Genomic DNA, 52,099 nt, shown 5'->3' on the forward strand with positions numbered 1-52,099 from the left:
CTGGTTGTTTTCACACGAGCCGGGACGCACTCCGAACTTTTCAAGTAGAGGTCACTCACGGCCGCAGATGAATTCGCGCCTGTCACACGACTGTCATGGCCCGCGCCTATGTCCGGCCATCCCTTTCATGACGTGTCGAAAATGCCCTCCCAACAATCCTCACCCCTCCTCCGCTTCGGCCTGGTCGCCGATCCGCAATATGCGCCGATCGAGCCCAATACCCGCCTCAACCGTCACTATGCGCAAAGCCTCGGCAAGCTCGAAGCAGCCATCGCGCGGTTCAACGGCGAGGATCTCGACTTCGTCGTGACGCTCGGCGACGTGATCGACCGGGACTGGGAGAACTTCGACCGTATACTGCCGCTCTACGACACGCTGCGCCACGCGCATCACATCCTGCCCGGCAATCACGACTTCGCCGTCGCCTCCGACAGGCTGGCGGACGTCCATGCCAGGCTCGGCATGCCGGCGCCCTATCACGATTTCGCCGTCAACGGGGTCAGGCTGATCCTGACCGACGGCAACGAGATCTCGCTGTTTGCCCCGCCACTCGACGATCCGCGCCGGGTCGAGGCGGCCGAACGGCTGGCCTTGCTCACGGCGGCGGGTGCTGCCAATGCGCAGATGTGGAATGCCGGCATGAGTGTGGCGCAGGTCGCGTGGCTGGCCGAACGGCTGAAGCTGGCGGAAGAGGCCGGCGAGCGGGCGATCGTGTTCGGGCACTATCCGCTCCACCCGTCGAGCGACCACAACCTGTGGGGCGCCGAAGAGGTGTCCGCGCTGATCGCCGCCTCGCCTTCCGCGATCGGCTATTTCTGCGGCCACAACCATGCCGGAAATTACGGGCCGCTGAACGGCACGCATTTCGTCAACATCAAGGGCATGGTTGATACCTTCGACGAAAACGCCTTCGCGATCGTCGCCCTCCATGCCGACCGCATCGAGATCACCGGCTTCGGCCGCGAGGAAAGCCGCGTCCTCGCCCTCTAGAGCGTTTCCTGGCTCGATTGAAGCATTCTGTTGGCTCAAACGGAGTCGGATGGTCGCCCGGACGGCGCGCGTCGTAGCCACGCCCTACGGCCAAGCCGGCCGGGCGATCAGGCGGCCCGCTTCAGCCAACCCGAAGGGCCGAGCATCTTTCCGCCAGGGCAAAGGCGATCGGCTCTGCCGTACCATGGGGTATGCCCTTCGCCAATCGCCTTTGCCCTGACGAAAACCTGCTTCGGCAGAATGCTTCAATCGAGCCAGGAAACGCTTGTCTTATGACTATTTGTGCTTCTTCGTGAGATAAGGAAGCGCCGGAGAGGACGGCCATCCTCTTCCGGCGATGGGGGACGGATCGTGGAAATGCAGGCCGCCATTCATCGAGTGCCGGGCCGAGCTAGAGTGTGATCGCCCCCATCTTTTCCAATCGTCCTGAACGGATACCCGAGTTTCGGGCTCGGATGACAAGCATAGGAGGCGGAAAAGATGACGGATATTACCATCGGCGCGGACATCTCGAAAGACCATATCGACCTGCACAGCCTGCCAGACGGTCAAAACTTGAGGGTGGGCAATGACCGCAAGGGTTTTGCGGCCATTCTCAAATGGATCGGCGCAAAGAGCGTGGAGCGCATCGTCTATGAACCCACCGGCCCCTACCACAAGGCCTTCGAGCGCTTCATGGCCGCAAATGGCTTGCCGCTCTCCAAGGTCAATCCCCGCCTTGCCCGGCGCTTTTGCGAAGCCACCGGCAGGCTTGCCAAGACGGACCGGATCGATGCCGAACTGCTGGCCCGCTACGGGACGCTTCTTGAACCGCGCATCCTGCAGGCCAATACACAAGACCATAATGATCTGAAAGAGTTGCATATGGCGCGGCTGGCGCTCGTCAAAGACAGGACCGCCGCGAAGAACAGGGCCAAGAACCTTTCCAGCCCGCTGCTGAAGAAACACAACGTCGAAAGGCTCAGGCAGATCGAGCGCCAGATCAAGGCCGTGGACGAAGCCATCATGGCCTTGATTGCCGAGGACGCATCCCGCAAGGCTAGGTTCGACATCCTCGTCTCAATTCCGGGCGTGTCACAGGTCACGGCTTTTACACTTCTCATCGAGATGCCTGAACTGGGCGAACTGGATGAGAAAGCCGCAGCCGCACTCTCCGGTCTTGCGCCGGTGAGCCGCCAGTCCGGACGATGGACCGGACGCGCTTTCATTGCTGGCGGCAGGGCCATCGTCCGCCACGCGCTCTACATGCCCGCCCTCGTCGCTTGCCGCTTCAACCCAGATCTCAAGGCAAAATACGACGACCTCGTCAAAACAGGAAAGCCACCCAAGGTCGCCATTACAGCCATCATGCGAAAGCTCATCCTCCTGGCAAACGCACTTCTGCGAAACAACAGGAAATGGATCCCAAAACCCGCTTGATCAAAACGGATACTCTAGGCAGGCGCGGCAACGCCGCTGCTCGTCCAGCCGCTGGTCCAGAGTTCACGCAAGCCATTGCCCTCGCCCAAAAAGAAATCCCCGAGCGGCTGGCAGTCCTCGACCCGGTCGGCGCGGAAGTTGCGGATCGCCTGGCGCAGTTCGCACCAGGCGACGATGACGGCGGTGGCCGAATAATAGATGAGCGCCAGCGGCCGCACCGTGCGTTCCGTCGCATTGCCCCATTCGTCGCGATAGTCGATGAGCAGCTTGCGCTCGTCGCGGATGGCGGCGCGGACCAGGGCGAGGTCGATCCCTTCCGGCACTGGGGCAGCCGAACCCCAGGCATGCAAGGCCTTGCTCTCAAGCACTTGGCGCAGCGGTTCCGGCACGGCGGCGGCGATCTTGGCGTTGACCCGGCGGGCCGCCTGTTTCAGCGCGGTATCAGCCGTGCGCTCCAGCAGCGCCAGGCCGAGCACGATCGCCTCGGTCTCTTCCACCGAAAACATCAGCGGCGGCAGGTCGAAACCGGGGCGCAGGATATAGCCCAGGCCGCGCTCGCCCTCGATCGGCACGCGCATGGCCTGCAGGGCCGCAATGTCGCGATAGATCGAGCGCGGCGTCACCTCCAGCTGCTCGGCGATCTCGGCCGCGGTGACGACGCGGCGCGACAGCCTGAGGATCTGGATGATCTCGAAGAGCCGCGACGCCTTTCGCATTTTCCTCTCCCCGACTAAATCGCTACTGACACAAGGATGTCAGTTAGCCGGGCTTATGGAAAGGCGAAACCGGCTGGTTTTTTAGTCGGAAGACGCAACTCCGCGTTTCGAAACTTCCAAGGATACTGACATGAGTTACGCTGACACCCTCTGGCTTTTCCTCGTGCTGATCGCCGGCATCATCATCGTTCCGGGCATGGACATGCTCTATGTGCTGGCGAGCGCGCTGTCGGGCGGGCGGCGCGCCGGGCTGGTCGCCACCTCGGGTATGATGACGGGTGGCGTGGTGCACACGCTCTACGGCACGCTCGGCACCGGGCTGTTGCTGGCGCTCGCGCCCAGGCTGTTCACGCCGATCCTGATCGTCGGGTCGCTCTATATGATATGGATCGGACACACGCTGGTCAGGAGCGCGATCACTGTTGATACGGTCGAGCGGATGGATAGAGGCGCGCTGTGGCAGACCTTTCGCCGCGCCGTCGCCACCTGCCTCTTGAACCCCAAGGCCTATCTGTTCGTCATCGCCGTCTATCCGCAGTTCCTGAAACCGGTCTACGGGCCGATATGGCTGCAGGGGCTGGTTCTCGGGGTGATGACGATCGTCACGCAGGCGCTCGTCTATGGCAGCGTGGCGCTGGCCGCCGACCGGGCGCGGGCCACGCTGACGAGTAATCCGGCGGCGACGATCTGGGTCGGCCGGACTGCGGGCGGGATGCTGATCGCGGCGGCCGCGCTCACGCTGTGGCACGGGCTCGGCACAGGCTGAGGCGTCGGGGAAACGCAGCAATTCATGATATTTATCATATAATTGGAGGAAGGCCCCCACTTCACCTGAATGTGACTTCATTCCTGTCGTACAATTTTGCAAACATCATCCGGCGCATTTCTGCAATCCAGCCGCCGGTCCGCCCGGCCCGCCATCATGGAGAAACCCGATGAAGCTGAAACTTGTTATGGCCGCCGCCATCGTCACCGCGCTCGGAATGACCGCCGCGACCGCCGCCGACGAGCCGCAGGTCGTGCGCCAGGAAATGATGAAGAAGGTCGGCAGCGCGGTCGGCGCCCTCGGCGCGATCGTCAAGGGAGAAAAGCCGTTCGACGCGGAGGTCGTAAAGGCTTCGCTGACCACCATGGCGGACGTGGCCAAGGATTTCCCGAACCATTTCCCGGCCGGAACGGAAGTGGGTCTGGACACCGAGGCCACGACGAAGATCTGGGAAACCCCGGAGGACTTCAAGGCAAAGTCTGACGAGCTCGTCAAGGTGGCCGAAGCCCAGCTCGCCGCCATGCCGACGGACCAAGCCAGCACCGGAGCGGCCATGAAGGCCGTCGGTGCGACCTGCTCGAGCTGTCACGAGACCTACCGCCTGAAGAAGTAAGCCCTAAGAGACGATCCACCGGCGCCGGCCCCTCGCATCAGCAGCGAGGTGTGCCGGCACCGCGTTTTCCGCAAGCAGAGAAAATCGAGGTTGGAGGTCGCCATGGCATCGAAATGGCCGAAACGGCTAGGCGCATTGGTGGCGCTCGGCGTGGTCGGCGGAGCGGGCTTCCTCATCGTCACGGCACCTCAGCGCCAGCACGCCTCCGTCTGGGCCAATCTCGGCGAGGCGGACCTCGAAAACGGCCGACGCATCTTCTTTGCCGGCGGTTGCGCCAGCTGTCATGCCGCAGCGAAATCCGAGGGCGACGCAAGGCTCGTACTCTCGGGCGGCGCGCCGCTCGCCAGTCCGTTTGGCACCTTTTATGCGCCCAACATATCGCCATCCCCGACCGCCGGCATCGGCGCATGGACGCTTGCCGAATTCGGCGATGCGATGACGCGCGGGGTCGGGCGCGACGGCGAGCATCTCTATCCTTCCTTCCCCTATGGCTCCTATGCCCGCATGGCGCCGAAGGACATCAACGACCTCTACGGGTTCATGAAGACGCTGCCAGCAAGCGACGTAGTAGCGCCCGAGCACGAACTGCCCTTCCCGTTCAACATCCGATATTCGCTCGGCGGCTGGAAGCTGCTGTTCTTCGACGAGCAACCGCGCGTGACGATCGCTGAAGCTGACGAAAAGGTGAAGCTCGGCCAATACCTGGTCGAGGGCCCGGGCCATTGCGGCGAATGCCACACGCCACGCAACGCGCTCGGCGGCTTCAAGGACGGTCAATGGCTGGCCGGCGGCCCGAACCCGGAAGGCCAAGGCACCATCCCCAACATCACCCCCGGCTCGAAGAGCATGGGGGCGTGGTCGGCCGGCGACATCGCCTCCTATCTCGAGACCGGATTTACCCCCGACTTCGACAGCGTCGGCGGCTCGATGGTCGAGGTGCAGAAGAACCTGGCCGAGCTTTCCGCCGCCGACCGCGAGGCGATCGCCGCCTATCTGAAGGCTGTGCCGGCGGTGAAGTGATTGCAAAATCATGGCGGGCCGCGTCTTGTCCGATCTCCGTCCCAAGAGCTAGTTTGACGGGCATTGAACCGTGTCACGGAGCCCGTATTGACCAAGACCTCTCCATCGCTGGAAGAACTGGAAGCAACCGTCACCCACATGACGGAGCGTTACGCAGCAAGCGACGATCAGCGCGTTGTCGAACTGATAAGGGTGATCCGCACCCTTGACCGCCGGTTCATGGCTGACCTTTCCGACCCGCGCGATCTGGCGCTTGCCCGCGCCTCTGCACTAATGGTGGTCCGCGCGGTTTTGGAGACATGGACGAACGACGACACGAGCGGCGAGGACTTCCTATGACGAGTTGGTCCCGGAATGGACGGCGACGGGAAGGCCTGCGCAAATATGCCAAGAACCAGTGAGCTGTTTCCTTCGAATTCCTGGGAGTAAAGCCATGAATGTGATGACCTACAAGGGGTATTCGGCTCGGATCGCGTTCGATGCCGAGGATGAGATTTTCTTCGGCAATCTCGCCGGCATCGCCGATGTCGTCGGGTTTCACGCGGAGAGCGTCGACGAACTCAAGCAAGCGTTCCATGAGGCCGTGGACGACTATGTCGAGACATGCCGCAAACTTGGGCGCGAGCCGCATAAGTCCTATTCGGGAAAGATGATGTTTCGCGTTGACCCCGATGTGCATGCGCGCGCCGCAAAGGCGGCCGAGCTTTCCGGCAAGAGCCTCAACCAGTGGGCCGAGGAAGTACTCGGCAAGGCCGCCGGGGACACGGCTTGATCGTCAATGGACTTCAAGACTTTGCCTCCAGCATCGCGCAAGCCTGCACCGCCAGAGTGCGTTTCGTCACAATGGCCAAGGACTGAAGCATGAGCCTCGAACGCCGGAAGATGGAAAACGCGCTCCGTTCGCTGCTCGACAGCTTTCCGGATCCGGCCCTGCACCGCTGGGTCGACGAGACCGTCCGGGCCTTCGAGAAGCGGCTTTCCAACATCGTCGATCCGCGCGAGCGCGACCATGCGCAGCAGGCCGCCCTGGTGCTGATCAAGACGACGCTGCAGCAATGGTCGCAGCATCCGCCGGTGCGGCATTAGAGCGTTTCCTGGCGCGATCGACGTGCCTAGCGGTGTTCGGCGGCAAAGGCCGAGAGTTCGGCTTCAGCCTCGGGCGTCCACAGATCGAGCGCTTTCAAGACTTCAATGGCAAAGGTGACCGGTGCCGAACCCGGCGCGGTGACGATGCGCTTGTCTGACACCGCCCGCGGCTGGTCGCGATAGAGATCGGCGCCATGGTAGCCGGGATACTTGCTGTGCGAGGCGCGCGAATTGCCGGTATGGGCGACGTCGTCGAGGATACCGGTTGCGGCGAGAGCGCTTGCCGCGGCGCATATGCCGGCGACGACCTTGTTCTCAGCCCGGAAGGCCTTTGCCAGCTCGGTGAAATCGAAGGCCCGCCCCTTTTCCCAGGCATAGCCGCCGGGGATCACCAGAGCGTCGAAGCGCTCAGGGTCGATCTCGGCAAAGCCGATGTCCGGCGTGACCTTGAGTCCGCCCATCGAGACGACGGGCTGGCCGTCCGGCGAGGCGGTCAGCACCTCACAGCCGAGATAATAGCGGGCGGCGGCCATCAGGAGCGCGGGCTCCCAGTCGGCGAAATCGGCTTGCAGGGCGACGGCAATGCGGGGCATGGGCAATTCTCCTTGGAAACGAAAAAGCCAAGCGTGGCCGCGCTTAAGACAGCGCCTGCATGTAGCGCATGCCGGTGACCGGACGCGGCACGAAATCCATGTGTTCGTAGAAGCGATGGGCGGCGAAGTTGCCGGTCGCGGCACTGACCGAAAGGTAGTCGCAACCCGACTGGCGAGCAAGCTCCCGGGCGCGGGCGACGAGGTGCTGGCCGATGCCGTTGCCGCGCTGGCCGTCGCGCACGTAGAGATGATGCAGGTCCATGCCGCGCTTGCCTTCCTGCGCCCTGTAGAGCGGCACGAGGATGGCGTAACCGATCAGGCCCTCGCCGCCGTCGGCGACCAGCGCGGTGATCCATGGCAGCGGGCCGAACAGGTCGCGCTCAAGCTTTTCCGGCGTCATCGCCGAGGCGTCGCCATGATGCAGGGCAAGCGCCGCGATCATGGCGTTCAGTTCCGGCAGGTCATGGGACTTGGCGGCGCGGATGACCACGACGGGCGGTCGCGGCAGGGTGATATCGGTGTCTTCGGTCATTTTCGCTTCCCTTTTTCGTTTGCGCCGTCAGGGAAAGCTTTTGTCTTACAAAACAACAAGGCCGCCTGACGGCGGCCTGTTGACATGATGATCTGTCGAGCCGCCGGTTACCGGTAGGCCCAAAAATACGTGCAGGAGATGGGTGCGCGTGCGATGATCATGGCGGCTTCAATGCGCCGATTTCAATCGATTGTCAATGGGGACGACCGGGCAGGCCGCGGGGTGGCTGGTATTGTTCAAGCGACCCGCATCGCCGCTTTCTCCTCAATGTTCGTTGTCGCACAACCCGTGGTCGGACAGCGCCCGGATGACATAGCAGTCGCCGACGGTATGGTTGCCGCAGTGGGCAACGATGCGGTCCAGTTCATGCTCCAGCTTTTGCAGCCGGGCGATCTTCTCGCGCACTTCGACCAGCTGCTCGCGGGCGATATGGTCGGCGCGCTCGCAGGGCTCGTCGGGATGGCCGCTCAGCGCCAGAAGTTCGCGGATCGCCTCGATCGGGAAGCCCAGATCGCGGGCATGGCGGATGAAGGTCAGGCGCTCCAGTTCGGCGCGCTCATAGCGCCGCTGGTTGCCCTCCGACCTGTCGGGCGCGGCGATCAGGCCCATCTGCTCGTAGTAGCGAATAGTCGGCACCTTGACGCCGGTGCGGCGGGAAAGTTCCCCGATCGAGTACATTTCTCGCAATACCCTCTTGAACCTCTAGTCGCTATAGAGACTAGGTAAGACGTCGAACGAGAGCAAGACGAAAAGGAAACGACCAGATGAGCGCCAGCCACGGCCACAGCCACGCCCCCTTCGACGGCATGTCCGACACCTACAAGCGCCGGCTCTGGCTGGTGATCTTCATCAACGCGGCCATGTTCCTCGTCGAGATGACGGCGGGCCAACTCGCCCGCTCGCAGGCCCTGCAGGCCGACGCGCTCGATTTCTTCGCCGACGCCGTGACCTACGGCATTTCCCTCGCGGTGATCGGCGCGTCGCTGAAGGTGCGCAGCACGGCGGCGGCGGCCAAGGGCATCAGCCTGTTCCTGATGGGGCTCTGGGTCTTCGGCTCGACCGTCTGGCGGGTGTTCTACGACGGCATGCCGGAGGCGCCGGTGATGGGCGTAATCGGCTTCATGGCCCTGGCCGCCAATGTCACAAGCGTGCTTCTCCTGATGAATTACAAGGACGGCGATGCCAATGTGCGCTCGGTCTGGCTGTGCTCGCGCAACGACGCGATCGGCAATGTCATCGTCATGATCGCCGCCGTCGGCGTCTGGGGCACGGCAACCGCCTGGCCCGACCTTGCCGTCGCCTTCATCATGGCCGGGCTGTTCCTCAATTCCTCGGCCCAGATCCTCTGGCAGTCCTGGAACGAGTGGAAGGCCGGCGGCGCCGAGGCGCTGGCGAGGAAGGCAGAGGAAGGCTGCACGTCCTGCAGCACCGACCGCCACCAGCGGATTGAACCGCACGCCCATGCAACAGCGGACGGACACGACCACGCGCATTGACCGCGGACGCCAAAAACCCAAGACCGGCAAAAGACGAAGGGCGCCACCGGCGCCCTTTCTGCATTTCCCACAGAGCGGCAGGCAGGCTCAGCCCTCCTCGCCGTCCAATTCGTATTCGCGATAGAGCGCTTCGACCTTTTCGGCGACGGAGGCTGCGGGCGTTTCATCGGCGGCGACGGAGAGATCGGCACCGGGGGTTGCGGCAGCCTTGCGTCCGCCTTCGACGATCCACAAGGCCGTCGCCAGATTGGACGACAGAAGCGTGCTGCTGAAGGCGCTGTTTCCGCTGCTGCGTGGCTTGGCGGTCGCAGCAGAATCCGCCGAAGCATCTTCGCTTTCCGTCGCGCTCGGTATGAACCGGCTATGATATGAATAGCTGCTAAGGCCGCTATCGATCCTCATGGCAGACACTTTCGTTCCAATAGTTAACCATTTGTTAACCATTGAAGCTTGCGCGAGGCTTGCGCCGCAGCGCAGCAATCACCCGATTACACCCCTCGCCTGCTTGACAATATCCGCCGCACGTGACGCTGCTTCGTGACGCATGTCACATTCCGGCTGATCACTTGGCACTCATTGCCGCCGAGACCCGTCAGCCGAGATGCCCGAACTTGCTTTCTTCGTCATGGACGGCCAACAGCCGGGCGCGATCATCCTCGAAGGCGAGTGTGGCAAGTCCGCGCTCCAGAGCGGTCTTGGCCATGGCCCGCGCAGCCTGGGTGAAATCATAGCCCTCGCCGGTCGCAAGGGCTGAGAGCGCGTGTTGCAGGACCAGTCCGACTTCGACCATGCCGGCGCCGTCGCGCGTTATGGCAAGAAAGGCGGCCTCCACATAGTCGTCGGCATTGATCTTCTTGACGTGGACGCGCGGGCAGTCCGGCTCCAGCGGCTCCACGCTCTGCTTTCCCGATTCGTGACCGAGAATTCGGGTGAGCTGGCTGATGACGTCGATCGCCGTTCCGGGATCGTTGATGCCGCGCGAAAGGGCATGCGAGGCAATTTCCGACAGTGCGGTCAGCCCAAACAGCGGATCCTGCTCGAAGTTGCGGGCATAGCCGATGGCAAAGGCACGGAAGAGGTCATGCTTCAGGTCGTCCAGAATGGTCGTGCCGGTTGTGTCCGGCAACAGATAGAGAATCGGCCGGTTCGGCGAACAGAAATCGCCGGGTCGCTGGACGACATAGAGCTGCATCTGGCAGGTTTCCGCCGCACTCGAAAGCAGTGCAATGTCGAGATGGCGCACATAGCCGGTCTGTGGGTGGAAGATCGGCATGGCGCTCGCAGGGATCTCGTCCAGAGGGCGGCCGCCGAGACAGGGTTTACTGCGCTCGTTGACATAGGCTGCCTCTGCAGCTTCCGCCACCCGGCGGATGGTTTCTCCGACCTGGCCGAGCCCCGCCAGATGGCCAATCCAGCGCAAGAGCATGGTGACGACCAAGATCACGACCGCGAGTGTCCCGGCAAAGAGCACCAACCTTGCGCCGCCAGTATAGAGACCGGTGTTCAGCGCGATCAACCCGACGAGGCTGAACAGGAAAGCGCCGAGAAAGGTGGAAAGCGCCGTTTGTGCCGTTTGGTCCTGCAGGAGCAGGCTGATCGCCCGTGGGGTGCCGCTGGTCGCCGCCGCGGTGGTTGCCGAGACGAGCGTCGACAGTGAAAAGGTCGTCACAGCCAGCATGCTGGCGGCAATGATCGTCAGAATGCTTTCGACGGCGCCCGCGCCGACCAGGTTGGAGAGATTATCCGGAAGAATACGGCCAATCGGGATGCTGAGGACCGCGGTCACCACCGCGATCAGCGCATAGAGCGTCGCCCGGAACCCCAGCCTTTTTGTCACTTGCGCTGCCAGCCACCAGCGTCCGCTCATCATGATCGAGGATTCCTTTCGGTTGCCGCCCTAGTCTTCAGTGCCTGCGCCAGGTCATGCAGCCTGTTGACCGTGTTGATGTTGCGAGAGGTGCCGCTCTTCAGCATGGGCAACCTGAGGCGCGAGCGGCCGGACCCGATGGGGTAATGGACGAAGATCTCACGACCGAGCGCCACCACCTCCTCGCCGTCGGGCGCGACGAGGCCGTGAAGCGCATCGTCGGGAACGGGTTCGGCGAAGAAGCTGACCAGCACCCGGTTGGGCTCCATGGCGGCGAAGGGATTGGCGTCGAGGGTTGCGGCCAGTTCGCCCGGCCGGCGCAGGAAAACACCCGGCGGCTTTCCGAGCCGTTCCGCCAACGCCGCATCGAGACGGGCGGCGATATCGGCCGCATCGCCACCGTCGCGGAAGATGACGTTGCCGCTGTGGATGAAGGTCGAGACATCGGAAAAGCCAAGCCCCTCGCAAAGCGCCTTCAGCTCCGCCATCGGGAGTTTTCCGGTGCCGCCGACGTTGATGGCGCGAAGGAGGGCGACGTAGACCGTCATCGAAATACTCCAGTCACAGACCAAATCTGCCAGTCTGATAGCGATACTGGTTGAAATCGGCAATCTGCGGTGGTCATATCTTGCAAAATAGAGCCGGGAACAATTATGGCGCGCGGACAGTCGCTTGAACTTTTTTTTATAGACGGCAAGCCGGATGGAATGCTCACCGCCGAGGTCTTTAATTGGACAGGGCATGTGCTTGTGGCACCTCGTACGCAAATCGCGGAAGCACTTGCGCGAAAGGAGACTGGTTACACAGGCGTCTATTTGTTGCTGGGTGAAGTCAATGATGAACCATACGGATACGTTGGCGAAGGCGAAGATATATCGGATCGCATTCGTATGCATGACACCAAAAAGGATTGGTGGACGCTTGCCGTCTTCGTCGTTGCCAGCGCCAATACTCTCAACAAGGCACATGTAAAATACTTGGAGGCCCGCCTGATCGAGGAAGCGCGATCTGTCGGAAGGTTGAAGCTTGAGAACGGGAATACCCCGTCCCGGCCTTCACTGTCCGAGGCTGCACAGGCGAATATGGAAGCCTTTCTTGATTATCTCCTTATGGTCTTGCCTGCGGTCAGAATCGACAGCTTCCTGCAAAAAAAGCGTCCAGTGATTGTGCCTTCAACTCTCGAAAAGGTGGCTTCGCCACACTTCGAGCTGTATCTGAAGAAAGAAAACATTCGCGCGAAGGCAAGACTGCTTGGGGGCGAATTCGTCGTCGAGGCGGGCTCAATGGCTCGCAAATCATGGGTTGGCGACAGAGCCCACAACACGCATTACTGGCGCCTATTCGATGACCTGGTCGCCAGCGGCGTGCTCGAAGATTGCGGCACTCACCGCGTCTTCAGAGAGAATTATGCATTCTCGAGCACCAGCGCCGCAGGCGCTATTGTAACGGGGCGTTCGACTGCCGGTCCTATCGCGTGGAAGGTCGCAAACTCCGATAAGACCTACAAAGACTGGGAGAACGAAGTCCTCGCGCAGCCAGGGCGCTATTAGGTTACTGTGTCGCGGCCCGAGTGCCCCTCACATCTTGCCCGCCACCTTCACCGCAAACGCATATTCAAAGGCGATCTCCTCCAGGCGCTGGAAGCGGCCGGACTTGCCGCCGTGGCCGGCGGCCATGTTGGTTTTCAGGAGATAGGGGCCGGCCTCCGGCGCCTTCTCGCGCAGCTTGGCGATCCACTTCGTCGGCTCCCAGTAGGTGACGCGCGGGTCGGTCAGGCCGGAGAGCGCGAGGATCGGCGGATAGGGTTTTTGCCCGACATTGTCGTAAGGGCTGTAGGCGGCGATCCAGTTGTATTCCTCGAGCGTTTCGATCGGATTGCCCCATTCACCCCATTCCGGCGGCGTGAGCGGCAGGGTGTCGTCGAGCATGGTGTTCAGCACGTCGACGAAGGGCACGGCGGCGATGATGCCGGCGAATTTTTCCGGCGCCATGTTGGCGATCGCGCCCATCAGCATACCGCCGGCCGATCCGCCCTCGGCGATGATCCGGTCGCAGGACGTGAAGCCCTCCTCCACCAGATGGTCGGCGGCGGCGATGAAGTCCTTGAAGGTATTTTCCTTCTTCTCCATCTTGCCGTCTTCGTACCAGGAAAAACCCTTGTCCTTGCCGCCGCGGATATGGGCGATGGCATAGACGAAGCCGCGGTCGGCAAGCGACAGGCAATTGGTGTTGAAGCCGGCGGCGATCGATATGCCATAGGCGCCATAGCCGTAGAGCAGGCAGGGCGCGGAGCCGTCGAGGGGGGTATCCTTGCGGTAGAGCAGCGTGACCGGCACGTCGATGCCGTCATGGGACGGCGCAAAGACGCGGCGGGTGACGTAGTCGTCGGGATTGTGGCCCGAGGGCACTTCCTGGGTCTTCAGGAAAACGCGCTCGCGGGTCGCCATGTTGTAATCGAAGAGCTGGGTCGGCGTCGTCATCGACGAATAGGAGAAGCGGATGACGTCGGTGTCGTATTCGGCGGCACCCTGAAGGCCGAGCGCATAGGCCTCCTCGGCAAAGGCGATCGAATGCTCCTCGCCGGTCGCCCGATCGCGGATCATGATTTCCGGCAGGCCGTTGCGGCGCTGCAGCCAGATCAGATGGCGGGCGAATGCCATGTGATTGAGGATCAGGCGGCCGGGAAGGTGGGCGACCACTTGCTTCCAGTTTTCCTTGCCCGGCGCGGTCACCGGGGCTTCGACGATCTTGAAGTCCTTGGCGTCGCCGTCGTTGGTGAGGATGTAGAAGACGTCGCCGCCCTCGGTCAGCGAATATTCGACGCCCTCGACCCGCTCGGCGACCAGCATGGGCTCGGCGGTGAGATCCTTGGTCGAGAGGATGCGGTATTCCGAGGTCTCGTGGTCGTGGATGTCGAGATAGATGTAATCATCCAGCAGCGAGCCGCCGACGCCCATGAAGAAACCCGGATCCTTTTCCTCGTAGACCAGTCGATCTTGCGCTTGCGGCTGACCGACCACGTGGTGGAAGACCTTGGAGGGGCGATGGTTCTCGTCCTGCAGGGTATAGAACAAGCTCTTGCCGTCCGGCGCCCAGGCGCCGCCGCCGCCGGTGTTCTCGATCACGTCGGCGAGGTCCTCGCCGGTTAAGAGATCGCGGATGCGCAGAGTGAAATATTCCGAGCCCTTGTCGTCATAGCCCCAGAGACCGAAGGCGTGGTCGGTCGTGTGGTCGATGCCGGCGAGGCGGAAATAGTCCTTGCCCATCGCCTCCTTGTCGCCGTCGAGCAGCAGATGGCGCTGGCTCTCGTCCTTGTGGTTGGCGTCGCGCGGAATGCGGAAATAACGCGGCTGTTCGCCGCCGGTGACGAAGGCGGTGCCATAGGCGAAGGGGCCGTCCTTCATCGGGATCGAGCTATCGTCTTCCTTGATGCGCCCCTTCATCTCGGCGAAGAGCTGTTTCTGCAGCTCCTTGGTGTCGGCCATGGCCGCTTCCATATAGGCGTTCTCGGCCTCGAGATGGCGGCGAAGCTCGGCGTCCAGCAGGGTTGGATCCTTGAACATGGCCTGCCAGTTTTCGGCACGCATCCAGGCATAGTCGTCGGTGCGGGTGATCCCGTGGCGAGTGTCGGAGACGGGCTTTTTCGGCGCGACGGCGGGCTTGGGCAGATTGGCGAAAACGGACAAGGGGAGGCCTTCCTTCTTCGAGGAAATCAGAAACGATCCTTCGAGAGATAGAGAGGCCGAGCCAATGGATCAAGGCGCAATCTCGCCTCGGCCATCAGCGGTAGACGTGCAAATCACCCGCTCGAACTGGAACTCCGATCCGGTCCCAAGCTTGATCTTCGGCCCGGCCAATCGTGGCAGACTTGTCTGCTATTAAGAATATGTCCAAGATGGCACACTTGCCAACCAAAACGTGCATAATGCGGGCGCATCACGCGAGGTGATTATTTAAGGGATATATAATATTGTAGCATCGGGGCGAAGAAGTCGGATGACACGATGACCAAAGCCAAGACGGGCGAGACACACGCCAAAACCATGGTCGAACCCGTCGCCGGAACCATGGCCGGGCGGCTTGCGGCGCTGGAACTGGCACTCGACAATCTGCCGATAGCCGTCGGGCTGTTTCATATCGACGGCCGCGCCATCTATCTCAACGCCCCGTTCCGCCGGCTGCACAAGATCACTGAAGAGAAGCCGAGCACCTACGGCTTTGCCGAGTTGATGGATTCCGAGCTTGTGGCCGAGTGGGCGGACGATCCCCGCCATTTCTTCAAGCATCTCGTTTCCACCCTAAAGACTAAAGGCGCCCTCACCAGCCAGACCGAGATCGGTGGTCGCATTATCGCGATCCACGACATGCTTCTTAAAGGCAACCTCATCCTGTCCACCCAGATGGATGTCAGCGATCGGGTGCGCGCCGAGCAACAGGTCAATTATCTGGCCAGCCACGATACGCTGACGGGTCTTGCCAACCGCGTGACATTCAACACCCAGCTCGAAAACCTGATCGAGCAAAAGAAGGCGATGCGCGGCCGCTTCGCCGTCATGACGATCGACGTCGACCGGTTCAAGGACATCAACGACGTCTTTGGCCACCAGATCGGGGACGCGGTCCTGACCGAATTGGCTCGACGCCTGGAACGCTGCAAGGGTCCGGACGATTTCGTGGCGCGGCTCGGCGGCGACGAATTCGCCATGCTCTCGACCGGAAACGCCCAGCCCGAGGGCGTCAGCGCACTCGCCACTCGACTGCTCGCCATGGCCGAGGAGGAGTTCCCTTGCGGGGGCCAAATGCTGAAAATCGGATTGAGCCTCGGCTATGCCGTCTTCCCGCAGGACGGCCAGGACAGGGCCAGCCTCATGAGCGGCTCGGATGCGGCGCTCTATCGAGCCAAGGCGGACGGCCGCGGCACCGTGCGCTCCTTCGAGCCCGAGATGGACAAGCGCATTCACGAACAGCGGTTGCTGCAGCAGGAACTGCGCTCGGCAATCGATCGAAACGAACTGGAGCTTCGCTATCAACCACAGGCCACGATCGAATGCGAGATCTTTGGATTCGAAGCCCTGCTGCGCTGGCACCATCCGACCAAGGGGCTGATTTCGCCGGATCAGTTCATACCGCTGGCAGAGGAAAACGGGCTCATCATCGAGATCGGCGCATGGACGCTGCGCGAAGCCTGCCGCGAGGCGGCAAGCTGGCCTGAGCATCTGCGCCTGTCGGTCAACCTTTCACCCATACAGTTTCGTCATGGCAACTTGCCGGCCTTCGTTCAGGATACCCTTCGCGAAACCGGACTTGCGCCGCAACGCCTGGAACTCGAAGTCACCGAAGGCGTGCTGGTGCAGGACTTCGCGCGCGCCCTGCACATCCTGCGCGGCCTAAAGGCTCTGGGCGTGCGGATCGCCATGGACGATTTCGGCACCGGCTATTCGTCGCTCTCCTATCTCCAGGCTTTTCCCTTCGACACGCTGAAGATCGACAAGTCGTTCACCTCGAAGCTGTGGAGCGACCATCACGCCAACGAGATCGTGCGCGCGGTGATCGGGCTTGGGCGCGGACTGAACATGCCGATCGTTGCCGAAGGCGTCGAGACGAAGGAACAGCTGGAATTCCTGAGAAAGGAGCAATGCCAGAGCATTCAAGGCTATCTGATCGGCAAGCCCGAACCGATCGCGGTCTATGCAGACATTGTCGGGCGTCCGCAGCCGGCAAAGCGCCCCCCGCGTGGCGCCAGCGGCCGTGAGCGTCACCGCACGCGCGTGGTGCGTGCCCAGTCCATATAGAGTTCGAGCGCCTTGCGGGCGACCGGGCCTTCCTGCAGTTCGCGGCTGTCGAGCTTGTTGACCGGCGCGACCTTGGAATAGTTGCCCGAGGTGAAGATCTCGTCCGCGTCCATGAAATCCTCGATCGACAGCGTGACTTCGCGCACCTCGTAGCCCGCTTCGCGCAGCAGCGTCATGACGCGCGAGCGGGTGATGCCGGCGAGGAAGGTGCGGTTGGCGGCGGGCGTGAAGACCACGCCGTCCTTGACGAGGAAGACGTTGGACGACGCCGTCTCGACGATGTTGCCGTTCATGTCGCGTACCAGCGCATTGTCGAAGCCGCGCGCGCGTGCCTCGAGGATCATGCGGCCGGAATTGGGATAGAGGCTGCCGGTCTTGGCATCGGTCATGGCGCATTCCGGCGTCGGGCGGCGGAAGGGCGACAGCGTCAGCGAATGCGGCTGGGCCGTGTGCATCGGCGCCTCGAACAGGCACAGGGCGAAACGGGTCGAGTCCGGATCGGCAGCGACGACGGAGCCGGGCATGCCATGTTCGGCCCAGTACATCGGCTTGATGTAGATCGCCGTCTTGCCGTCGAACTTCTTCACGCCTTCCCAGGCGAGCCGCTCGATCTCCTCGGCCGAAACGGTCGCCTTCATGCCCATGTTGGCCGCCGAGCGGTTGACGCGGCGGCAGTGGGCGTCGAGATCCGGGGCAATGCCGTCGAACCAGCGGGCGCCGTCGAACACGGTCGAGCCCAGCCACATGGCATGCGAGACGGGGCCGATCAGCGGCGGATTGCCGGAGACCCATTCTCCATCGACATAGGTCCAGGTGGTGGTGCGGGCGGAAGTATCGACAGCCATTGGTTTGTCCTCGTTTCTTGTCTTTCGCTTCTCCCGCTTTATCCGGAAAAAGCAGCACTGGGGTGAATAAATCGATCAAAAATACTCATGCCCCAATCGCTGTACCCTGCGGTAGGTTGCGGCGAAATCCGCCAGGGGAGACGACCGATGAGAGCGATGTATTACGAGGCCTTCGAAGCCATGCCGGAGATCCGGGTGCTGCCCGACCCGACGCCGACGGAGAACGGCGTCGTCGTCAAGGTCGAGGCGAGCGGGCTCTGCCGCAGCGACTGGCACGGCTGGATGGGCCACGATCCCGACATCCGCCTGCCGCATGTGCCGGGCCACGAGCTGGCGGGCGTGATCGCCGCCACCGGCCGCGGGGTGATGCGCTACAAGGTCGGCGACCGGGTGACCGTGCCCTTCGTGTCCGGCTGCGGCCGCTGCGGCGAATGCCGCTCCGGCAACCAGCAGGTCTGCGAGGCGCAGTTCCAGCCGGGCTTCACCCATTGGGGCTCGTTCGCCGAATATGTGGCGATCGATTTCGCCGACCAGAACCTCGTTCATTTGCCGGAGAGCATGGATTTCGCCACCGCCGCCAGCCTCGGCTGCCGCTTTGCGACCTCCTTCCGCGCGGTCGCCGACCAGGCGCGCGTGCAGGGCGGCGAATGGGTGGCCGTGCACGGCTGCGGCGGCGTCGGCCTCTCGGCGATCATGATTGCCGCAGCGCTGGGCGCCAACCCGATCGCCATCGACATCTCGGAGGAGAAGCTCGCCTTCGCCCGCACACTCGGCGCCGTCGCCGCGATCAATGCCCGTGAGACCCAAGACGTCGCCGGCGCGGTGCGCGAGATCAGCCGAGGCGGCGCGCATGTCTCGATCGACGCGCTCGGCTCGCCCGTCACCTGCTTCAACTCGATCCAGAATCTCCGCCGCCGAGGTCGCCATGTGCAGGTCGGCCTGATGCTCGGCGCGCATGCGACGCCACAGATCCCGATGGGGCAGGTGATCGGCCACGAGCTGGAGATCTACGGCAGCCACGGCATGCAGGCCTGGCGCTACGACGCCATGCTGTCGATGATAACCACCGGCAAGCTCGACCCGAAACGGCTGATCGGCCGGGAGATCTCGCTGGATGAGGCCGTGCCGGCACTGGTCGCCATGGACCGATCGACGGACCTCGGCATCAGCGTGATTACGCGGTTCTGAGGGGGGCCCGTGACCTTCGCCTGCCGACGTAGCGCCGGTGGTCTCTGCCCCTCACCCCGCCCCTCTCCCCGTCTAGACGGGGAGAGGGGCATATGGCACCGTCGTGGCTGTCCCCTCTCCCCGCCTGCGGGGAGAGGGTCAGGGTGAGGGGCAAAGTTTCAAATGTTGCGCCTGCGCCAAAAGCTGACCGGCCCTCACGCCACCTGCATCGCCCCCGGGCCCGGGATCGCACCGGGCGGGCATTTGCCGAGGATGATCATGCCGAGGACCTCGTCCTTGGTGACGTCCTCAGTTCGTGCCTGGCCGACCACCTTGCCGTTCTTCATGACGAAGACGCGGTCGGCGAGGTCGAAGACGTCGTGGATGTCGTGGCTGATGAGGAAGATGCCGATGCCCTCGCGCTTCAGCTGCTGGATCAGCTCGCCGACCTGGGCGGTCTCCTGCGGCCCAAGGGCCGCCGTCGGCTCGTCCATGATGAGGATGCGGGCGTCGAACAGGATGGCTCTGGCGATCGCCACCGACTGGCGCTGGCCGCCGGACAAGGCCTTCACCGGCTCCTTGAAACGGCGGAAGTTGGGGTTGAGGCGCCCCATGACCTCGCGGGCCTTGGCCTCCATCGCCACGTCGTCGAGCGTGCCCCAGGGGGTCCTGAGCTCCCGACCGAGATAGAGGTTGGCGGCGGCGTCGACATTATCGGCAACGGCGAGCGTCTGGTAGATCGTCTCGATGCCGTATTGCTTGGCGTCGCGCGGGTTGGCGATGTCGGCCGGTTGCCCGTCGATCAGGATCTCGCCAGCATCGCGGCGATAGGCGCCCGACAGGATCTTGATCAGCGTCGACTTGCCGGCGCCGTTGTGGCCGAGAAGCGCCACGACTTCCCCGGCATAGAGATCGACCGAGGCGTTCTCGACCGCGTGGATGCCGCCGAACGAGATGGAAACATTGTGCATTTCCACGAGCGGAGTGCGTTTGTCAGTCATGATGAAATCCTCTTATCTCGCCCGCGCGCGGTAGATCGTGTCGAGCCAGACGGCGACGACCAGCACGACGCCGACGACGATGCGCTGGAACGGCGTGTCGATGCCGACCAGCACCATGCCCGACTGCAGCGACTGCATGACCAGCGCGCCGAGCATGGCGCCGGCGACCGTGCCCATGCCGCCCGAGAGCGAGGTGCCGCCGATGACGGCTGCGGCGATCGTGTAGAGTTCGTCGAGTTCGCCCTGCGCATTGGTCGCGGCGTTGAGGCGGGCGGTGGAGATCGCGGCGGCGATGGCGCAGAGCATGCCCATCAGCGCGAAGATCTTGACGGTGACCCAGCGGGTCTTGATGCCGGCGAGTTCGGCGGCTTCCGGATTGCCGCCGATGGCGAAGACATAGCGGCCGAAGCGCAGCCGGGTCGAGATGAAGGTCATGACGATGCCGACGCCGATGGCGATCAGCACCGGAATGGCGATGCCGTGCGAGATGAACAGGCCGCCGTCGGGCCAGGCGATGCCGTTTGCATCGGCGAACCGGCGGGCAATCGCCACCGGCCAGGGATAATTGTTGAAGACATAGACCGTCGCCAGAACCAGGAAACAGCTGACGCCGGCAAGGAAATACTCGGCCCAGAGCGGACGCAGCGGAAAGCCGAAGCGGCGGCGCTGCTTGCGCGAATTGACGAGCGTCGCGAGGATGGCCAGGCAGGCGATGACGCCGACGATCCAGCTGGCGGTCGCGCCGATCGAGCCGTCGGTGCCGCCGCCCATCAGCCGGAAGGTCGCGTCCATGGGGGCAACCGTGCGACCCGAGGTGACGAACCAGGTGGCGCCGCGCCAGACCAGAAGCCCCCCAAGCGTCACGATGAAGGACGGCACATTGAGGAAGGCGATGATGGCGCCGTGAAGCGCACCGATCGCCGCGCCAAGCAGAAGCCCGCATCCAAGCGCGATGACCCAGGTCAGCGGGTGATTGAAGCCGAGGATTTGCGGCAGGAGTTCGGCCTGCAGCACGCCCATGAACATGCCGACGAAACCGAGCACCGAACCGACCGAGAGGTCGATGTTGCGGGTGACGATGACCAGCACCATGCCGGTCGCCATGACGGCGACGGAGGCGGTCTGGACCGACAGGTTCCACAGGTTGCGCGGGGTCAGGAACAGACCGCCGGAAAGGATGTTGAAGCCGATCCAGATGATCAGCATGGCGCCGATCATACCGAGCAGACGGGTGTCGATCTCGGTGGCGCGGAAAAAGCGCTTTACCGGGTTTTCGCCCGCGCCGGCCTGCGCGGCCTGCGTGGTATTCGTGATTTCGGCCATGCCGTGCCGTTCTCCCACTTTTGATAATCCCTTGCGATGGCGCCTGCCGCAGCGTGCGGCAATGGCGGCCCGACCTCCTCCGATCCAAAGAGGCGTCGCGACCTGTCCGGGTCGCGACGCTTCAAGGATCATGAGGCCGTCAGGGCAGGCCCGTGTCAATCGCAGGCCGCAACGGAACCCGCGGTGACGCCCTGGCAGGCGGCTTCCTTGGCGATCCAGCCGGCGTCGATGACTACGTTCAGGTTGTCTTTGGTGATCGGCAGCGGAGCGAGGAAGACCGACTGCATCTCGACGCCCTTCGGGCCGCCGGCAAAGGCGGTCACGCCTTCGATTTCGGTCATCTTCTTGCCACCGGCAAGCTCGACGGCGATTTCGGCGGCGCGCTTGCCGAGCTTCCCGGCTGTCCTTCCACACCGACACGGTCTGGGTGCCGAGCGCGACGCGGTTGAGCGCCGCGAAGTCGGCGTCCTGGCCGGAGACAGGAACCGAGCCGGCAAGGCCCTGGGCGGAAAGGGCGGCGATCGCGCCGCCGGCGGTGCCGTCGTTGGAGGCGACGACCGCGTCGACCTTGTTGTCGTTGGCGGTCAGGAACTGCTCCATGTTCTTCTGGGCATTTTCCGGCTTCCAGCCATCGGTATAGGCTTCGCCGACATTCTTGATCTTGCCGGCGTCGATCGCTTCTTTCAGCACTTCCATCTGGCCGGCGAACAGGAAGTCGGCGTTCGGGTCGGCGGAATTGCCCTTGATGAAGACGTAATTGCCTTCCGGCTTCACCTTGAACACTTCGCGGGCCTGCATGCGGCCCACTTCCTTGTTGTCGAAGGTGATGTAGAAGGCGGCCGGGTTTTCGATCAGGCGGTCATAGCCGACGACCGGAATGCCTTCGGCGGCGGCCTTTTCGATGGCCGGGCCGATGGCGTCCGAGTCCTGGGCAAGGACGATGAGCGCATTGGCGCCCTGGGCGATCAGGCTCTCGACGTCGGTCAGCTGCTTGGCGGCAGACGACTGGGCGTCAGCGGAAATATACTTGTCGCCGGAGGCCTCGAGCGCTGCCTTGATGGCGGCTTCGTCGGTCTTCCAGCGCTCTTCCTGGAAGTTCGACCACGACACGCCGACCACGAGGTCCTTGGCGTTGGCGACGGTATGCAGGCTGGTGATGACGGCGGCGCACGCCATCAGCTTCAAGACGGATTTCATCATTGCCTCCCTTTGAAAGACGCGGCACGCCGGCGAACCTCCCGTTCACCCCCTAAAGCGGCCCGTCGAAGAATACTGCCCTGCCCTGGCCAAGCGGCTCAGAGTTTTTCTCGACAGTCGAGAAAATAAATGTCAGAAGAATCCGGAGCTGTCAACACGCACCCGGAGGGGCTTGCAAAACGCCGCGTGCTGATGATCTTGCTGAAGGTCATATCGCAAGGGACCATGATGATCGGACGCCTGCCATGCTGATGAAATCGAGCACCGAAATGGTGCGTCAGCAAAACAGCGCGCTCGTGCTCTCGGCGCTCCGCCGCCAGGGATCGCTCGCCCATACCGACATCGCCGCCGCGACCGGCCTTGCCTCGGCCACCGTTTCGGCGATCACCGCCGACCTGGAGCGCATCGGCGCGCTGGAGCGGCACGAGCAGCCGGCGACCGGCGGTCGCGGACGCCCGCGCGTGCTGTTCGCCAGGCGGCGCGACTTCGCCTATCTCGTCGCCGCGCGGATTTCTTCAGACAGCGTGCAATATTCGCTGGCCGATTATACCGGCACACTGATCGACCGCTTCGACGAGCCGCGCGACCATGCGGCCCCCTCGCCTCAAGCCTTCACCGCCAGCTTTCGCGACGCGCTGTCCCGGCTGGCGCAGCGTTCCAAGCTTGCGCCCGAGCGGATCGCCGCCGTCTCGGTGAGTTCCAAGGGCATGGTCGACGCGAACGGCTCGCGGCTCTTGTGGTCGCCGGTGTTCGGCCATGAGGAGATCGATTTTTCCACGGCGCTGGCCGTCTCGCCGCAGACCCGCATCCGCCTCAACAACGAGACGCTGCTGGTTGCCCATGCGCTGGGGCTTCGCGCCGACAAGGATACGGATCGGCCGTTCCATGCGCTCGCGACCCTGTCGCTCGGCCATTCGATCGGGCTCGGGATCGCGCGGCGCGGCCATTCGGGCGAGCTCGAGGTCAGCGCGCCGAACTTCGGCCATATGCTGAACGCCTCCGACGGCAAGCTCTGTCGCTGCGGCTCGTACGGCTGCGTCGAGGCCGCGGCCGGCTTCTACGGCATCCTTCGGACCGCCTTCGAAGTGCCGCCCGACACCATTCCGGCGAAGTTCGTACCGCTGGCCGAAATGGACAAGATCGCCGGCCGCGCCCGGCAGGGCCATCGCATGTCGGAATATGCCTTCCGGCAGGCGGGTCTCGCGCTCGGCCAGGGACTTTCTCGCATGCTCAGCCTCAACGAGAACATGCCGATCGTCATTACCGGCCACGGCACACGCTATATCGACCTCCTCAGCCGCGGCATCGACGAGGGGCTGTCGCAATCGCTGCATGTCCGCATCTATGGCGCGCCGGAGATCACCATCGTGCCGGAAGAGGCGATGCTGGTGTTCGAGGGTCACGTTGACCGGGCCCTGACCGAGATCGACCACGATGTGGCGGGGTTGAGGGCCGAGGAGGCGACGGCGCGCTGAACCGAGCCGAATGGCGCCCTTGCCGAGGGGCGGCTCTCGTCCTATCAGTCGACAATTCGATCGAGGGAGGAACGATGTCCACGGCGGCTTATGTTTTCGATGCCTATGGCACGCTGTTCGACGTGCATGCGGCGGTGCGCCGCCATGCCGAGCGGGCGGGGCCGGAGCATCAGCGCTTTTCCGAAATGTGGCGGGCCAAGCAGCTCGAATATTCCTGGGTGCGCACGCTGATGGGCAGCTATCGCGATTTCTGGCAGCTGACCCAAGAGGCGCTGGACTATACGCTCGCCCGCTTTCCGAGCGTCGATCGCTCGTTGCGCGACGACCTGCTTTCGGCCTACTGGACGCTCGACTGCTATCCGGAAGTGCCGGCGGTGCTGAAGGAGCTGAAGAGCCGCGGCGCGAAACTGGCCATCCTCTCCAACGGCTCGCCGGACATGTTGCAGGCGGCGGTGAAGAATGCGGCGCTCGACGGCATTCTCGACGACGTGTTTTCCGTCGACGCCATCCGCGCCTACAAGACCGCGCCTGAGGTCTACGACATGGTGACGACCGCCTATCGCCTCTATCCGGACGCGGTGTCCTTCCAGTCGTCGAACCGCTGGGACGTGGCCGGCGCGCAGAAATTCGGCTTTCGCACGGTGTGGATCAACCGCCTCGACCTGCCGGACGAATATGCCGACCACGGTCCGGACCTGATCCTGCGCAGTCTCGAAAGCCTCTGACGACAGAACACGCCCGAGGGCCGATGGGCGCGTGCTGTTCAGGTTTCCGCGTCTGTTTGTCGTGGCGGTGAAGGGATGACTTCGCGAGGTCCGTGCCTTTGCGCATTGCCGGACGGAAAACCGCTTCGCACTTTTGCCAGAAATACTCTAGAAGGCGATCCCAACCTTTAAGGGCGCGCGCGCCGAAACCAACAGAACCTGAAAGCCCCAGCCGATGAGCACCCTTTGGACAAAGCCCGTCACCCTCGCGCTCGGCGAAGAGGGCGAGGACGTGACGATCGACAGCACGGAAGCCGCCTCCTGGGCGATGATCGAGGACTGGCCGACCGAGGACGGACCGGCGCTCGACAAGGCGCTGCTGGTGTGTATGGACGTGGTCGCCGGCAAGAAGAAGGACGAGGACGCCCGCAAGGCCTTCATCGCCGCGGCGATCGAGGCGGGGATCGTTGTTCGGGACTAGGTTCGGCCGGCATCGTTTCAAGAACCCTGCCACAGAATGCCACCTTGAAGCTGACGGCAAAAGGGTCATCTTACTGGAATACTGATCGCGGCTTCACCCTGCCCCGGTCGCCGCCCTCCGTGCGAAAGAGGAGTATTCCATAAAATATGTCACCGCCAACGGCGCGCACATTCCGGCCCTCGGCTTCGGTACCTTCCGCATGCCGGGCGCCGACGTGCTGAAGATCCTGCCGCTCGCCTTGAAGACCGGCTTTCGCCACATCGACACCGCGCAGATCTACGGCAACGAGGCCGCGGTCGGCGCGGCGATCGGCCGCTCGGGCCTTGCGCGCGGCGATGTCTTCCTCACCACCAAGGTGTGGGTCGACAGGTTCGCCCGAGGCGCCATGGGCCCCTCGGTCGACGAGAGCCTGAAGAAGCTGGAGACCGACCATGTCGACCTTCTGCTTCTGCACTGGCCGCAAAGCCCGGTGCCGCTCGAAGAGCAGATCGAGGGCTTGAACGCGCTGGTCGATGCCGGCAAGGTGCGCCATATCGGCGTGTCCAACTATAATTGCGCGCTGATGGGCGAGGCCGTGCGGCTATCGAAGGCGCCGATCGTCACCAACCAGATCGAATATCATCCCTATCTCGACCAGACCGCCGTGCTCTCGGCCGCCCGCTCCTACGGCCTGTCGGTGACGGCCTATTACGCCATGGCCGACGGCCGGGTGCCGAAGGACGAGCTGCTGCAGGACATCGGCGCCCGCCACGGCAAGACGGCGGCCCAGGTGAGCTTGCGCTGGCTCATCCAGCAGCAGAGCGTCGCGGCGCTTTCGAAGACCGCGACCGAAAGCCGGCTCGCGGAAAATTTTGCCGTCTTCGACTTCTCGCTCGACGCCGAGGAAATGGACGCGATTTCGGCGCTGGCAGGGCCCGACGGGCGGATCGTCAACCCGGGGCATCTCGCGCCGGAGTGGGATTGAGGGGGGAGCAGGCATTCCGCCCCATTACTGACCGACTTGGGGCCGTTTGCTGACAGGCAGCTTCTGGTGGACCGGAATTCGAGCTGCTATTCGCGTGTCGATAGGATACTTGACCTTGGCTCATAGCAGTCTGATAGCCACTCAAGCCCAGAAAGCCTCAAAAAATCGATAGCATAGCCTCCCTTATCGCGTCGGCGACCTTGCCAGGGCAGATGATCCAGCTTATCTTGTTGTGAGCAACAAGATGGCAGGCGATTTCGTGACAGTACTCTATACCCCAGGCCAATTGCGGAGCGCTGTGTCTATCGCGCCAGAAACGTATCGTCACTGGAAAAAGGCGCTCGGGCCGTTGCGGCGCGCCCGTGGTCACAGCCCATGCTTCCGGTCGGGAGACCTTGTCGCTCTGACCGTTATCAGATTGCTCACATTAGATATGGGAATTCGAGTAGGGGCGCTAACGGCGATCGGGGAAGCTCTGTTCGACCTCTGCAACCGATCACCCTGGCCGGTGCTGGAGCGGTCCAAGTTGATCATTGATTTGCCGAATGCCGGGCTGCTACTGCACGGCGAATTCACGGAAGCGCCAACCGATAAACCGTCTATCACGATCCCATTAGCCCCGCTCATCGCTCAGCTTCGCGAGCAATTGCTGGCCGCGAGCATTGAAGATGAGCAGCCTTCTCTGCGCTTCCCGCCGGTCGAGATCACCCCCGCCCTCGCCTCTCGTGGAGGTCGGTCGTGAACGCAGTAGATTATATCGCTAAAGCGGCTCGAGACACTGGATACCGTTCCGAAGCGGTAGTTACCGACTACTCCTTTGCTGACGTCCTAGCCGAGAACAATCCGACCCGGACTGTTCAGCTTGCGGCATTTACCCGCACGCCCCCCTCGTATCGGTCTGCTGCGCTCGCTGTTGTGCGTGGCGAAGGGCGCCAAGCGCTCGACCTAGTGAATGAGCATCGCGCTTTGGGCGCTCCCCTGCTGTTCGTCATCAATCAGCATGATGTGACCGTATGGGAAGTCAGAAGTAAGGTTCCCCCACGCGCGATTGAAACCGTCGAACTCGGCGGAATCGACGATCTGTTCAAGCGCCATCGTGCGTCTTGGCATCCCGACGCAATTCATCGCGCGAAATCCGTTGGCCCGTCCGAAGATGGTCCCCAACTCGACTTCGTCGATCTGGGCTTGCTGCCTGCGATCGAAGGCGAAATTCACATCAAATTAGGCCGCCTGCTGGTCGAGACGCTTGATCTGTCGCGAAAGGCATCTGAAGGTGAAGCCTTGGATGCGCGCACGCTTTTCCGTGTCGTATTCCGGCTCCTCGCCGCCAAGGTTCTGGAAGACCGTCGCCATCCCTATGCGGCCGCCTGGAACGCCGATGACCTCTCATCTGTCCTCGCAGGAATTGAGACCTATTACTCGCTGGGACATATCGAAGGCCGCTTGGCGAATGAGTTGCCCGCAGTTTTTGACGCGGCATGGCGCCATTTGCGAGCCGGAATTAGCTTCTCGAATATCTCGTCGGATGACTTGGCATTCGTTTATGAGAACACGCTCATCACACCCGAGACCCGCAAGGTTTTCGGCACCCATAGCACACCGCGGCAAGTTGCCGAGTATGTCGTCCAGAAGCTCCACCTGCGCGACCACAAGCCCGAAGATCTGAAAATCTACGAGCCTTTCGCTGGCGCGGGCGTTTTCCTCGTCTCGGCTTTGCGCCACCTGCGCGACCTGCTTCCGGTTGAATGGTCGGACCAGCAGCGCCATGATTTTTTGATCAAGCACATCTCAGGGGATGAGGTCGACGCATTCGCCTGTGAAGTCGCCACGCTTTCCCTTATCCTTGCCGACTACCCCAATCATAACGGTTGGCATGTCAAAGAGGCTGACCTGTTCGCTGGCAACACGCTCGCAGACCGGATCAGCGCAAATAACATCATCCTCTGCAATCCTCCGTTCGAAGCTTTTACCGAAGCGGACAAGAGCCAATATGAGATTGCCGGAAGGACGCATTCGAAGGCCATCGCAGCACTGAGCGCAGCCTTGGACGCCAAGCCTCTCGCTTTGGGCTTTGTTCTGCCCCGCTCATTTATCCTCGATCGACAATTCGCAGAGCAACGGCGACGGATCGAAAGTCTGTATGGCTCAGTGGAGGTACTCAAACTTCCTGACGGTATCTTTGGCGCATCAGATGTTGAAACGGCCGCAGTCATCGCCCGTGACCTGCGGCCCACCCCGGCTGTGTCCATCACCTTGCGCTCTACAGAGGTAGCGGAAAGGGATCGTTCGGCATTCCTTAAAACCGGCCAGACAACGGTGCATCGCGACCTCACCCGAGACGTTGCCGAAAAGCCGGACGGGTGCCTCTGGATTCCTCCCCTTAACACTCTTTGGGATTATCTACGCGATGGCCCACGGCTTGGAACACTATTGAATCCAAGTCAGGGCCTGCAATGGTATGATCAAGATCAGGGGCGTAGCGAAAACCCGAAGCCCGGATACGAGTTGGGCTTTGCCAGCGCCCGTAACCTCAAGCAGTATCAACCTCCCAAGCCCATGTGGTTGGACTTCCGTGAAGACCATATTCGTCGCGCATTCAATCATGACTGGTCCAGACCGAAACTGATTGCCAGCGCAGCGCGCCTTAGCAGGGGCGCTTGGTGCATTGGCTCTTTCGTCGATCTCGAAGGCGTTCTTTGTTCACAGCAATTTTTCGGACTATGGCCCGTCGAACAGCTTACCAGTAGCCAGTTGTTCGCACTCTCAGCCGTTCTCAACGGGCCAGTTGCTAACGCCTTCCTGGCTATGAACTCTCCGAAAGACCGGTTCCGGGTGTCAGTCGTCCGAGAAGTCCCAATTCCTGCCTTACTCCCCAAAAAGCTCACGGAACTGGCTGAAGAGTACATCACCAGGGTAAACGCCGCTTCGATCTTCGACAAAACCGATGGGGACTTAGCGGTGCTGCTTTCGCAGATCGATGCTGAAGTCATGAAGGCCTACGATCTGCCCCTCAAGCTTGAGCGACAGCTTTTGGCTTATTTTGAGGGGTCGGACCGTCCCGTCGCCCATGCGTGGAAGCACTGGAATGAGAGCTATCCAGTTCCCGGCCTGAGTTTGGCGGAGCGGCTATCCGGCCGTTTCAACGCTACAGGAGACTGGGTCAGGAAAGTGTTCCAGCCACTGCCCCAAAGCGAGATCGATTTGCTTCGCGATTATGTGGCGTAACCGAGATGGATGCATATCTCCTCGATACGACGGTTCTGTCCATTTATCTTGATCCGAACCATCCGCACCACGTAACAAAAAGCCTGTCGTTGGCCGCGCTACCGACGGATAGCCCTCGGTTCATCTCTGCGGTCGCCTTAGCGGAACTCGGCTTTGGAACGAACCTGGCAGGGCTTCTTGGAAAAGGAAATCTGGCGACATTGAACGCCATGCTCGTCCAAGCGCGGACGTATGCGGTCCTCGACATCACGCACCATACGGCGTCGGTTTACGCTGAGGTGAAGTCGAAAGTTGCCCATAAATATCTGGCCAAAGCACTGCGCAAAGACCGGCCAAAATACATCCAGGAATGGGTCGATAAGGCCACGGACCAGAAGCTTGCCATCGACGAAAATGACCTTTGGATGTGCGCGCAGGCAAAGGAACGCGACCTCGTCTTCGTCACCGCCGACGCCCGTATGAGGCGAATTCCGGACGCCGATCCAGACGTTCGCCTTCTCGTAATCTAGGTCGGATCGACATTCAGGTCATTGCGGCGACGAGATGGACGAAGCCTGCGAAGTGCATGGTCAACCTATCACCATCACTACTCAGTTAACCTATTAACCAGCGGCGCAGCGAGGTAAGGCAAGTCCGCTTCCGGGTGCCCTGTTCAGGTTGTGGAATGTCTGATGTGAAGGCGCGAAGCCGCCCTCCACCCCCACACCAAACAAAAAAACCGCCGGATCGCTCCGGCGGCTTCCTCATTCCAATCCTGCGCCCGTCTCAGACGAACTGGCTCAACCCCGGGACCGAGGCCACCACTTCGTCGACGACTTCGTCGCCGGCATATTCGCGGGCGGCCGTCATGGTTTCCTTGGCGAGCTTGGAGATTTCGCCCATGCCGAGGCCCTGGGCCATCAGCTGCTGGCCAAGCCCCATGATGCCGCCGCCGCCGAGCGCGCTCATCAGGCCGCCGAGCAGGCCCTTGCCTTCGCCTTCGCCATTATACTTGGCGACGAGTTCGAGCGCGCCGGGCACGGATTCGATCATCTTGGCGACCGGGCCGTCGGCCGCTTCGCGCTGCAGGAAGCCGAGCATCATGCCGACCGACTTTTCGGCGACGGCCGGTTCGATGCCGACCTTGTCGGCGATGCGGTTTACGAGTTCGTTCATGGTGAGCCTCCTGGTGCAAAATTGACGTTAACGTCAACGTAATTGAAGTTTCCGGCGAACTCAAGCGGTGGAGCCGCAAGCGACCGCATTTCTCCCCGGCGCATGTGTCCGCGGCGCATTTTTCCCCTGCCCTGGCACGCGACGGCGCGGCGAGCGGGCTGTTGTCGATGTTTCACACTATCCTTATAACAGCAAGGTGACGATTCAGGGAATGACGGGGACGGGGCCGAGGCAATTTGCCGATCGGCCCGGTCGCCGAAACACAGGACGGGAACGCGGTTCATGCTCGAAGACGGAAAGCTCTATATCGGCACCAGCCGCAATCCCGACGACAGCCTCAACAAGGGCGAATATCTCGATCTCAAATACGGCAACCGCCACGGTATCGTCACGGGCGCGACCGGCACTGGCAAGACGGTGACGCTGCAGGTGCTCGCCGAGAGCTTTTCCAATGCCGGCGTGCCGGTGTTCTGCGCCGACATCAAGGGCGACCTCTCCGGCATCGCCGTGATGGGCGAGAAGAAGGACTGGGTCGACCAGCGGGCCGCGCTGATCGGTTTTGACGATTTCGCCTACCAGGAATTCCCGGTGATCTTCTGGGATCTCTACGGCGAGCAGGGCCACCGCGTGCGCACCACGGTCGCCGAGATGGGCCCGCTGCTTTTGTCGCGGCTGATGGATGCGTCGGAGGCGCAGGAGGGCGTGCTCAACATCGCCTTCAAGATCGCCGACCAGGGCGGCCTGCCGCTGCTCGACCTCAAGGACCTGCAGGCGCTGCTCAATTACATGGGCGAGCATTCGAGCGAACTGTTGAGCCAGTTCGGCCTCATCTCCAAGTCCTCGGTCGGCTCACTGCAACGTGGGCTGCTGGTGCTGGAACAGCAGGGCGCCGAGCATTTCTTTGGCGAACCGGCGCTCGCCGTCACCGACATCATGCGCACCACGAATGACGGGCGCGGCGCGATCTCGGTGCTGGCCGCCGACAAGCTGATGATGAATCCGCGGCTCTATTCGACCTTCCTTCTGTGGCTGCTGTCGGAGCTGTTCGAGGAACTGCCGGAAGTGGGCGATCCGGACAAGCCGAAGCTGGTGTTCTTCTTCGACGAGGCGCATCTTCTGTTCAAGGACGCGCCGAAGGTGCTGATCGAGCGGATCGAGCAGGTCGTGCGCCTCATCCGCTCCAAGGGCGTTGGCGTCTATTTCGTCACGCAGAACCCGCTCGACGTGCCCGACACCGTGCTGGCGCAGATGGGCAACCGCATCCAGCATGCGCTCCGCGCCTATACGCCGCGCGAGCAGAAGGCGGTGAAGACGGCGGCGACCACCTTCCGCCCCAACCCGGCCTTCGACTGCGAGACCGCGATCACCATGCTCGGTACCGGCGAGGCGCTGGTCTCGACGCTTCAGGCCAAGGGCATTCCCTCGATCGTCGAGCGCACGCTGGTGCGCCCGCCGGCCAGCCGCCCCGGGCCGATCAGCGAGGCCGAGCGCCGTGCGGTGATGAATGTCAGCCCGGTCGCCGGGGTCTACGACAAGGACCTCGACCGGGAATCGGCCTATGAGATCCTGTTGGCCCGCGAGCAGAAAGCGGCCGAGGCGGAGGCTGCCCGCAAGGCGGCGGAAGAGCGCGAGGCACGCGGCGAGGCAAAGGACTTGGCCGCCGGCCGCTGGTCGCTTCCGGGCTTCGGCGACAAGGACGAGGACAAACGCCCGACCAAGACCACGACGCGCAAGACCTCGGGCTACCAGCGCGAAACGGTGCTCGAGGCAGCGATGAAAAGCGCCGCTCGCTCGGTCGCGACATCTGTCGGCCGGGCGATCGTGCGGGGGATTCTGGGAAGCCTGAAGCGGTAGCCACGCCAAGCCTGTCCTCCGGCGCGCAACGGACACAACCGCGCCGGGGAAAAGGCCTCCTCCCAATGCAATCCGAGGAAGCGTGCGAAATGTCCGCAAAACAAAAAGTTGACACTGGCCGACTGCCCGTGTATCAAAGGCCATCGATACTTTGTTTGCCGATATTTGTTTATGGCGCCTCGCGCCTCTGGACGAACTTCCCCCTCTCAAAAGTCGAAAACAACCGTCGAGCGTCGTTCGGCGGATATCAATATTGCTATGAAAGGGTTCGTCATGACCACCGGCACAGTAAAATGGTTCAATTCCACCAAGGGCTTCGGCTTCATTCAGCCTGACAACGGCGGCGCGGACGTATTCGTCCACATTTCGGCCGTAGAGCGCGCCGGCATGCGCGACCTCGTCGAAGGCCAGAAGGTCTCCTTCGAACTGGAACGCGACAACAAGTCGGGCAAGATGTCCGCCGGCCAGTTGCAGGCCGCTTGAAGCTTCAGCTAGCCGCGACCACGGATTTACTGGCGTGGCAGGCTTAGAGAAGTTGAGAAGGCCAGGCGAACGTCTGGCCTTTTTGCGTTTGCAGGACCTTGAACGCTAGGGATGCACGCGAGAAGAATTACACGATAAACGTGCATACCTTGGGCCTTGCGCAATGATGCGCTCAGCCGCGATCAAATCCAGCAATGGTTTGCCGCGCTGAAGGAAATGGATCGGACTTCATGAACGCCAACGTCAACATCCACGCACCTGCTGCACCGTCAGACGCCAATGTCGGAGCGTGGTTGAAGATCCTGGCGCGCTACCGACAGCCGCGCATGGCGCGCAGCGCCTTCGAACTGATCGTCACGCTTGTGCCCTTCGCAGCGTTCTGGGCCATCGCCTATCTTTCGCTGGCAAACGGTTTCTGGCTCGGGCTTGCCGCCATACTTCCGGCCGGCGCCTTTCTGCTGCGCCTGTTCATGATCCAGCACGATTGCGGCCATGGCTCGTTCTTCGCCCGCCGCGGTCTCGACGACTGGACCGGCCGCCTCATCGGCGTGCTGACGTTCACCCCTTACGATTACTGGCGCCGCGCGCATGCCGCCCACCACGCCACGGCCGGCAATCTCGACGAACGCGGCGTCGGCGACATAACCACGCTGACGATCGAAGAATACCGCGCCCTTTCGCCGCGCGGCCGTCTCGGCTATCGCCTCTACCGGCATCCGGTGGTGATGTTCGGCATCGGCCCAGCCTGGCTCTTCCTGTTCAAGCAGCGCCTGCCCTTCGGCATGATGAAGGACGGCGCGCTTCCGTGGATCTCCACCATGGGCACCAACCTCGGCATTCTGGCCTTTTCCGCCCTGATGATCTGGGCCGTCGGGCTGGTTCCCTTCCTCGTCATCCACCTGCCGATCGTGCTGATCGCTGGTGCCGCCGGCATCTGGCTTTTCTACGTGCAGCACCAGTTCGAGGAGACTCACTGGTCGAAGGGCGATGAATGGCAGTTTCCCCAAGCCGCGCTCCATGGCGCATCGCATTACGACCTGCCGCTCGCGCTGCGCTGGATTACCGGTAATATCGGCATTCATCACGTGCATCACCTGGCGAGCCGCATTCCCTATTACCGCCTGCCGGAAGTGTTGCGCGACCATCCGGAACTCGCAGGCATCGGACGGATCACGCTCTGGGAAAGCCTTTCCTGCGTGAAGCTCGCCCTGTGGGACGAAAAGAGCGGCAAGCTCCTCTCGTTCCGCGAAGCTAGACATGCGCTCGCCGCCACCTGATTGCTGCCCGTGGCCGGTTCCAAGCCGGCCCCCCGCGCCACCCCGACACGACCATACCCTTTCAAGGAACGACCATGCACGAACTCACCCCAGTCCAGATCAGAGGCCTGAAGCTCGCCAAGGACGGCGACCTCTTTCCCGCCGAAGGCAAGAAGTGGACGCATCTCAACGCCGAGATCACCTATGCGCGCAGCGACCGGTTCAAGGAACGCCCGCAGAAGATCAAGTTCCTGAAGACCGCGACGCTCAACGAACTGCGCGATTTCGGCCTGCTGCAGGCCCTCAACCCGGACGTCGACCTCGAGGAATCCGCCCATGGTATCACCATGGCCGGCAAGATGTGGCTGCTGCGCAACAAGTAAGGGCTCGGGGCAAGCGCTTGAGCCCCTGGCGGCAACAAACGGGGCCTTCGCCGGCACGTCCGGCGGCTTCCCACCGTATTGCCGCGCCATAGGCTCAGACGGGCCCGCCCTGTTTCTGGCGACGCCGCTTGCGCCACTCCTGGAGGAGGGCAAGCGCCACGCCGATCGCCAAACCCGGAAAAGCCGCCGCCACGCCGATCGTGGCCGCCCCCATTTCGCAGCCTCCCGAATCGCCCGGTGTGCCGCAGCGCGGATCGAAGAGGTAACCCAGGATGAGCACCAGCAGTGCCGTGATGATCGGCAGGCATATGAAGCCGATCAGTCCATAGATCAATGCCCTTGCGATCGTCCAAGCCATTCTGCGCTCCTCGGCCACGCCCGCAAACTTCGCGCGATGTTCATCTGAAGGATCCTAGGCCTTTGCTGTCCGCCTGAAAATGCCCCAAAGTCAAAGGTCGCGGTTCGCCGGGCGGCTTAACGTCCGACAAGACCGTGGCCACCCAATCGACAGACCCCCTTGCCAAGGGCCGGCAATCGCGCGACTGTGTGACACCCGCAAAAATCGAAATGCTGGAGAATTTTCATTCCTTCATTGCATTTCGCGGCAAAATGCCTATATTGCAAGCATCGAAGATTGCTTGTGACTTTGTCTACGCGCCTTGGCGCACTGTCGATTTCCTCTCAACGTCGATCAAGCCGGACGAATATCTCACCGGCGAACCAAACGATTGAAAGGATATCGTTATGAATACTGGCACCGTAAAGTGGTTCAACAGCACCAAGGGCTTCGGCTTCATTCAGCCTGATGAAGGCTCGACGGACGTATTCGTGCATATTTCGGCTGTAGAACGCTCGGGCATGCGCGAACTGGTCGAAGGCCAGAAGGTTTCCTACGACATCGTGCGCGACAAGAAGTCGGGCAAGGACTCGGCGGACAACCTCCGGGCTGTATAATTGTCATTCGCCGCGACTGACCACGGACGTACTGGCAGTCAAGGCTTCGAGTGACAGAGAGAGGTCGGGTAACGCCCGGCCTTTTTGATTTGTCCCGCGTTCTCGCATCCTGCGGAACAGGTCGAGAAAGGATCCTATCATGCGTAAATCGTATCCCCGCGTGGGCGATCGGGTCTTGCTTCGGGACGGAATTTCCGGCACCAACCGGAACAGGCAGGCATGCCGGATCGTTACGGTCCTGCCAGCCGAGCATGGCGAGCCGGAATACCGCGTCCGTTTTGAGGCGGAGAATTTCGAACGCCGCATCACCCTGTCCGACATCGACGGCGTCCAGACGTTGTCGGGAACGGCGGAGAAGCCGCAGCAGGCGACGGCCGAGGCCGAGCCGTGGTTGAAGCCCTCCTCGATCCGGGTCGGACGCTAGTTTTTAACTCAAACACAAGACGGTGGCTCGTCCGCCGAAGGAAAGGATACATCTTGCAGGTTCTCGTTCGAGACAACAATGTCGACCAGGCACTTAGGGTGCTCAAGAAGAAGATGCAGCGCGAAGGTCTCTTTCGCGAAATGAAGGCTCGCAGCGCCTTTGAAAAGCCGTCGGAAAAGCGCGTTCGCGAAAAGGCCGAGGCCGTGCGCCGTATGCGCAAGCTGGCCCGCAAGAAAATGCAGCGCGAAGGCCTGCTGCCTATGCCGAAAAAGGCTGCTATTCGCCCCGCTCGCTAATGGCCTCACCCGCGGCCTGCGCCCTGGCTTGGGCGCAAGCCGTCCTCCGTCCCCTTTCGGAAGGCTGATCCCATGACCACCGCGACCAAAGACAAATTCTTCAAGCCCGGCAGGGTCGATGCGCGCGACAAGGCAGCGACGACCGACCACGCCGCCCGCGCCATCATTGCGGCCGAATCGACGGCCCGTGACAAGAAGACCGAAAAGCTGAAGGCGGCGCGGATGCTTCGCGAAGCGGAAGCCGCTCCGGAAGTGGCTGCAAAGCCCGCCAAGCGGGTGACAAAGAAGGCTGCCCCGAAGGCAGACTGACGGCTCGAGACGATCGACCGTAACCTTCCCCCAGCAGAGATAGATTGCCGGCATAGCCATAGCGGGCCCAGCGCCTCCAGACCGCCGCTCTACACGCGTTGCGGACGCGATCGGCTGCGGTCCATATGGTCAATCATCTGCGGCTCGTCGCGAACCGGCGCGGCCAGTTGACCACACCTGAAACGGGAAACTTCACGACATATGACTCGGCACGAGAGCAAAGGGTCCACCGCTTCCTATGCCGCCGGTGCAGCGCTCGCCGCACTTCTGGCGGGCTTTGGCATCATTGCCGACGAAGTAAACGAAGGCGGCACCATGAGGATCGACCAGGCTGTGCTGCTGGCACTTCGCGTGCCCGGCGATCCCACCGACCCGATCGGCCCGGCATGGCTGGAGGAGGCTGCTCGCGATATCACTGCCCTTGGCAGTTTTTCCGTGCTCGCCATCCTGATCACGGTCGTTGTCATCCATCTCTTCCTCATCAACCGAACGCGCACTGCCTGGTTTCTAATGGTTTCCGTGATCGGCGGCACGATCATGAGCAGTGTGCTCAAGTCCCTGTTCGACCGCCCTCGCCCAGATCTCACCGGTGTCGCACGTGTTTTCACCACCAGCTTTCCAAGCGGCCACGCGACGATTTCGGCCGTCGTCTACCTGACGCTCGGCGCACTGCTTATGGAAATGGCGGAAACGCGCGGCCAGAAGATCCTCTATCTCGGTTCCGCTATACTGCTCACCGTGATTGTCGGGCTGAGCCGCGTCTATCTCGGCGTTCACTATCCGACCGATGTGGCCGCCGGCTGGTTGATCGGTGCCAGCTGGGCACTGGTCTGTGCAATGGTAGCACACCTCGTCCGCACGCGGATCGCGGCCAAGGCGCAAGTGACGACCGGCGGCTGATCCGTTGATCGCCGCCGGCTGAGTGCTGAACAAAAGCCGGCCTGCTTACCGCTTCGCCGCGACCAGCGCGAAATAAGCGCCCTGCGGATCGGTGCACTGGACAACCCAGGACGGTCCGGGCACTTCCATCACGTCCTGCAGCACCTGGCCGCCGGCTGATTTCACACGTTCGACGGCAGCGTCGATCGCATCGACCGTGATGTAATAGCCCCAGAAGGCCTGGGGCATTTCCGCGGGCTTGGTCATCATGCCGCCGATCATCTGGTCGTTTACGGCGAAGCACTGATAGGTGCCCATGGGGCCCATATCGACGGCCATATCCTTGGTCCAGCCGAACATCTTCTCATAGAAGGCAAAGGCCTCCTCGCCGTTGCCGGCCATCAGTTCGGTCCAGCCGAAGGTGCCGGGCGTGCCGGGTTCCGGTTCCGGCGGCATCGGGCCGTCCGGCATGATCGGCTTGAGCAGATTGACCACCGCGCCATGCGGATCGGCGACGACGGCGAAGCGCCCGACACTCGGAATGTCCTCCGGGCCGTGATGGACCATGCCGCCATTGTCGGTGAACTTCTTGGCCATGGCATCGACGTCATCGACCGCGACATAGCCCGCCCAGTGCGGCGGAATGCCCCTGGCCTTCATTTCCTCGGTGAGCTGCATCATGCCGGCGACGCCCATATCAAAGCCGGGAACGCAGAAGATCGTGTAGCCGGCGCCGGGCATGCCGCTGTCCCTGGCCGTCCAGCCGACAACCTTGGTGTAGAAGTCGGCGGCGGAGGCCGTGTCGGTGGGCATCAGTTCGTACCAGATGAAGGTGCCTTGCATGGACCGTTCCTTTTCTCTTCGGTTGCGGAATATTGCTCGATTGCCTGTCCTCTGGCCGGCGGCTTCGCATGCGACAGATCATGGCAGGCATGCGCCATGTGGGGCGGGTCAGCCGCGCGCGGCCGCTTCAAGCCCGGCAATGTCGAATTTCACCATCTTCAGCATCGCCTCGGTGACGCGCTTTGCCTTGGCCGGATCCGGGTCCGACATCAGTTCGCCGAGCCGGGTCGGGGTGATCTGCCAAGAGAGGCCGAAGCGGTCCCTGAGCCAGCCGCACTGCTCTACCTGGCCGCCCTCGCTCAGCGCTTCCCACAACCGGTCGATCTCGTCCTGGCTGTCGCAGCCGACCATGATGGAGAAGCTGTGGTTGAACGGATCGAGCGGCCCGGCTTCGATCGCCATGTAGCGCTGGTCGCCGAGGGTGAAGCCGGCGAGCCTGACGCTGCCGGCCGGGCCGCTCGGCGTGTCGGCGGGAACCGCCGATATCCAATCGAGCGAGGATCCGGGAATCAGCTGCGTGTAGAAACGGACCGCCGCTTCCATGTCTTTTTCGAACCAGAGATGCTGGGTGACCTTCATCATGCGCTCCATCGCTTGGTGGTCGCCGCCTTGAGGGCCTGCTCTCCCGTCGGCCAGTCGGGACCTGGCGCGCAGGGCAAGTGGGGCAGCGCGCCGGCTCTTACAATCCACCGGGGCTCATCTCCGGCGCTGCATTTCGCTGGTCATGAACGTCTTGAACGTGCCATCCGGCAGACGCACGCTGCCGGAGAAGGTGCGGTGGTCATCATCGACGATGCCTATGACATCATGATAAATGTCGGTCTTCTGTGGATCCTCGAAGCTCGGGCCTTCCGCCTCCAGCGTCAGCGTCCTGCCGTCCGGCTCGATCCAGCCCTTGTAGACCCAGAGCTTGTCCATCATCGAGCCGACCCAGGTGCCGACATAGTGGCCAAGCCGTGCATCATAGCCGAGCGTCATCAGCATTTCTCCGCGACTGCCGTCGGGCATGGCGCCCCTGCCCTCGGCGATGAACCACAGGCCACCGACCGAGCGGACCGTCTCGGTCCAGACCTTCGCCGGATCGTCAGGATCGTAGTTTTCATGGCCAGTGCTTGAAGTGACGACCCAGTCGCCGACGAGCTTTTCGAGAAAGCGGTGCTCCTCGCGGGGTTTGGCGAATTCCATGACTTCTCCTCCTCGGTTCGGGCCGCCTTCAATGGCAACAGGCCGCCGTCGTCGCGCGGGTTTCGTACTCGTCGTGGCGCTTGACGAAGTCCATGGTCGACCCCTCGTTGCGGCCGAGCGGGGCCCAGTCGAGGATCATCATCGTGCCGAGCATTTCCTCGCCGCCGCGTGCATAGTTGGAATAGGTATGGAACACGGTTCCATCGGCGTCGCGATAGAAGGACGACAGGCCCGGCAGTTCGTCGTGGGCCTGCTCGGCCGGGGTCTCGCGATAATTGTAGAAGACCGGGCCGGCTGCGAGTTCCTCCTTGGTGAAGGAGACGTGGTAGTCGAAATTGAAGTCTGAGCCGAAGGACGAGATCCACGGAAACTTCCAGCCCATGCGGCGCTTGTAGGCCTCGATCTTGTCGAGCGGCGCGCGTGACACGCAGGCGAACGAAACGTCGTGGTTGTTGAGGTGGACGATGGCTCCGTCGAGGTGATCGGCGAGGAAGGAGCAGCCGGGACAGCCGGCCTCCCAGTCCGGGCCAAACATGAAATGATAGATCACCAACTGGCTGCGGCCGTCGAACAGTTCGGCCAGCGTCTTGGCGCCAGTGGGCGTGGTGAAGACATAATCCTTGTCGACCTTGACCCAGGGCAGCGCCAGACGCTCGGCGTTGATCCGGTCGCGCATCCGGGTCATTTCCTTTTCCTTCAGCAGAAGGGCGCGGCGTGCTTCCAGCCATTCATCACGGGATACGACAGAATGTTCCATTCTTCCCTCCTCCGGGACCGGTTTCACCTTGACATTTGCGTTGATATCAACATATATGACACATGTCAACCGAGCCGCTGATTCCCTATTCCACCACCATTCATGTGCGCGATACGTGCCTGTGCCTCCATGCCCAGAGGGCCGCGCGGGCCTTGGCGCGTCGTTTCGATACGGCGCTGAAGGCGCTCGGGCTGACCAACGGGCAATTCTCCTTGATGATGGCATTGAACCGCCCGGAGCCGCCGCCAATGGGGCCGGTCGCATCCCTGCTCGCCATGGACCGCACGACGTTGACTGCGGCGCTGAAGCCACTCGAGCGACGCGGCTGGGTGTCAATCGAGCCGGACCCGAAGGACCGGCGCGGCAAGCGGCTGCGGCTGACCGCCGACGGCGCCGCCGTTCTCTCGGCCGCCGTGCCAATCTGGCGGGAGACCCATGCCGCCGTCGAGGCTGAGTTGTCGTCGGGCGATCCGGATGGTTTGCGGCGCGATCTTTTGGAGATCGGGCGGTAGAGGCGCGCACCGAAGGCCGATATTGCCCCTTATCCGCCTGCCGGCAGCGAGAAAGAGCATCCCCCTCACCCGAACCTTTCCTTCAACCTCGCATCCCCGGCAAAATCCGCGATCGCAAAGCCGACCAGGCGGCGGGGAAAGTCGCAGAGGGCCTGGACGCCGAAAGACGAGAGGCGGATGCGCCAGGTCTGGCGTTCGACGGGCTCGCGCGCGGCAAAGCCTTTTGTCGTCAACAGGGCAATGTTCTTGCCCCCCTTCGGATCGCGCACCGAACGGTAGAGGATGACTTCGATGTCCCCTGCCCGCGCCGTGTCGGCCAGCGCCTGGCAGGCGGTATAGTCAACGGGGTCTGTCCAGGCTGCCTCGTCTTTCGCCAGAGGCGGCAATGTGAGATCGATGGCACGCTCGGTCGCGATCCGGGCGGAAAAGGCGGTGTAATCGCTCGCATTCGCGGGTAGCGGCGTGGCGGGCGATTCGGCGTAGAACAGCAGGCGGTAGAAGGCCATTTCGGCGAGCGCCGTGTCGACGTTCTCCGCCGAGTAATAGACGCCTAGCGTACGCCCCGCCCGTCGAAAGCGCGAGCCGTGCGGATAGACGCTGCCATAGCGGAAGGGCGTCGCCAGCAGATAGTCGAGCCCGGCGCATTCAGGCGGAAAGGCCGGCTTGGTCTCTTCCAGCAGGCTTTCGAGCAGGGACTGCTCCTCGACACTGTCGACCAGTTTCATGGTCGAGACCTGATGCTGCGCCTCGACCAGCCGCCAGAAGGCGCCGGCGATGGGGACAGCCTCAGACGAGAGCGCGGCGGGCGTCCAGATAGGCAAGGACATCGACGAGACCCGAAACGGTTGCGATCTTGATGAGAGGGGAGCCGCCCAGCACTGTGTTTTCGGCCTTGAGCCAGGCGCGCGCGACCGCCTCGTCGCCGCCGGTGATCGCATCGAGCGAGCGGAAAAGGCGGATGAACAGCAGCGACAGTTCGAACGGCTTTGTGCCGCGTTCCAGGCGGAAATCCGACCGCTTCATGCGCGATATGCTGGCTTCGGACACGCCGATGACGGCCGACAGCTGGCGGGCCGACAGCCCCAGCCGATCAGCGGCGGCAATCACGGCCTTGGTGACGGTCGCGGCTTCGGAGATGGGTGGCTTTGCGTATTCGAGCGTCTCATGCAGCATAACCATTTCCTTTCCCTAGAAAGAATATAGGGCATCTCTGCCTGAGGGCAATGAGAGAATTGCGAGTGCCCGCCTCGATAGGTGCTTACCTCATCCCGCGGCGCTGCCTAATCTCCGCAGCCGGGGAGAAGGAACCCGGGCACCCTCTCGCTCCAACAATCGAAGAAGGCCGGCAAGGGGCCGGCCTTCGGGCGGTGGATCATTGGGAGGAACGTGGGCGGCAGATCTCCTGCCTACTCACTCAGGCGACCGAGACCGGGACCTCGGTCGAGGTGCGCATGGCGTGGCTGTAAGGGCACATAATGTGGGCGGCGGCGACCAGTTTCTCGGCAAGTTCGCGCTCGATGCCCGGAAGTTCGGCGGAGATGGCTACCTCGATGCCGAAGCCGGTACCGTCTTCGCGCGGGCCGATGCCGACGCGGGTCGTAATCTTCGCGTCGTCCGGAATCTTTACCTTTTCCTTGCCGGCGACGAATTTTAGCGCGCCGAGAAAGCAGGCGGAATAGCCCGCGGCGAACATCTGCTCGGGATTGGTGCCGGTGGCGCCGTCGCCGCCGAGTTCCTTCGGAACGGTCAGGGTGACGTCGAGGACGCCATTGTCGGAAACGGCGCGGCCGGCGCGGCCACCGGTTGCGGATGCCTGGGTGGTGTAGAGGATTGCCATGGGAATGCTCCTTGTTTCGCGTTGGTATAGAGCTTATATATATATAGCACAATTAAATTGTGCGCAATTTATTTTTTGCGCATTGCCCTCGGGACCGGAATTGGCGACAATCCGCGCGGGGATGTGAAATGGGGTTTCGACGACAGAAATGGACGATGCGGATCTGGAAAAGGAAATCACGCTCGAACGCCAACTGTGCTTTGCGCTCTATGGCGCAGCGCACGCCTTCAATCGTGCCTATAAGCCACTGCTGGAGCCGCTCGGTCTGACCTACCCGCAGTATCTTGTCATGATGGCGCTGTGGGAAGAGGACGGCCAGCAGGTCAAGGCGCTCGGCGAGAAGCTTGGCCTTGATTCGGGTACGCTGTCGCCGCTTCTGAAGCGGCTGGAGCAGGCAGGATACGTGGAGCGCCGGCGTGACACGGTCGACGAACGACAGGTCTTCATCACGCTCACCGATCCCGGTCGGGCGATGCAATGCCATGCGGCCAAGATCATGCGGTCGATCGGCGAACAGACCGGCTGCACCATGGGCGAACTGGGCACGCTGCGCGACAGGCTCAAGCAACTGAAGGAAAAGCTCTCCCCGAAAGAATAGCGGTGCAGCGAGAAGGACCCGGAGCGATGGGGCATGAGCATGGCCTCCACCGGAGGATACGAGCAGACCGTCCGATAGAGGCAAGAGATCGGCAGATCGGCGCATGCGCGCCCTGCTTCGCTTCGCTAGTCTGTAGCTGTGCCAGCCAAGGCACGGCACATGTCTGGAGTCCAATTCAATGCAAATCGTCAGCGTCGATTTCACCGTGGCGCCTGAGAATATTCAAAGAGCGCTCGACCAGTTCGGCCACACAGCTGCAGAGGTTCGCCAGATGGCCGGTGCCTTGCGCTATGACATCTATGCCGATCCGCGCGGCAACGGCTCGGTTCTGATCTACCAGAATTGGTCATCCCCTGCAGACTTCGCGGTTTATCAGGCGTCGCCGTCAAAGCAGGCGCTGCTTTCCAGCCTCAAACCCTTGATGATCGCTCCGCCCCTCACCAAGATCTACGCGGCGGAATTGACCGCCTGAATCGACCCAAGCGAGGTCACGTGGCAGAAAACCGACAGCGTGCCTATTGCTTTCACAGGGCCTTCGAACCCGCCGCGGCGCGGCGGGTCGTGTTTGACCGTCACTATCTGCTCTACAGCGCGCAAGGCACAATGCATCTCGAAGGCGAGGACAGGAACTGGGTGCTCCTGCCGACCTGCGCCGCCTTCATTCCCGCCGGAACGCCGATCACCGTCGCCATGCACAATCCCGCCGTCTGCTGCTCTGTCCTGTTTCATCCGGATTTCGTCACCCCGCCGATCAACAGGTCAGCGGTGTTTGCCGTGACACCCGTCCTTCGCGAGATGATCTGGCACAGCCGGCGTTGGGGCCCTGATCCGGTGCGGGAAGACCCGGTTGCGGATGCCTTCTTCAAGGCTCTCGCCCTGACGGCCTTCGAGCTTGCCCAGCACGCCGGCAACAATCTGTGGCTTCCGCCCGGCCAGTCCCATTATGTCCGCCGTGCACTTGCGGTCACGGGCGTGCGGTTTGCCGAGGAAATGGAATTCCCGGAGGTCGCATTGGCCGCCAGCCTTTCGGAACGGGCGCTGGCGCGCCGTATCATCACGGAGACCGGACTGACCTGGCGCCAGATCCGCCGGCGGATGCGGATGATCCGGGCGATGGAATTGCTCGGCGAACCGGCGAGAAATGTCTCCGAAGTCGCCCTCGACGTGGGCTATCAGTCCTTCAGCGCCTTTTCCCGCGCCTTCACCGAGTTTGCCGGCCAGACCCCGAGCGACTACCGGCGATGTTTTGCCCAGGCGACCGGCAACATGCCTTTGCCGCCCTGAGGCAAGCAGCGGCCCGGCATGGACCGCCGCACGCCCGCTACTTTACTGCCAGACGAGAACCCGCGCCTTGTTGGGCACGCGCTCGTAGAGGTCGATGATGTCCTGGTTGAGCAGTCGCACGCAGCCGGAGGATACCGCCTTGCCGATCGACTGCCATTCCGGCGAACCATGCAGGCGATAGAGCGTGTCCTCGCCGTTCTGGAAGATGTAGAGGGCGCGCGCGCCGAGCGGATTGTCGAGGCCCGGCGGCATGCCGCCATTGTCGGCGGAATATTTGGCAAGCTCCGGCCTGCGGCGGATCATATCCTCCGGCGGGGTCCATTTCGGCCATTTCTGACGCCACTGGATGACACCGGTGCCCTGCCAGGCAAAGCCTTCGCGGCCGATGCCGACGCCATAACGCATCGCCGTACCGCCCAACTCGACCAGATAGAGGAAGCGCGACGGCGTATCGACGACGATGGTACCCGGCGGCTGACCGGTCGGATCAACGACCCGTTGGCGATAGTAGCGCGGATCTATCTGGGTATAGGGCACGGCCGGAATGACGCGACCGCCATCATAGACTTCGCCATACATGGCATTGAGCTCAGCGGAGCCGCGGGTCATCGGCTGACCTACCGGGCTGGCGCCGTCGCGATAGGTGATGGTGCTGGCCGCGTAGCCGCCGGCGGGCCGGGAAGAAGCGCAACCTGCCAGCAGGCTGGCGGCGCCGACAGCCGACAGGGAGAGAAAGGCGCGGCGCGAGAAATGATCTGAAGAAGGCATGAACGGAGAAGCTTCCTGTGAACGACAAGGCAAGGGGACGCAGCTAAAGGCCCGAAGGCGAGCATTGTTCCGGTTTCTTGCGCAATGCAACAGTCAAACCGGGTCAACTCTTCGAGAGGCTGTCGTATTTGCAACAGTGCGTGGCAAGCCGTCTACACTTCGTTCAGATCACCACGATCGGCGCCTTGGTGCCAACCCGGTCATAGAGGTCGATGATGTCCTGGTTGAACAGGCGGACGCAGCCGGACGAGGTCGCCTTGCCGACCGACTGCCAGTCGGGCGTGCCGTGGACACGGTAGAGCGTGTCCTTGCCGTCCTGGAAAATGTAGAGCGCACGGGCGCCGAGCGGGTTGTTGAGCCCCGCCTCCAGGCCACCCTCGGAGGCCGAGACGCTGCGCAGGTCCGGCTGGCGCGCGACCATTTCGTCGGACGGCGTCCAGCGCGGCCATTTCTGCTTCATCTGGATCGTGCCACGGCCCGACCACGAAAAGCCATCGCGGCCGATGCCGACACCATAACGGATCGCCTTGCCGCCGGGCTGCACGAGGTAGAGAAAGCGCGCCTTGGTATCGACGACGATCGTGCCGGGGGCCTCATTGGTCGAATAGGTGATTTCCTGGCGCAGTTGCGAGCGATCGACCCGGTCGAGCGGGATCGCCGGCAGGGTGTGGCCGTCATCGCGGATCACGCCGTACATGACACGGTGCAGAGGATTGCTGACCGGCAGACCGTAGGTCTGGTGGAACTGGGTGGTATAGAGCTCGCGCTTCTGTGGCACCGGCTGGGTATTGGCCGGCTGGACTCGGGCGGGATCATAATAGACCGGCGCCACCTCGTCCTGAAAGACATCAATGTTCATGCGGCTGGTGTCGGTGACGAACAGGCAGCCGGACAGGACCGACATGAGGGCCGCGCCGGAGACTAGGCCGATCAGGCGGCGCGCTCGCGCACCCGCCGAGTGGAACTGCTTGGAAGATCGCTTGGACAACATCGTTCACCGCTTCATGCCGAGATTTGCCAGCAGTCTGGCAAACGCGGCTGGCGCGAAGCTGTCCTCAAGCGTTCGCGCCGGCCCGCTTCCTCCCTCCGCATCACCTCCCCTTGCCCGCGACCGGCAGCCGCACATTCTTCAGCATCAGCGCGGCGACAAGACCGATGGCGACGATGCCGGAGGCCGTGAGAAAGAGGGGCAAGAAGGCATCCGCATAGGCCTCGGCGACCGCCGTCCGGCTTGCCAGCGGCAGCGCGGCCAGCATTTGCGGGGTCAGTTGCTGGAAGTCTGCAACGCCTGGGATCTGGTTGGTCAGGTGCGACAGGCCGGAACCGATGATCGCGCCATAGATTGAGATGGCGATCGCCGCGCCCGACATGCGAGCAAGCGAGACCGTGCCGGTGGCGGCCCCGACATCATCACGCGAGGCGGCGTTCTGCACGCCGAGCACCGGCACCTGCTGGCCGATGCCGATGCCGATGCCGTGCAGCAGCATGACGGCGGCGATGACGACCACGGAGGTGCCGGCGTGCATCTGGCTGAAGAATGCCAGGCTGACGACACCGAGCGCCGTGGAGGCGACCGAGAAGGGCTTGTAGAGGCCGCTCGTCGAGATTCGCCGGCCAGCCCAGAGCGAACCTGCGGCAATGCCGCCGGTCATGGCGATGAACAGCAGGCCGGCGTGAGTCGGGGTAAGACCCGTCGTCGTCTGCAGGAACAGCGCGACATAGTTGACCGAGCCAATGCCGATGGCGCCCGAGACCAGCGAGACCACCAGCAGGAGATTGATCGTCCGGTTGGAAAACAGCGAGAGCGGCACGACGGGTTCGGCGACACGCCGTTCGACGGCGACCCAGCCGAGCGCGCAGGCAAGGCCGAAGGCGATCACCGCGAGGCTCTGCGTGGCGACCAGCGAGCCGAAGATCTGGGCGCTGTCGGCCCACAGGACGACGCTAGCGACAGCACCCGCCAGCAGGATCGCGCCGGCATAGTCGATCTTCGGCCGGCGATGTGGCTTGCGGTAGGGCAAGAGGATGGCAAGACCAGCCAGCACCAGGATGCCGATCGGCAGGTTGACCAGAAAGATCGAGCGCCAGCCGAACAGGTCGCTCAGCGTGCCGCCCAGCACCGGGCCGACGGCACCCGACGCCATCAAGGCGAGGCTGGAATAGCTCTGGTAGCGCGCCCGTTCCCGCGCCTCGAACAGGTCGGCATTGATCGAGAAGATCGACACCATGATGCCGCCACCGCCGAGCGCCTGCAGGACGCGCGCGGCGATCAGCGTGTCCATGGAGACTGCCAGCCCGCAGACCAGCGATCCCAGCGTGAAGATGGCGACCGCCGCCATGATCACATATTTGCGGCCGAACAGGTCGCCGAGCTTGCCGTAGAGCGGCATGACGGCGCTGGAGGTCAGCAGATAGGCCGAGCCGATCCAGCCGAAGCGTTCGAGCTCGCCGAATTCGCCGACGATGGTCGGCAGCGCGGTCGAGACGATCTGATTGTCGAGCGTCGCCATGAACAGCGCCGTCAGCAGCAGCACGAAGACGACGACGCGGCGGCGGGGGTCGGCGACGAGCGAGACGAAGGGCGACGTAACCGGAACAGCGGGAACTGCGGGCGCGGCCGCTTGAGAGGGGGATTTCATGTCCATGGTGGGGGTCCAGGTTTGAAGCTTGGTGATTTATGTGCTTTTAGCATGTATCTGTCAATCGCATTTATATGACTGATACATGTATTTTTGTTGGATCCCGGACGAACATCTGCTATCAAGGGCCATGACCGACGATCACATTCCTCCTCCCTCGCCCGGCGCACAGCCCACTACTGACGCCATTGCCAGCATCGGAACCTCGATGGGGCGCCTGCGGCTGATGATCGGACGGCGCTTCCTCGGTAATCTGGTGATCAGCCGCGTCGGTGGCGGAATGGAGCTTTCCCATCTCGACGTGGTGGGAACGGTGCGGCGGCTGCAGGCGACGCAGGAGGCGACCGTCGGGGCGATCGCCGAGGAGCTTCGCGTCGATCCGTCACGATCGAGCCGGATCGTTGCCGATCTGGTACGCCAGGGTTTGCTGAAACGGGAGGTGTCGCAGGAGGACGCGCGGCGGACCATCGTCGTGGTCACGCCGGTCGGTCAGGATCTGTTGAAAAAGGTGGACGAGGTGAAGCGGGACACGATCCGCGAAGTCGTTTCGGACTGGCCCGAGGAGGACGTCGAGCGCTTCGCGGAACTCTATGACCGCTTCATTTCCGGCTTCGACCGGCGCCGGCAGCAGTTCGAGATGGAGTCGCCGGACACCAAAGGCAGCAAAGAATAATCCGGCCCGCCGCCAACCGGCCGCCAAGAAGAGTGGGAATACTACCGGCCGTCAGAACGATCCTGCCAACCTCGCCCTTGTAAAGGCGAGGCCGGTCGTGCTGTGCGCACATGCAGCCACGATCCGCTGACACCAGTCCGCCCAAAGGCCGCCGGCAGGCCCAAGGCGCGTTGGGACACAGCCCATCAGGCGGGCGTCGAAGTGGATTTCATCGCATTGTACATCTTGCGGCCGAGGATGGCCGCGATCGGAAGGGCAACTATACAGCCCGCTGCAAACGCGCCGGCGATCTGCCACCGTTCCATCATCCGCATGGCAAGCACAGCCGTCACTGCCCCGCCGCCCAGAACGGTGGCAACGAGAATATAAAGCACTGCAGAAAGACGAAGCATCAAGCCCTCCATCGTTTTACTTTCTGTCGGGGAGGATAAACCTTGCCGAGACCACGGCATTGATCTGGCGCAAATGCTTCCGGCACGACTGGGGATGGATTATTTGTCTCAAGCCCCGCTTGCCGCACCGCACACTTTCGGCCAAGCTTCGCCCATGCGCGCCGGTTCGAATGTCCCACGGCGCGCGCCGCAGTCTGGATGGGAGAGCGGGAATGCTGAAAAGGCGGGTGTTTCTCGGCGGGCTTGCTGGCGTGACGGCGTTGCCATCGATGTTTTCCGCCCGAAGCGCCGCCGCCCAACCGGTCGCGGCGGACCTGCGCGGAGCACTGGACGCGGCGGAGGCCGGCATCGTGCCGGGTGCCGCCGACAACCAGAGCCGCAAGCTGCAGGCGCTGCTCAATGCCGCCGCCGCCAGCGGCCAGCCGGTTTTTCTGCCGGCAGGCGCCTATGAGGTCTCCAATCTGGACCTGCCCGACGGTACGAAGCTGTTCGGCGTGCCGGGCGCCACCCGTCTCTCCTACAGCGGCGACGGCCATCTTGTGACCGCGCGCGACGCCCGCCGTGTTGCGCTCTCGGGGATTACGCTCGACGGCGCCAACCGCTGGCTCGCCGACTATACCGATGCGCTGGTCTCGTTCCGCACTGTCGCCGACGTGCTCGTCAGCGACTGCGAAATCGTCGGAAGCCGTAAGCATGGCATGCAACTGGAACGCTCGGGCGGCAGGATCATCGGCTGCCGCATCACGGGCGCCGCCGATGCCGGAGTAATGGCCAACGAGGCCATCGCGCTCTCAATCACGGACAACGAGGTCTCCGATTGCGGCAATGGCGGCATCCTGGTGCACCGCTGGACCAAGGGCGAAGACGGCGCCATGGTGACCGGCAACCGCATCGCCCGGATCGGCGCCCGGGCCGGCGGCACCGGGCAGCACGGCAACGGCATCAACCTCTTCCGCGCCGACAATGTGCTGGTCTCGGGCAATCATATCTCCGACTGCGCCTTTTCGGCGATCCGTGCCAACTCGGCGTCCAATGTCATCATCAGCACCAACCAGTGCCTGCGCTCGGGCGAGACGGCGATCTATGCGGAATTCTCCTTCGAGGGTGCGCTGATTGCCAACAATCTCGTCGACGACGCGGCGAACGGCATCCTCGTCGTCAACCTTGACCAAGGCGGCCGCCTGTCGACCGTGTCCGGCAATATCGTACGCAACCTGAAACTCGAGGGCCCCTACGCCCATGACGGCGCCGGCTTCGGTTTCGGCATCGCGGTGGAAGCGGACACGGTTGTGAGCGGCAATGTGATCGAGAACGCGCCGAAATGGGGGCTGATGCTCGGCTGGGGTCCCTATCTGCGCAATGTCGTGGCCAGTACCAACATCATCCGCAATTGCCCGGTCGGCATCGCCGTCTCCGTGGTCGAGGGTGCCGGCGCGACGCTGATTTCCGGCAATGTGATCGGCGAGACGCCGGACGGCGCGATCCTTGGCTATCGCTGGAACGACAAGACGACCGGCGAACTGATCGACGGCGCAGGCACTTACGACCACCTGACGATTACCGGAAACCGCCGCGGCTGAGGCGCAACGTGGCTGCATCAGCCAAGACTGTGTGGACCGCAGCCGTCGCGAGGACGGCCGCGGACTGACGATCCTAAAGGCGGATAAGGGCCAGCGCATCTGCCGGCGGACGGCGCTCCACCCGGCGGTAGCTGCGGCAATCGGCCGTGCGCGACAACAGTTTCAGATTGACCATTTCGCGGCGGATCAGCGCGTGATCGCCGAAGGCGTGGCGGCGCTTCACGAGCTCGTTGACCTGCCGCTCGGTCATCTCCTCGTCAGCCGGGAAGAAGGACCACAGTTTCCACAGGCAGAAGCTCTTGAAGATTGGTCTTGCCCGGCCAGCGCAGGAGAACGTCATCGGCATCGAAACAGCGCGCGGCGGCCTCGACACGGCGGAAATCGACTTGCCCCTGCGGCTCCGGCGCGGCCGAAAGACGGGTTTCGGCGGCGCGCGAGGCCTTCAGGTGCTGGTAATTGCGAAAGCCTGCCGCGCGCGACAGGATGTTGAGGATCTCGACATGGCCGGGCGCCTCGCTTCGGACATCGAGCTTCCCGCTTGATGGTCCGGGCAAGCGCCGACAGATCGGGCGCTTCATAGGTATGGATTATACGCGACATCGTCACTTCCTCGATACCGTGCCCTGGCGAACCAGAAAAGCCGGTGGTCACCGTCTTCCGACCAGGCACGGGAAAAGTGGCTGTCGGTTTTAATGGAGCGACAGGTTTAGCTCCCCTTGCGGGGCGGTGACGCCTGGGTGAACTGCGGACCCATGCCCTATGCGTTAAGATTTCGACGGCACAGAGTCAACTTTGCCGCTCCCGGCCATCATCGAAATTCATGGCCAGATCACCGATCCCCGGCTTTTCATCGTCACGTCCGACCGATAGCCTTCCGGCACATCAATCGGAGGATCCATTTCATGCTGAAGATCTATGGCGTCTACAAGTCGCGCGCGACGCGCACCTTCTGGCTTGCCGGCGAACTCGGGCTGACGTTCGAGCAGGTCCCGGTTCTCCAGGCCTACAAGCTCGACGACCCAATGGCGCCGGGCGTCCGGACCAACACGCGCTCCCCCGAGTTCCTCGCCATCAATCCCATGGGCGCGATCCCGGCGATCGACGACGACGGGCTGAAACTCTACGAGAGCATGGCGATCAACCTCTATCTCGCCAAGAAGCACGGCGGGCCGCTGGCGCCCAAGGACCTCGCCGAGGACGCGCTGATCACCCAGTGGTCGTTCTTCGCTGTATCGGAGATCGAAGCCAATGCGCTGAAGATCTCCATGGCCAATGCGCAGGGGCGGCTTGAAACCGAAGCCGGACAGGCGGAGGCGGACGTCGCTTCGCGCCTCTTGAAGCGACCGTTCGGCGTGCTGGAACAGCATTTCGCCACCAATGACCATGCCGTCGGCGGGCGCTTCACCGTGGCGGACATCAACCTCGCCGAAGTGGTGCGCTATGCGCAGCCCTATCCGCCGGCGCTGGAGCCCTTTCCGCATCTCTCCGCCTGGCTGAAACGGTGCCACGAGCGCCCCGCCTTCAGGGCGATGTGGCAGACCCGGCTCGACGAGAAGGAATGAGTCAAGTGTCGGGCGACGGCGCGCAATAAGGATCCGGGATTGCCGCCTCCGACAGATTTGCCAACTTGCAAGCGGGCCGGATCGCGCTAGGCTGGGCGGACAACAAAATCGAGGAGACCTCATGCGCCCCTTCCATCTGGCCTTTCCCATTACCGACATCGAGGCGACGCGGCATTTCTACGGCACGGTGCTCGGCTGCCGGAT

64 protein-coding genes and 1 pseudogene (2 of these 65 running past the window's edge) are annotated in these 52,099 nt (G+C 62.7%); 38 read left to right on the forward strand and 27 right to left on the reverse strand.

The window, feature by feature from the left end; all coding sequences use genetic code 11:
• From ACWPVA_RS11135 to ACWPVA_RS11145, 3 genes are all read left to right on the forward strand, one after another.
• Nucleotides 1-48, forward strand: the end of a protein-coding gene (locus ACWPVA_RS11135; protein WP_454287751.1) for a type II toxin-antitoxin system YafQ family toxin. The gene continues 288 nt to the left of window position 1, outside the view; the window shows 48 of its 336 coding nt (coding positions 289-336); its start codon lies beyond the left edge, outside the window; its stop codon occupies nucleotides 46-48.
• Between the two features lie 93 nt (nucleotides 49-141).
• Nucleotides 142-990, forward strand: a complete 849-nt coding sequence (locus ACWPVA_RS11140; RefSeq protein WP_454287752.1) for a metallophosphoesterase — start codon at nucleotides 142-144, stop codon at nucleotides 988-990.
• Between the two features lie 480 nt (nucleotides 991-1,470).
• Nucleotides 1,471-2,409, forward strand: a complete 939-nt coding sequence (locus ACWPVA_RS11145; RefSeq protein ID WP_454286697.1) for an IS110 family transposase — start codon at nucleotides 1,471-1,473, stop codon at nucleotides 2,407-2,409.
• Between the two features lie 14 nt (nucleotides 2,410-2,423).
• Here the strand turns inward: ACWPVA_RS11145 and ACWPVA_RS11150 are convergent, their stop codons facing one another.
• Complete coding sequence (locus ACWPVA_RS11150) at nucleotides 2,424-3,125, reverse strand: helix-turn-helix transcriptional regulator (RefSeq protein WP_454287753.1); 702 nt, start codon at nucleotides 3,123-3,125, stop codon at nucleotides 2,424-2,426.
• Nucleotides 3,126-3,255: 130 nt separating this feature from the next.
• On the opposite strand from ACWPVA_RS11150, the gene ACWPVA_RS11155 reads away from it, so the two are divergent.
• The 6 genes from ACWPVA_RS11155 (at nucleotide 3,256) to ACWPVA_RS11180 (ending at nucleotide 6,610) form a co-directional block, all read left to right on the forward strand.
• The gene (locus ACWPVA_RS11155) at nucleotides 3,256-3,891 is read left to right on the forward strand and encodes a LysE family translocator (RefSeq protein ID WP_454287754.1); all 636 of its coding nucleotides are present in this window, start codon (nucleotides 3,256-3,258) and stop codon (nucleotides 3,889-3,891) included.
• Between the two features lie 169 nt (nucleotides 3,892-4,060).
• Nucleotides 4,061-4,504 (forward strand): c-type cytochrome, encoded by a 444-nt coding sequence (locus tag ACWPVA_RS11160; protein WP_454287755.1) that lies wholly within the window; start codon nucleotides 4,061-4,063, stop codon nucleotides 4,502-4,504.
• 102 nt (nucleotides 4,505-4,606) lie between these two features.
• Complete coding sequence (locus tag ACWPVA_RS11165) at nucleotides 4,607-5,524, forward strand: c-type cytochrome (RefSeq protein ID WP_454287756.1); 918 nt, start codon at nucleotides 4,607-4,609, stop codon at nucleotides 5,522-5,524.
• 87 nt (nucleotides 5,525-5,611) lie between these two features.
• Complete coding sequence (locus ACWPVA_RS11170; protein WP_454287757.1) at nucleotides 5,612-5,863, forward strand: hypothetical protein; 252 nt, start codon at nucleotides 5,612-5,614, stop codon at nucleotides 5,861-5,863.
• 94 nt (nucleotides 5,864-5,957) lie between these two features.
• Nucleotides 5,958-6,296: a type II toxin-antitoxin system HicB family antitoxin gene (locus ACWPVA_RS11175; protein ID WP_454287758.1), complete on the forward strand. Its 339-nt coding sequence runs from the start codon at nucleotides 5,958-5,960 to the stop codon at nucleotides 6,294-6,296.
• Nucleotides 6,297-6,385: 89 nt separating this feature from the next.
• Nucleotides 6,386-6,610, forward strand: coding sequence for a hypothetical protein (locus ACWPVA_RS11180; protein ID WP_454287759.1), 225 nt, complete (start codon nucleotides 6,386-6,388; stop codon nucleotides 6,608-6,610).
• A 26-nt stretch (nucleotides 6,611-6,636) separates the two neighbouring features.
• On the opposite strand, the gene ACWPVA_RS11185 is transcribed toward ACWPVA_RS11180, so the two are convergent.
• The 3 genes from ACWPVA_RS11185 to ACWPVA_RS11195 all read right to left on the reverse strand — a co-directional run bounded on the left by ACWPVA_RS11185 (nucleotide 6,637) and on the right by ACWPVA_RS11195 (nucleotide 8,413).
• Entirely contained in the window at nucleotides 6,637-7,203 is a 567-nt protein-coding gene (locus ACWPVA_RS11185) for a DJ-1/PfpI family protein (RefSeq protein WP_454287760.1), read from the reverse strand.
• 43 nt (nucleotides 7,204-7,246) lie between these two features.
• Nucleotides 7,247-7,735: an N-acetyltransferase family protein gene (locus ACWPVA_RS11190; protein WP_454287761.1), complete on the reverse strand. Its 489-nt coding sequence runs from the start codon at nucleotides 7,733-7,735 to the stop codon at nucleotides 7,247-7,249.
• Nucleotides 7,736-7,999: 264 nt separating this feature from the next.
• Nucleotides 8,000-8,413 (reverse strand): MerR family transcriptional regulator, encoded by a 414-nt coding sequence (locus tag ACWPVA_RS11195; RefSeq protein WP_454287762.1) that lies wholly within the window; start codon nucleotides 8,411-8,413, stop codon nucleotides 8,000-8,002.
• A gap of 86 nt (nucleotides 8,414-8,499) precedes the next feature.
• Between ACWPVA_RS11195 and ACWPVA_RS11200 the strand changes: the two genes are divergently transcribed.
• Entirely contained in the window at nucleotides 8,500-9,231 is a 732-nt protein-coding gene (locus ACWPVA_RS11200; RefSeq protein WP_454287763.1) for a cation transporter, read from the forward strand.
• A gap of 87 nt (nucleotides 9,232-9,318) precedes the next feature.
• On the opposite strand, the gene ACWPVA_RS11205 is transcribed toward ACWPVA_RS11200, so the two are convergent.
• The 3 genes from ACWPVA_RS11205 to ACWPVA_RS11215 all read right to left on the reverse strand — a co-directional run bounded on the left by ACWPVA_RS11205 (nucleotide 9,319) and on the right by ACWPVA_RS11215 (nucleotide 11,646).
• The gene (locus tag ACWPVA_RS11205) at nucleotides 9,319-9,633 is read right to left on the reverse strand and encodes a hypothetical protein (protein ID WP_454287764.1); all 315 of its coding nucleotides are present in this window, start codon (nucleotides 9,631-9,633) and stop codon (nucleotides 9,319-9,321) included.
• Between the two features lie 190 nt (nucleotides 9,634-9,823).
• The gene (locus ACWPVA_RS11210; protein ID WP_454287765.1) at nucleotides 9,824-11,101 is read right to left on the reverse strand and encodes a DUF2254 domain-containing protein; all 1,278 of its coding nucleotides are present in this window, start codon (nucleotides 11,099-11,101) and stop codon (nucleotides 9,824-9,826) included.
• Complete coding sequence (locus ACWPVA_RS11215; protein WP_454287766.1) at nucleotides 11,098-11,646, reverse strand: DUF1697 domain-containing protein; 549 nt, start codon at nucleotides 11,644-11,646, stop codon at nucleotides 11,098-11,100. Before ACWPVA_RS11215 ends, ACWPVA_RS11210 begins: the two co-directional genes overlap by 4 nt.
• Nucleotides 11,647-11,751: 105 nt before the next feature.
• On the opposite strand from ACWPVA_RS11215, the gene ACWPVA_RS11220 reads away from it, so the two are divergent.
• Nucleotides 11,752-12,648 (forward strand): GIY-YIG nuclease family protein, encoded by an 897-nt coding sequence (locus tag ACWPVA_RS11220; RefSeq protein ID WP_454287767.1) that lies wholly within the window; start codon nucleotides 11,752-11,754, stop codon nucleotides 12,646-12,648.
• Between the two features lie 27 nt (nucleotides 12,649-12,675).
• On the opposite strand, the gene ACWPVA_RS11225 is transcribed toward ACWPVA_RS11220, so the two are convergent.
• Nucleotides 12,676-14,784 (reverse strand): S9 family peptidase, encoded by a 2,109-nt coding sequence (locus tag ACWPVA_RS11225; protein ID WP_454287768.1) that lies wholly within the window; start codon nucleotides 14,782-14,784, stop codon nucleotides 12,676-12,678.
• A gap of 318 nt (nucleotides 14,785-15,102) precedes the next feature.
• Between ACWPVA_RS11225 and ACWPVA_RS11230 the strand changes: the two genes are divergently transcribed.
• A complete protein-coding gene (locus tag ACWPVA_RS11230; RefSeq protein WP_454287769.1) occupies nucleotides 15,103-16,890 on the forward strand; it encodes a putative bifunctional diguanylate cyclase/phosphodiesterase in 1,788 nt (595 codons plus the stop codon).
• Here the strand turns inward: ACWPVA_RS11230 and ACWPVA_RS11235 are convergent.
• Complete coding sequence (locus tag ACWPVA_RS11235) at nucleotides 16,854-17,735, reverse strand: branched-chain amino acid aminotransferase (RefSeq protein WP_454287770.1); 882 nt, start codon at nucleotides 17,733-17,735, stop codon at nucleotides 16,854-16,856. The two genes, ACWPVA_RS11230 and ACWPVA_RS11235, sit on opposite strands and share 37 nt — an antisense overlap.
• A gap of 147 nt (nucleotides 17,736-17,882) precedes the next feature.
• Here ACWPVA_RS11235 and ACWPVA_RS11240 point away from each other — a divergent pair, with 147 nt between their 5' ends.
• Nucleotides 17,883-18,923, forward strand: coding sequence for a zinc-dependent alcohol dehydrogenase family protein (locus ACWPVA_RS11240; RefSeq protein ID WP_454287771.1), 1,041 nt, complete (start codon nucleotides 17,883-17,885; stop codon nucleotides 18,921-18,923).
• A gap of 194 nt (nucleotides 18,924-19,117) precedes the next feature.
• On the opposite strand, the gene ACWPVA_RS11245 is transcribed toward ACWPVA_RS11240, so the two are convergent.
• The 3 genes and pseudogenes from ACWPVA_RS11245 to xylF form a co-directional block, all read right to left on the reverse strand.
• Nucleotides 19,118-19,903 carry an ATP-binding cassette domain-containing protein gene (locus ACWPVA_RS11245; RefSeq protein ID WP_454287772.1) on the reverse strand — a complete coding sequence of 262 codons (786 nt, stop codon included), beginning with the start codon at nucleotides 19,901-19,903 and terminating at the stop codon, nucleotides 19,118-19,120.
• Nucleotides 19,904-19,915: 12 nt separating this feature from the next.
• Nucleotides 19,916-21,226 (reverse strand): sugar ABC transporter permease, encoded by a 1,311-nt coding sequence (locus tag ACWPVA_RS11250; RefSeq protein ID WP_454287773.1) that lies wholly within the window; start codon nucleotides 21,224-21,226, stop codon nucleotides 19,916-19,918.
• A 155-nt stretch (nucleotides 21,227-21,381) separates the two neighbouring features.
• A pseudogene (xylF, locus tag ACWPVA_RS11255) lies at nucleotides 21,382-22,423 on the reverse strand (D-xylose ABC transporter substrate-binding protein).
• Nucleotides 22,424-22,668: 245 nt separating this feature from the next.
• Here xylF and ACWPVA_RS11260 point away from each other — a divergent pair.
• The 7 genes from ACWPVA_RS11260 to ACWPVA_RS11290 all read left to right on the forward strand — a co-directional run bounded on the left by ACWPVA_RS11260 (nucleotide 22,669) and on the right by ACWPVA_RS11290 (nucleotide 29,781).
• Complete coding sequence (locus tag ACWPVA_RS11260; protein ID WP_454287774.1) at nucleotides 22,669-23,898, forward strand: ROK family protein; 1,230 nt, start codon at nucleotides 22,669-22,671, stop codon at nucleotides 23,896-23,898.
• A 74-nt stretch (nucleotides 23,899-23,972) separates the two neighbouring features.
• Nucleotides 23,973-24,623, forward strand: a complete 651-nt coding sequence (locus ACWPVA_RS11265) for a haloacid dehalogenase type II (protein WP_454287775.1) — start codon at nucleotides 23,973-23,975, stop codon at nucleotides 24,621-24,623.
• 214 nt (nucleotides 24,624-24,837) lie between these two features.
• Nucleotides 24,838-25,083: a DUF982 domain-containing protein gene (locus tag ACWPVA_RS11270; protein ID WP_454287776.1), complete on the forward strand. Its 246-nt coding sequence runs from the start codon at nucleotides 24,838-24,840 to the stop codon at nucleotides 25,081-25,083.
• A 139-nt stretch (nucleotides 25,084-25,222) separates the two neighbouring features.
• Nucleotides 25,223-26,047, forward strand: a complete 825-nt coding sequence (locus ACWPVA_RS11275) for an aldo/keto reductase (RefSeq protein ID WP_454289574.1) — start codon at nucleotides 25,223-25,225, stop codon at nucleotides 26,045-26,047.
• A gap of 244 nt (nucleotides 26,048-26,291) precedes the next feature.
• The gene (locus ACWPVA_RS11280) at nucleotides 26,292-26,789 is read left to right on the forward strand and encodes a hypothetical protein (protein ID WP_454287777.1); all 498 of its coding nucleotides are present in this window, start codon (nucleotides 26,292-26,294) and stop codon (nucleotides 26,787-26,789) included.
• A complete protein-coding gene (locus ACWPVA_RS11285; protein WP_454287778.1) occupies nucleotides 26,786-29,272 on the forward strand; it encodes an N-6 DNA methylase in 2,487 nt (828 codons plus the stop codon). The genes ACWPVA_RS11280 and ACWPVA_RS11285 overlap by 4 nt, the downstream gene beginning before the upstream one ends.
• A 5-nt stretch (nucleotides 29,273-29,277) precedes the next feature.
• Nucleotides 29,278-29,781, forward strand: a complete 504-nt coding sequence (locus ACWPVA_RS11290; RefSeq protein WP_454287779.1) for a PIN domain-containing protein — start codon at nucleotides 29,278-29,280, stop codon at nucleotides 29,779-29,781.
• A gap of 256 nt (nucleotides 29,782-30,037) precedes the next feature.
• Here ACWPVA_RS11290 and ACWPVA_RS11295 read toward each other — a convergent pair whose 3' ends face one another.
• The gene (locus ACWPVA_RS11295; RefSeq protein ID WP_454287780.1) at nucleotides 30,038-30,427 is read right to left on the reverse strand and encodes a hypothetical protein; all 390 of its coding nucleotides are present in this window, start codon (nucleotides 30,425-30,427) and stop codon (nucleotides 30,038-30,040) included.
• A 282-nt stretch (nucleotides 30,428-30,709) separates the two neighbouring features.
• Between ACWPVA_RS11295 and ACWPVA_RS11300 the strand changes: the two genes are divergently transcribed.
• The 4 genes from ACWPVA_RS11300 to ACWPVA_RS11315 all read left to right on the forward strand — a co-directional run bounded on the left by ACWPVA_RS11300 (nucleotide 30,710) and on the right by ACWPVA_RS11315 (nucleotide 34,403).
• On the forward strand, nucleotides 30,710-32,281 hold the full coding sequence (locus ACWPVA_RS11300) for a helicase HerA-like C-terminal domain-containing protein (protein ID WP_454287781.1): 1,572 nt from the start codon (nucleotides 30,710-30,712) through the stop codon (nucleotides 32,279-32,281).
• 258 nt (nucleotides 32,282-32,539) lie between these two features.
• Nucleotides 32,540-32,764: a cold-shock protein gene (locus ACWPVA_RS11305; protein WP_454287782.1), complete on the forward strand. Its 225-nt coding sequence runs from the start codon at nucleotides 32,540-32,542 to the stop codon at nucleotides 32,762-32,764.
• Between the two features lie 230 nt (nucleotides 32,765-32,994).
• A complete protein-coding gene (locus ACWPVA_RS11310) occupies nucleotides 32,995-34,041 on the forward strand; it encodes a fatty acid desaturase (RefSeq protein WP_454287783.1) in 1,047 nt (348 codons plus the stop codon).
• A 74-nt stretch (nucleotides 34,042-34,115) separates the two neighbouring features.
• Nucleotides 34,116-34,403: a hypothetical protein gene (locus tag ACWPVA_RS11315; protein WP_454287784.1), complete on the forward strand. Its 288-nt coding sequence runs from the start codon at nucleotides 34,116-34,118 to the stop codon at nucleotides 34,401-34,403.
• A gap of 94 nt (nucleotides 34,404-34,497) precedes the next feature.
• Here the strand turns inward: ACWPVA_RS11315 and ACWPVA_RS11320 are convergent, their stop codons facing one another.
• Nucleotides 34,498-34,761: a hypothetical protein gene (locus tag ACWPVA_RS11320; RefSeq protein ID WP_454287785.1), complete on the reverse strand. Its 264-nt coding sequence runs from the start codon at nucleotides 34,759-34,761 to the stop codon at nucleotides 34,498-34,500.
• Between the two features lie 134 nt (nucleotides 34,762-34,895).
• On the opposite strand from ACWPVA_RS11320, the gene ACWPVA_RS11325 reads away from it, so the two are divergent.
• The 6 genes from ACWPVA_RS11325 to ACWPVA_RS11350 all read left to right on the forward strand — a co-directional run bounded on the left by ACWPVA_RS11325 (nucleotide 34,896) and on the right by ACWPVA_RS11350 (nucleotide 37,286).
• Nucleotides 34,896-35,135, forward strand: a complete 240-nt coding sequence (locus ACWPVA_RS11325; protein ID WP_454287786.1) for a hypothetical protein — start codon at nucleotides 34,896-34,898, stop codon at nucleotides 35,133-35,135.
• A 12-nt stretch (nucleotides 35,136-35,147) separates the two neighbouring features.
• Nucleotides 35,148-35,357 carry a cold-shock protein gene (locus ACWPVA_RS11330; RefSeq protein ID WP_454287787.1) on the forward strand — a complete coding sequence of 70 codons (210 nt, stop codon included), beginning with the start codon at nucleotides 35,148-35,150 and terminating at the stop codon, nucleotides 35,355-35,357.
• A gap of 139 nt (nucleotides 35,358-35,496) precedes the next feature.
• Nucleotides 35,497-35,781: a cold-shock protein gene (locus tag ACWPVA_RS11335; RefSeq protein ID WP_454287788.1), complete on the forward strand. Its 285-nt coding sequence runs from the start codon at nucleotides 35,497-35,499 to the stop codon at nucleotides 35,779-35,781.
• 53 nt (nucleotides 35,782-35,834) lie between these two features.
• Nucleotides 35,835-36,077, forward strand: coding sequence for a 30S ribosomal protein S21 (rpsU, locus tag ACWPVA_RS11340; RefSeq protein ID WP_454287789.1), 243 nt, complete (start codon nucleotides 35,835-35,837; stop codon nucleotides 36,075-36,077).
• A gap of 72 nt (nucleotides 36,078-36,149) precedes the next feature.
• Nucleotides 36,150-36,386, forward strand: a complete 237-nt coding sequence (locus tag ACWPVA_RS11345) for a hypothetical protein (RefSeq protein WP_454287790.1) — start codon at nucleotides 36,150-36,152, stop codon at nucleotides 36,384-36,386.
• 201 nt (nucleotides 36,387-36,587) lie between these two features.
• Complete coding sequence (locus tag ACWPVA_RS11350; protein ID WP_454287791.1) at nucleotides 36,588-37,286, forward strand: phosphatase PAP2 family protein; 699 nt, start codon at nucleotides 36,588-36,590, stop codon at nucleotides 37,284-37,286.
• A 45-nt stretch (nucleotides 37,287-37,331) separates the two neighbouring features.
• Here the strand turns inward: ACWPVA_RS11350 and ACWPVA_RS11355 are convergent, their stop codons facing one another.
• From ACWPVA_RS11355 to ACWPVA_RS11370, 4 genes are all read right to left on the reverse strand, one after another.
• A complete protein-coding gene (locus tag ACWPVA_RS11355; protein WP_454287792.1) occupies nucleotides 37,332-38,108 on the reverse strand; it encodes a VOC family protein in 777 nt (258 codons plus the stop codon).
• A gap of 108 nt (nucleotides 38,109-38,216) precedes the next feature.
• Complete coding sequence (locus ACWPVA_RS11360; RefSeq protein WP_454287793.1) at nucleotides 38,217-38,690, reverse strand: VOC family protein; 474 nt, start codon at nucleotides 38,688-38,690, stop codon at nucleotides 38,217-38,219.
• A 114-nt stretch (nucleotides 38,691-38,804) separates the two neighbouring features.
• Complete coding sequence (locus tag ACWPVA_RS11365) at nucleotides 38,805-39,293, reverse strand: DUF1579 domain-containing protein (RefSeq protein ID WP_454287794.1); 489 nt, start codon at nucleotides 39,291-39,293, stop codon at nucleotides 38,805-38,807.
• A 28-nt stretch (nucleotides 39,294-39,321) separates the two neighbouring features.
• On the reverse strand, nucleotides 39,322-40,050 hold the full coding sequence (locus tag ACWPVA_RS11370) for a DUF899 domain-containing protein (protein ID WP_454287795.1): 729 nt from the start codon (nucleotides 40,048-40,050) through the stop codon (nucleotides 39,322-39,324).
• Between the two features lie 62 nt (nucleotides 40,051-40,112).
• Here ACWPVA_RS11370 and ACWPVA_RS11375 point away from each other — a divergent pair, with 62 nt between their 5' ends.
• Complete coding sequence (locus ACWPVA_RS11375; RefSeq protein ID WP_454287796.1) at nucleotides 40,113-40,562, forward strand: MarR family winged helix-turn-helix transcriptional regulator; 450 nt, start codon at nucleotides 40,113-40,115, stop codon at nucleotides 40,560-40,562.
• A 65-nt stretch (nucleotides 40,563-40,627) separates the two neighbouring features.
• Here ACWPVA_RS11375 and ACWPVA_RS11380 read toward each other — a convergent pair whose 3' ends face one another.
• The 3 genes from ACWPVA_RS11380 to ACWPVA_RS11390 form a co-directional block, all read right to left on the reverse strand.
• Nucleotides 40,628-41,389, reverse strand: coding sequence for an RES family NAD+ phosphorylase (locus ACWPVA_RS11380; protein WP_454287797.1), 762 nt, complete (start codon nucleotides 41,387-41,389; stop codon nucleotides 40,628-40,630).
• On the reverse strand, nucleotides 41,349-41,735 hold the full coding sequence (locus tag ACWPVA_RS11385) for an MbcA/ParS/Xre antitoxin family protein (RefSeq protein ID WP_454287798.1): 387 nt from the start codon (nucleotides 41,733-41,735) through the stop codon (nucleotides 41,349-41,351). Before ACWPVA_RS11385 ends, ACWPVA_RS11380 begins: the two co-directional genes overlap by 41 nt.
• 241 nt (nucleotides 41,736-41,976) lie before the next feature.
• Nucleotides 41,977-42,399 (reverse strand): organic hydroperoxide resistance protein, encoded by a 423-nt coding sequence (locus tag ACWPVA_RS11390; RefSeq protein ID WP_454287799.1) that lies wholly within the window; start codon nucleotides 42,397-42,399, stop codon nucleotides 41,977-41,979.
• A 148-nt stretch (nucleotides 42,400-42,547) separates the two neighbouring features.
• Between ACWPVA_RS11390 and ACWPVA_RS11395 the strand changes: the two genes are divergently transcribed.
• From ACWPVA_RS11395 to ACWPVA_RS11405, 3 genes are all read left to right on the forward strand, one after another.
• On the forward strand, nucleotides 42,548-42,997 hold the full coding sequence (locus ACWPVA_RS11395; protein WP_454287800.1) for a MarR family winged helix-turn-helix transcriptional regulator: 450 nt from the start codon (nucleotides 42,548-42,550) through the stop codon (nucleotides 42,995-42,997).
• 178 nt (nucleotides 42,998-43,175) lie between these two features.
• On the forward strand, nucleotides 43,176-43,469 hold the full coding sequence (locus tag ACWPVA_RS11400) for a putative quinol monooxygenase (RefSeq protein ID WP_454287801.1): 294 nt from the start codon (nucleotides 43,176-43,178) through the stop codon (nucleotides 43,467-43,469).
• A gap of 20 nt (nucleotides 43,470-43,489) precedes the next feature.
• On the forward strand, nucleotides 43,490-44,281 hold the full coding sequence (locus ACWPVA_RS11405; RefSeq protein WP_454287802.1) for a helix-turn-helix domain-containing protein: 792 nt from the start codon (nucleotides 43,490-43,492) through the stop codon (nucleotides 44,279-44,281).
• Nucleotides 44,282-44,323: 42 nt separating this feature from the next.
• On the opposite strand, the gene ACWPVA_RS11410 is transcribed toward ACWPVA_RS11405, so the two are convergent.
• From ACWPVA_RS11410 to ACWPVA_RS11420, 3 genes are all read right to left on the reverse strand, one after another.
• Entirely contained in the window at nucleotides 44,324-45,049 is a 726-nt protein-coding gene (locus tag ACWPVA_RS11410) for a L,D-transpeptidase (RefSeq protein WP_454287803.1), read from the reverse strand.
• Between the two features lie 163 nt (nucleotides 45,050-45,212).
• Nucleotides 45,213-45,953, reverse strand: coding sequence for a L,D-transpeptidase (locus tag ACWPVA_RS11415; protein ID WP_454289575.1), 741 nt, complete (start codon nucleotides 45,951-45,953; stop codon nucleotides 45,213-45,215).
• 187 nt (nucleotides 45,954-46,140) lie between these two features.
• On the reverse strand, nucleotides 46,141-47,694 hold the full coding sequence (locus ACWPVA_RS11420) for an MDR family MFS transporter (protein ID WP_454287804.1): 1,554 nt from the start codon (nucleotides 47,692-47,694) through the stop codon (nucleotides 46,141-46,143).
• Nucleotides 47,695-47,818: 124 nt separating this feature from the next.
• On the opposite strand from ACWPVA_RS11420, the gene ACWPVA_RS11425 reads away from it, so the two are divergent.
• Nucleotides 47,819-48,361: a MarR family winged helix-turn-helix transcriptional regulator gene (locus ACWPVA_RS11425; RefSeq protein ID WP_454287805.1), complete on the forward strand. Its 543-nt coding sequence runs from the start codon at nucleotides 47,819-47,821 to the stop codon at nucleotides 48,359-48,361.
• Nucleotides 48,362-48,546: 185 nt separating this feature from the next.
• Here ACWPVA_RS11425 and ACWPVA_RS11430 read toward each other — a convergent pair whose 3' ends face one another.
• The gene (locus ACWPVA_RS11430) at nucleotides 48,547-48,753 is read right to left on the reverse strand and encodes a hypothetical protein (protein WP_454287806.1); all 207 of its coding nucleotides are present in this window, start codon (nucleotides 48,751-48,753) and stop codon (nucleotides 48,547-48,549) included.
• A gap of 212 nt (nucleotides 48,754-48,965) precedes the next feature.
• Between ACWPVA_RS11430 and ACWPVA_RS11435 the strand changes: the two genes are divergently transcribed.
• A complete protein-coding gene (locus tag ACWPVA_RS11435; RefSeq protein WP_454287807.1) occupies nucleotides 48,966-50,333 on the forward strand; it encodes a TIGR03808 family TAT-translocated repetitive protein in 1,368 nt (455 codons plus the stop codon).
• Nucleotides 50,334-50,406: 73 nt separating this feature from the next.
• Here ACWPVA_RS11435 and ACWPVA_RS11440 read toward each other — a convergent pair whose 3' ends face one another.
• Both ACWPVA_RS11440 and ACWPVA_RS11445 read right to left on the reverse strand, forming a co-directional pair.
• Nucleotides 50,407-50,583 (reverse strand): DUF2087 domain-containing protein, encoded by a 177-nt coding sequence (locus ACWPVA_RS11440; protein ID WP_454287808.1) that lies wholly within the window; start codon nucleotides 50,581-50,583, stop codon nucleotides 50,407-50,409.
• Nucleotides 50,584-50,590: 7 nt separating this feature from the next.
• On the reverse strand, nucleotides 50,591-50,887 hold the full coding sequence (locus ACWPVA_RS11445; RefSeq protein WP_454287809.1) for a hypothetical protein: 297 nt from the start codon (nucleotides 50,885-50,887) through the stop codon (nucleotides 50,591-50,593).
• A 348-nt stretch (nucleotides 50,888-51,235) separates the two neighbouring features.
• On the opposite strand from ACWPVA_RS11445, the gene ACWPVA_RS11450 reads away from it, so the two are divergent.
• Nucleotides 51,236-51,895, forward strand: coding sequence for a glutathione S-transferase family protein (locus tag ACWPVA_RS11450; RefSeq protein WP_454287810.1), 660 nt, complete (start codon nucleotides 51,236-51,238; stop codon nucleotides 51,893-51,895).
• Between the two features lie 121 nt (nucleotides 51,896-52,016).
• Nucleotides 52,017-52,099 carry the 5' end (the start) of a VOC family protein gene (locus ACWPVA_RS11455; protein WP_454287811.1) on the forward strand. 337 nt of this gene lie beyond the right edge of the window, so 83 of the gene's 420 nt are visible here — the first part of the coding sequence; its start codon is at nucleotides 52,017-52,019; the stop codon falls past the right edge of the window.

The sequence above is a fragment of the Rhizobium arsenicireducens genome, assembly GCF_964021225.1.

What these genes read in the sequence shown, in the direction of transcription:
- ACWPVA_RS11140 (WP_454287752.1), top strand. Translation starts at nt 142, where the DNA reads ATGCCCTCCCAACAATCCTCACCCCTCCTCCGCTTCGGCCTGGTCGCC.
- ACWPVA_RS11425 (WP_454287805.1), top strand. Translation starts at nt 47,819, where the DNA reads ATGACCGACGATCACATTCCTCCTCCCTCGCCCGGCGCACAGCCCACT.
- ACWPVA_RS11145 (WP_454286697.1), top strand. Translation starts at nt 1,471, where the DNA reads ATGACGGATATTACCATCGGCGCGGACATCTCGAAAGACCATATCGAC.
- ACWPVA_RS11330 (WP_454287787.1), top strand. Translation starts at nt 35,148, where the DNA reads ATGAATACTGGCACCGTAAAGTGGTTCAACAGCACCAAGGGCTTCGGC.
- ACWPVA_RS11310 (WP_454287783.1), top strand. Translation starts at nt 32,995, where the DNA reads ATGAACGCCAACGTCAACATCCACGCACCTGCTGCACCGTCAGACGCC.
- ACWPVA_RS11235 (WP_454287770.1), bottom strand. Translation starts at nt 17,735, where the DNA reads ATGGCTGTCGATACTTCCGCCCGCACCACCACCTGGACCTATGTCGAT.
- ACWPVA_RS11345 (WP_454287790.1), top strand. Translation starts at nt 36,150, where the DNA reads ATGACCACCGCGACCAAAGACAAATTCTTCAAGCCCGGCAGGGTCGAT.
- ACWPVA_RS11155 (WP_454287754.1), top strand. Translation starts at nt 3,256, where the DNA reads ATGAGTTACGCTGACACCCTCTGGCTTTTCCTCGTGCTGATCGCCGGC.
- ACWPVA_RS11245 (WP_454287772.1), bottom strand. Translation starts at nt 19,903, where the DNA reads ATGACTGACAAACGCACTCCGCTCGTGGAAATGCACAATGTTTCCATC.
- ACWPVA_RS11230 (WP_454287769.1), top strand. Translation starts at nt 15,103, where the DNA reads ATGACCAAAGCCAAGACGGGCGAGACACACGCCAAAACCATGGTCGAA.
- ACWPVA_RS11200 (WP_454287763.1), top strand. Translation starts at nt 8,500, where the DNA reads ATGAGCGCCAGCCACGGCCACAGCCACGCCCCCTTCGACGGCATGTCC.
- ACWPVA_RS11220 (WP_454287767.1), top strand. Translation starts at nt 11,752, where the DNA reads ATGGCGCGCGGACAGTCGCTTGAACTTTTTTTTATAGACGGCAAGCCG.
- ACWPVA_RS11370 (WP_454287795.1), bottom strand. Translation starts at nt 40,050, where the DNA reads ATGGAACATTCTGTCGTATCCCGTGATGAATGGCTGGAAGCACGCCGC.
- ACWPVA_RS11390 (WP_454287799.1), bottom strand. Translation starts at nt 42,399, where the DNA reads ATGGCAATCCTCTACACCACCCAGGCATCCGCAACCGGTGGCCGCGCC.
- ACWPVA_RS11160 (WP_454287755.1), top strand. Translation starts at nt 4,061, where the DNA reads ATGAAGCTGAAACTTGTTATGGCCGCCGCCATCGTCACCGCGCTCGGA.
- ACWPVA_RS11260 (WP_454287774.1), top strand. Translation starts at nt 22,669, where the DNA reads ATGCTGATGAAATCGAGCACCGAAATGGTGCGTCAGCAAAACAGCGCG.
- ACWPVA_RS11280 (WP_454287777.1), top strand. Translation starts at nt 26,292, where the DNA reads ATGGCAGGCGATTTCGTGACAGTACTCTATACCCCAGGCCAATTGCGG.
- ACWPVA_RS11240 (WP_454287771.1), top strand. Translation starts at nt 17,883, where the DNA reads ATGAGAGCGATGTATTACGAGGCCTTCGAAGCCATGCCGGAGATCCGG.
- ACWPVA_RS11415 (WP_454289575.1), bottom strand. Translation starts at nt 45,953, where the DNA reads ATGTCGGTCCTGTCCGGCTGCCTGTTCGTCACCGACACCAGCCGCATG.
- ACWPVA_RS11315 (WP_454287784.1), top strand. Translation starts at nt 34,116, where the DNA reads ATGCACGAACTCACCCCAGTCCAGATCAGAGGCCTGAAGCTCGCCAAG.
- ACWPVA_RS11265 (WP_454287775.1), top strand. Translation starts at nt 23,973, where the DNA reads ATGTCCACGGCGGCTTATGTTTTCGATGCCTATGGCACGCTGTTCGAC.
- ACWPVA_RS11410 (WP_454287803.1), bottom strand. Translation starts at nt 45,049, where the DNA reads ATGCCTTCTTCAGATCATTTCTCGCGCCGCGCCTTTCTCTCCCTGTCG.
- ACWPVA_RS11440 (WP_454287808.1), bottom strand. Translation starts at nt 50,583, where the DNA reads ATGACCGAGCGGCAGGTCAACGAGCTCGTGAAGCGCCGCCACGCCTTC.
- ACWPVA_RS11270 (WP_454287776.1), top strand. Translation starts at nt 24,838, where the DNA reads ATGAGCACCCTTTGGACAAAGCCCGTCACCCTCGCGCTCGGCGAAGAG.
- ACWPVA_RS11385 (WP_454287798.1), bottom strand. Translation starts at nt 41,735, where the DNA reads ATGCTGCATGAGACGCTCGAATACGCAAAGCCACCCATCTCCGAAGCC.
- ACWPVA_RS11430 (WP_454287806.1), bottom strand. Translation starts at nt 48,753, where the DNA reads ATGCTTCGTCTTTCTGCAGTGCTTTATATTCTCGTTGCCACCGTTCTG.
- ACWPVA_RS11395 (WP_454287800.1), top strand. Translation starts at nt 42,548, where the DNA reads ATGGACGATGCGGATCTGGAAAAGGAAATCACGCTCGAACGCCAACTG.
- ACWPVA_RS11435 (WP_454287807.1), top strand. Translation starts at nt 48,966, where the DNA reads ATGCTGAAAAGGCGGGTGTTTCTCGGCGGGCTTGCTGGCGTGACGGCG.
- ACWPVA_RS11375 (WP_454287796.1), top strand. Translation starts at nt 40,113, where the DNA reads ATGTCAACCGAGCCGCTGATTCCCTATTCCACCACCATTCATGTGCGC.
- ACWPVA_RS11350 (WP_454287791.1), top strand. Translation starts at nt 36,588, where the DNA reads ATGACTCGGCACGAGAGCAAAGGGTCCACCGCTTCCTATGCCGCCGGT.
- ACWPVA_RS11400 (WP_454287801.1), top strand. Translation starts at nt 43,176, where the DNA reads ATGCAAATCGTCAGCGTCGATTTCACCGTGGCGCCTGAGAATATTCAA.
- ACWPVA_RS11290 (WP_454287779.1), top strand. Translation starts at nt 29,278, where the DNA reads ATGGATGCATATCTCCTCGATACGACGGTTCTGTCCATTTATCTTGAT.
- ACWPVA_RS11150 (WP_454287753.1), bottom strand. Translation starts at nt 3,125, where the DNA reads ATGCGAAAGGCGTCGCGGCTCTTCGAGATCATCCAGATCCTCAGGCTG.
- ACWPVA_RS11190 (WP_454287761.1), bottom strand. Translation starts at nt 7,735, where the DNA reads ATGACCGAAGACACCGATATCACCCTGCCGCGACCGCCCGTCGTGGTC.
- ACWPVA_RS11380 (WP_454287797.1), bottom strand. Translation starts at nt 41,389, where the DNA reads ATGTCCTTGCCTATCTGGACGCCCGCCGCGCTCTCGTCTGAGGCTGTC.
- ACWPVA_RS11450 (WP_454287810.1), top strand. Translation starts at nt 51,236, where the DNA reads ATGCTGAAGATCTATGGCGTCTACAAGTCGCGCGCGACGCGCACCTTC.
- ACWPVA_RS11215 (WP_454287766.1), bottom strand. Translation starts at nt 11,646, where the DNA reads ATGACGGTCTACGTCGCCCTCCTTCGCGCCATCAACGTCGGCGGCACC.
- ACWPVA_RS11300 (WP_454287781.1), top strand. Translation starts at nt 30,710, where the DNA reads ATGCTCGAAGACGGAAAGCTCTATATCGGCACCAGCCGCAATCCCGAC.
- ACWPVA_RS11360 (WP_454287793.1), bottom strand. Translation starts at nt 38,690, where the DNA reads ATGATGAAGGTCACCCAGCATCTCTGGTTCGAAAAAGACATGGAAGCG.
- ACWPVA_RS11305 (WP_454287782.1), top strand. Translation starts at nt 32,540, where the DNA reads ATGAAAGGGTTCGTCATGACCACCGGCACAGTAAAATGGTTCAATTCC.
- ACWPVA_RS11355 (WP_454287792.1), bottom strand. Translation starts at nt 38,108, where the DNA reads ATGCAAGGCACCTTCATCTGGTACGAACTGATGCCCACCGACACGGCC.
- ACWPVA_RS11165 (WP_454287756.1), top strand. Translation starts at nt 4,607, where the DNA reads ATGGCATCGAAATGGCCGAAACGGCTAGGCGCATTGGTGGCGCTCGGC.
- ACWPVA_RS11185 (WP_454287760.1), bottom strand. Translation starts at nt 7,203, where the DNA reads ATGCCCCGCATTGCCGTCGCCCTGCAAGCCGATTTCGCCGACTGGGAG.
- ACWPVA_RS11175 (WP_454287758.1), top strand. Translation starts at nt 5,958, where the DNA reads ATGAATGTGATGACCTACAAGGGGTATTCGGCTCGGATCGCGTTCGAT.
- ACWPVA_RS11250 (WP_454287773.1), bottom strand. Translation starts at nt 21,226, where the DNA reads ATGGCCGAAATCACGAATACCACGCAGGCCGCGCAGGCCGGCGCGGGC.
- ACWPVA_RS11365 (WP_454287794.1), bottom strand. Translation starts at nt 39,293, where the DNA reads ATGGAATTCGCCAAACCCCGCGAGGAGCACCGCTTTCTCGAAAAGCTC.
- ACWPVA_RS11205 (WP_454287764.1), bottom strand. Translation starts at nt 9,633, where the DNA reads ATGAGGATCGATAGCGGCCTTAGCAGCTATTCATATCATAGCCGGTTC.
- ACWPVA_RS11295 (WP_454287780.1), bottom strand. Translation starts at nt 30,427, where the DNA reads ATGAACGAACTCGTAAACCGCATCGCCGACAAGGTCGGCATCGAACCG.
- ACWPVA_RS11210 (WP_454287765.1), bottom strand. Translation starts at nt 11,101, where the DNA reads ATGATGAGCGGACGCTGGTGGCTGGCAGCGCAAGTGACAAAAAGGCTG.
- ACWPVA_RS11420 (WP_454287804.1), bottom strand. Translation starts at nt 47,694, where the DNA reads ATGGACATGAAATCCCCCTCTCAAGCGGCCGCGCCCGCAGTTCCCGCT.
- ACWPVA_RS11180 (WP_454287759.1), top strand. Translation starts at nt 6,386, where the DNA reads ATGAGCCTCGAACGCCGGAAGATGGAAAACGCGCTCCGTTCGCTGCTC.
- ACWPVA_RS11335 (WP_454287788.1), top strand. Translation starts at nt 35,497, where the DNA reads ATGCGTAAATCGTATCCCCGCGTGGGCGATCGGGTCTTGCTTCGGGAC.
- ACWPVA_RS11195 (WP_454287762.1), bottom strand. Translation starts at nt 8,413, where the DNA reads ATGTACTCGATCGGGGAACTTTCCCGCCGCACCGGCGTCAAGGTGCCG.
- ACWPVA_RS11320 (WP_454287785.1), bottom strand. Translation starts at nt 34,761, where the DNA reads ATGGCTTGGACGATCGCAAGGGCATTGATCTATGGACTGATCGGCTTC.